The organism is Bilophila sp. (genome assembly GCF_057864385.1).
Window position 1 is genome coordinate 54,496 of record NZ_DBMAFI010000007.1, and the last position, 50,335, is coordinate 104,830.

Annotated in this window: 39 protein-coding genes and 2 tRNA genes (1 of these 41 cut by a window edge); 16 read left to right on the forward strand and 25 right to left on the reverse strand. The window is 57.1% G+C overall.

Annotated elements, in window-relative coordinates; genetic code table 11:
- The 7 genes from fbp to ACZM8Y_RS03705 form a co-directional block, all read right to left on the reverse strand.
- A protein-coding gene (gene fbp, locus ACZM8Y_RS03675) for a class 1 fructose-bisphosphatase (RefSeq protein WP_302554603.1) crosses the window boundary here: on the reverse strand, positions 1 to 89 show its start. 916 nt of this gene lie to the left of the window's left edge; only the first 89 of its 1,005 coding nucleotides appear in the window; the start codon lies at positions 87 to 89; its stop codon lies beyond the left edge, outside the window.
- Between the two features lie 91 nt (positions 90 to 180).
- Positions 181 to 1,131 carry a hypothetical protein gene (locus ACZM8Y_RS03680; protein ID WP_482334019.1) on the reverse strand — a complete coding sequence of 317 codons (951 nt, stop codon included), beginning with the start codon at positions 1,129 to 1,131 and terminating at the stop codon, positions 181 to 183.
- Positions 1,132 to 1,157: 26 nt separating this feature from the next.
- The gene (locus tag ACZM8Y_RS03685; protein WP_489501580.1) at positions 1,158 to 2,186 is read right to left on the reverse strand and encodes a tetratricopeptide repeat protein; all 1,029 of its coding nucleotides are present in this window, start codon (positions 2,184 to 2,186) and stop codon (positions 1,158 to 1,160) included.
- Complete coding sequence (locus ACZM8Y_RS03690) at positions 2,170 to 2,532, reverse strand: FtsB family cell division protein (RefSeq protein WP_482334024.1); 363 nt, start codon at positions 2,530 to 2,532, stop codon at positions 2,170 to 2,172. The genes ACZM8Y_RS03685 and ACZM8Y_RS03690 overlap by 17 nt, the downstream gene beginning before the upstream one ends.
- The gene (pgsA, locus tag ACZM8Y_RS03695; RefSeq protein ID WP_302554536.1) at positions 2,529 to 3,083 is read right to left on the reverse strand and encodes a CDP-diacylglycerol--glycerol-3-phosphate 3-phosphatidyltransferase; all 555 of its coding nucleotides are present in this window, start codon (positions 3,081 to 3,083) and stop codon (positions 2,529 to 2,531) included. The genes ACZM8Y_RS03690 and pgsA overlap by 4 nt, the downstream gene beginning before the upstream one ends.
- A gap of 191 nt (positions 3,084 to 3,274) precedes the next feature.
- Positions 3,275 to 4,129, reverse strand: coding sequence for an Mrp/NBP35 family ATP-binding protein (locus ACZM8Y_RS03700; RefSeq protein WP_302554535.1), 855 nt, complete (start codon positions 4,127 to 4,129; stop codon positions 3,275 to 3,277).
- A 73-nt stretch (positions 4,130 to 4,202) separates the two neighbouring features.
- Positions 4,203 to 4,865 carry a protein-L-isoaspartate(D-aspartate) O-methyltransferase gene (locus ACZM8Y_RS03705; RefSeq protein WP_302554534.1) on the reverse strand — a complete coding sequence of 221 codons (663 nt, stop codon included), beginning with the start codon at positions 4,863 to 4,865 and terminating at the stop codon, positions 4,203 to 4,205.
- A 253-nt stretch (positions 4,866 to 5,118) separates the two neighbouring features.
- On the opposite strand from ACZM8Y_RS03705, the gene ACZM8Y_RS03710 reads away from it, so the two are divergent.
- On the forward strand, positions 5,119 to 5,541 hold the full coding sequence (locus tag ACZM8Y_RS03710; RefSeq protein ID WP_482334027.1) for a CBS domain-containing protein: 423 nt from the start codon (positions 5,119 to 5,121) through the stop codon (positions 5,539 to 5,541).
- Positions 5,542 to 5,602: 61 nt separating this feature from the next.
- Positions 5,603 to 6,934: a M23 family metallopeptidase gene (locus ACZM8Y_RS03715; protein ID WP_479858287.1), complete on the forward strand. Its 1,332-nt coding sequence runs from the start codon at positions 5,603 to 5,605 to the stop codon at positions 6,932 to 6,934.
- Positions 6,935 to 7,471: 537 nt separating this feature from the next.
- Here the strand turns inward: ACZM8Y_RS03715 and ACZM8Y_RS03720 are convergent.
- The 4 genes from ACZM8Y_RS03720 to ACZM8Y_RS03735 all read right to left on the reverse strand — a co-directional run bounded on the left by ACZM8Y_RS03720 (position 7,472) and on the right by ACZM8Y_RS03735 (position 13,797).
- A complete protein-coding gene (locus ACZM8Y_RS03720; protein WP_302554531.1) occupies positions 7,472 to 7,615 on the reverse strand; it encodes a FeoB-associated Cys-rich membrane protein in 144 nt (47 codons plus the stop codon).
- Positions 7,616 to 7,832: 217 nt separating this feature from the next.
- Positions 7,833 to 9,257: an NADPH-dependent glutamate synthase gene (gene gltA, locus ACZM8Y_RS03725; RefSeq protein ID WP_479858289.1), complete on the reverse strand. Its 1,425-nt coding sequence runs from the start codon at positions 9,255 to 9,257 to the stop codon at positions 7,833 to 7,835.
- Positions 9,244 to 10,095, reverse strand: coding sequence for a sulfide/dihydroorotate dehydrogenase-like FAD/NAD-binding protein (locus ACZM8Y_RS03730; protein WP_302552169.1), 852 nt, complete (start codon positions 10,093 to 10,095; stop codon positions 9,244 to 9,246). The genes gltA and ACZM8Y_RS03730 overlap by 14 nt, the downstream gene beginning before the upstream one ends.
- 102 nt (positions 10,096 to 10,197) lie before the next feature.
- Positions 10,198 to 13,797, reverse strand: coding sequence for an FAD-binding and (Fe-S)-binding domain-containing protein (locus tag ACZM8Y_RS03735; RefSeq protein WP_479858290.1), 3,600 nt, complete (start codon positions 13,795 to 13,797; stop codon positions 10,198 to 10,200).
- 142 nt (positions 13,798 to 13,939) lie between these two features.
- Between ACZM8Y_RS03735 and ACZM8Y_RS03740 the strand changes: the two genes are divergently transcribed.
- Positions 13,940 to 14,896 (forward strand): SAM-dependent methyltransferase, encoded by a 957-nt coding sequence (locus ACZM8Y_RS03740; protein ID WP_479858291.1) that lies wholly within the window; start codon positions 13,940 to 13,942, stop codon positions 14,894 to 14,896.
- A 196-nt stretch (positions 14,897 to 15,092) separates the two neighbouring features.
- On the opposite strand, the gene ACZM8Y_RS03745 is transcribed toward ACZM8Y_RS03740, so the two are convergent.
- Entirely contained in the window at positions 15,093 to 16,343 is a 1,251-nt protein-coding gene (locus tag ACZM8Y_RS03745) for a peptidase U32 family protein (RefSeq protein WP_479858292.1), read from the reverse strand.
- Positions 16,340 to 17,323, reverse strand: coding sequence for a DMT family transporter (locus ACZM8Y_RS03750; RefSeq protein ID WP_479858293.1), 984 nt, complete (start codon positions 17,321 to 17,323; stop codon positions 16,340 to 16,342). The genes ACZM8Y_RS03745 and ACZM8Y_RS03750 overlap by 4 nt, the downstream gene beginning before the upstream one ends.
- A gap of 197 nt (positions 17,324 to 17,520) precedes the next feature.
- Here ACZM8Y_RS03750 and ACZM8Y_RS03755 point away from each other — a divergent pair, with 197 nt between their 5' ends.
- Both ACZM8Y_RS03755 and ACZM8Y_RS03760 read left to right on the forward strand, forming a co-directional pair.
- On the forward strand, positions 17,521 to 18,561 hold the full coding sequence (locus ACZM8Y_RS03755; protein WP_482333963.1) for a DUF2776 family protein: 1,041 nt from the start codon (positions 17,521 to 17,523) through the stop codon (positions 18,559 to 18,561).
- 140 nt (positions 18,562 to 18,701) lie between these two features.
- Positions 18,702 to 19,523: a tetratricopeptide repeat protein gene (locus ACZM8Y_RS03760; RefSeq protein ID WP_482333961.1), complete on the forward strand. Its 822-nt coding sequence runs from the start codon at positions 18,702 to 18,704 to the stop codon at positions 19,521 to 19,523.
- A 180-nt stretch (positions 19,524 to 19,703) separates the two neighbouring features.
- Here the strand turns inward: ACZM8Y_RS03760 and ACZM8Y_RS03765 are convergent, their stop codons facing one another.
- Genes ACZM8Y_RS03765 through ACZM8Y_RS03775 form a run of 3 tightly spaced genes read right to left on the reverse strand, consistent with a single transcriptional unit; the run spans position 19,704 to position 23,209 of the window.
- Positions 19,704 to 20,648, reverse strand: a complete 945-nt coding sequence (locus tag ACZM8Y_RS03765; protein WP_482332595.1) for a DUF4037 domain-containing protein — start codon at positions 20,646 to 20,648, stop codon at positions 19,704 to 19,706.
- A 25-nt stretch (positions 20,649 to 20,673) separates the two neighbouring features.
- Complete coding sequence (locus tag ACZM8Y_RS03770) at positions 20,674 to 21,348, reverse strand: TVP38/TMEM64 family protein (protein ID WP_489501582.1); 675 nt, start codon at positions 21,346 to 21,348, stop codon at positions 20,674 to 20,676.
- Positions 21,349 to 21,391: 43 nt separating this feature from the next.
- Positions 21,392 to 23,209: a lytic transglycosylase gene (locus ACZM8Y_RS03775; RefSeq protein ID WP_482332584.1), complete on the reverse strand. Its 1,818-nt coding sequence runs from the start codon at positions 23,207 to 23,209 to the stop codon at positions 21,392 to 21,394.
- 128 nt (positions 23,210 to 23,337) lie between these two features.
- On the opposite strand from ACZM8Y_RS03775, the gene ACZM8Y_RS03780 reads away from it, so the two are divergent.
- The 5 genes from ACZM8Y_RS03780 to ACZM8Y_RS03800 all read left to right on the forward strand — a co-directional run bounded on the left by ACZM8Y_RS03780 (position 23,338) and on the right by ACZM8Y_RS03800 (position 32,458).
- On the forward strand, positions 23,338 to 24,237 hold the full coding sequence (locus tag ACZM8Y_RS03780) for a TrmH family RNA methyltransferase (protein WP_479858298.1): 900 nt from the start codon (positions 23,338 to 23,340) through the stop codon (positions 24,235 to 24,237).
- Between the two features lie 2 nt (positions 24,238 to 24,239).
- On the forward strand, positions 24,240 to 25,562 hold the full coding sequence (locus ACZM8Y_RS03785) for an ATP-dependent 6-phosphofructokinase (protein WP_479858299.1): 1,323 nt from the start codon (positions 24,240 to 24,242) through the stop codon (positions 25,560 to 25,562).
- Between the two features lie 15 nt (positions 25,563 to 25,577).
- On the forward strand, positions 25,578 to 28,832 hold the full coding sequence (locus ACZM8Y_RS03790; protein ID WP_482332570.1) for a UvrD-helicase domain-containing protein: 3,255 nt from the start codon (positions 25,578 to 25,580) through the stop codon (positions 28,830 to 28,832).
- Positions 28,829 to 32,011, forward strand: a complete 3,183-nt coding sequence (locus ACZM8Y_RS03795) for an AsmA family protein (RefSeq protein ID WP_482332567.1) — start codon at positions 28,829 to 28,831, stop codon at positions 32,009 to 32,011. The genes ACZM8Y_RS03790 and ACZM8Y_RS03795 overlap by 4 nt, the downstream gene beginning before the upstream one ends.
- Positions 32,012 to 32,383: 372 nt before the next feature.
- A tRNA-Gln gene (locus tag ACZM8Y_RS03800) sits at positions 32,384 to 32,458 on the forward strand.
- A 612-nt stretch (positions 32,459 to 33,070) separates the two neighbouring features.
- On the opposite strand, the gene ACZM8Y_RS03805 is transcribed toward ACZM8Y_RS03800, so the two are convergent.
- The 4 genes from ACZM8Y_RS03805 to ACZM8Y_RS03820 form a co-directional block, all read right to left on the reverse strand.
- The gene (locus ACZM8Y_RS03805) at positions 33,071 to 33,544 is read right to left on the reverse strand and encodes a HyaD/HybD family hydrogenase maturation endopeptidase (protein ID WP_479859766.1); all 474 of its coding nucleotides are present in this window, start codon (positions 33,542 to 33,544) and stop codon (positions 33,071 to 33,073) included.
- 21 nt (positions 33,545 to 33,565) lie between these two features.
- Positions 33,566 to 35,239 (reverse strand): nickel-dependent hydrogenase large subunit, encoded by a 1,674-nt coding sequence (locus ACZM8Y_RS03810; protein ID WP_482332561.1) that lies wholly within the window; start codon positions 35,237 to 35,239, stop codon positions 33,566 to 33,568.
- Positions 35,240 to 35,250: 11 nt separating this feature from the next.
- Positions 35,251 to 36,201: a hydrogenase small subunit gene (locus ACZM8Y_RS03815; protein ID WP_302552154.1), complete on the reverse strand. Its 951-nt coding sequence runs from the start codon at positions 36,199 to 36,201 to the stop codon at positions 35,251 to 35,253.
- A 788-nt stretch (positions 36,202 to 36,989) separates the two neighbouring features.
- Positions 36,990 to 37,238 carry a hypothetical protein gene (locus ACZM8Y_RS03820; RefSeq protein WP_302552153.1) on the reverse strand — a complete coding sequence of 83 codons (249 nt, stop codon included), beginning with the start codon at positions 37,236 to 37,238 and terminating at the stop codon, positions 36,990 to 36,992.
- A 215-nt stretch (positions 37,239 to 37,453) separates the two neighbouring features.
- Between ACZM8Y_RS03820 and ACZM8Y_RS03825 the strand changes: the two genes are divergently transcribed.
- Entirely contained in the window at positions 37,454 to 37,852 is a 399-nt protein-coding gene (locus ACZM8Y_RS03825) for a hypothetical protein (protein WP_302552152.1), read from the forward strand.
- Positions 37,853 to 38,114: 262 nt separating this feature from the next.
- Here ACZM8Y_RS03825 and ACZM8Y_RS03830 read toward each other — a convergent pair whose 3' ends face one another.
- Together ACZM8Y_RS03830 and ACZM8Y_RS03835 are read right to left on the reverse strand one after the other, a co-directional pair.
- On the reverse strand, positions 38,115 to 38,588 hold the full coding sequence (locus ACZM8Y_RS03830) for a hypothetical protein (RefSeq protein WP_482332546.1): 474 nt from the start codon (positions 38,586 to 38,588) through the stop codon (positions 38,115 to 38,117).
- A 54-nt stretch (positions 38,589 to 38,642) separates the two neighbouring features.
- Complete coding sequence (locus ACZM8Y_RS03835; protein WP_302552150.1) at positions 38,643 to 39,839, reverse strand: dicarboxylate/amino acid:cation symporter; 1,197 nt, start codon at positions 39,837 to 39,839, stop codon at positions 38,643 to 38,645.
- A 460-nt stretch (positions 39,840 to 40,299) separates the two neighbouring features.
- On the opposite strand from ACZM8Y_RS03835, the gene ACZM8Y_RS03840 reads away from it, so the two are divergent.
- The 5 genes from ACZM8Y_RS03840 to ACZM8Y_RS03860 all read left to right on the forward strand — a co-directional run bounded on the left by ACZM8Y_RS03840 (position 40,300) and on the right by ACZM8Y_RS03860 (position 43,954).
- On the forward strand, positions 40,300 to 40,737 hold the full coding sequence (locus tag ACZM8Y_RS03840) for a universal stress protein (RefSeq protein WP_302552149.1): 438 nt from the start codon (positions 40,300 to 40,302) through the stop codon (positions 40,735 to 40,737).
- A 423-nt stretch (positions 40,738 to 41,160) separates the two neighbouring features.
- A complete protein-coding gene (gene yedE, locus ACZM8Y_RS03845; RefSeq protein ID WP_482332534.1) occupies positions 41,161 to 42,246 on the forward strand; it encodes a YedE family putative selenium transporter in 1,086 nt (361 codons plus the stop codon).
- 12 nt (positions 42,247 to 42,258) lie between these two features.
- Positions 42,259 to 42,471, forward strand: coding sequence for a sulfurtransferase TusA family protein (locus ACZM8Y_RS03850; RefSeq protein WP_009380713.1), 213 nt, complete (start codon positions 42,259 to 42,261; stop codon positions 42,469 to 42,471).
- Positions 42,468 to 43,043, forward strand: a complete 576-nt coding sequence (locus tag ACZM8Y_RS03855) for a putative Se/S carrier protein (RefSeq protein ID WP_009380714.1) — start codon at positions 42,468 to 42,470, stop codon at positions 43,041 to 43,043. The genes ACZM8Y_RS03850 and ACZM8Y_RS03855 overlap by 4 nt, the downstream gene beginning before the upstream one ends.
- Positions 43,031 to 43,954: an NAD(P)H-hydrate dehydratase gene (locus ACZM8Y_RS03860; protein WP_302552147.1), complete on the forward strand. Its 924-nt coding sequence runs from the start codon at positions 43,031 to 43,033 to the stop codon at positions 43,952 to 43,954. The genes ACZM8Y_RS03855 and ACZM8Y_RS03860 overlap by 13 nt, the downstream gene beginning before the upstream one ends.
- A gap of 694 nt (positions 43,955 to 44,648) precedes the next feature.
- Here the strand turns inward: ACZM8Y_RS03860 and ACZM8Y_RS03865 are convergent.
- The 3 genes from ACZM8Y_RS03865 to ACZM8Y_RS03875 form a co-directional block, all read right to left on the reverse strand.
- Positions 44,649 to 45,632 carry a GGDEF domain-containing protein gene (locus tag ACZM8Y_RS03865; protein ID WP_489501586.1) on the reverse strand — a complete coding sequence of 328 codons (984 nt, stop codon included), beginning with the start codon at positions 45,630 to 45,632 and terminating at the stop codon, positions 44,649 to 44,651.
- A gap of 164 nt (positions 45,633 to 45,796) precedes the next feature.
- Positions 45,797 to 46,990 (reverse strand): MFS transporter, encoded by a 1,194-nt coding sequence (locus tag ACZM8Y_RS03870; RefSeq protein ID WP_337430672.1) that lies wholly within the window; start codon positions 46,988 to 46,990, stop codon positions 45,797 to 45,799.
- 2,651 nt (positions 46,991 to 49,641) lie between these two features.
- Positions 49,642 to 49,735, reverse strand: a tRNA-Sec gene (locus tag ACZM8Y_RS03875).
- Between the last annotated feature and the right edge of the window lie 600 nt (positions 49,736 to 50,335).

Sequence of the window (50,335 nt, forward strand, 5' to 3'; positions counted from 1 at the left end):
TGAAACAACGCAGTAAAGTGGCCCGTCGCCTGCGGAGCCCTCTGCTGCTGCAGAAGCAAATGTTCGGTGACGGTGATTTCAGAAGACATGAGCCCTCCTTATGGGTCCTGTGAACGATCTGAAAGTGAATCAAGAAATCGCCTTTGAATAGCCATCGAAAACGGGCATGCAGCACCTTGATCAATCTGTAATGGCCGATTCCTCCATTCCCAACCCCTTAATGGGGGGGAGCGGCGCTGTCAGGATGCTGCTCTCTCCGCCTTCGATGACAGAGGACTCCGTGACCGGAGCCAGCATGCCCTGAGAGCTGAAGGCCGCCGGGTGGGACAGCGCATCCAACTGTCCGGGCTGTTCGGGGAAATGCCCTTCCGAAGGCGTCGCAAACACAATCGGCTGCGTCCCAAGGAAACGTACCATCCAGATGAACGATCCGGTCTTGTTGGATACCATACCATGTGTGGAATCTTTTGTGAGTTCGTTCCAGTCCTGCCCCGTCAACGGCGTGGCGTCAACCGCAAAACGGCCCGGCCACAAAACCCCCTGTGGCGCCAGCACAACAAGATCCTCTGCGCCGCTGGTATAAGTGAGGAGCGAACGCATGTCAAAATGAGCCACGAGCAATCCCAACATTTCCGAACCGGAGTAAATGGGAATACTGATCAACACTTCTGGCCCAAGCGGCGTATCCTCAACCAAACCGCGAAGGCCCCGCAGCTCGTTGCCTCTGGCTTTTTGCTCCAGCATCTTCGCAAAATCAAGCTCTTTCATGGCCGCCGGAGGCTCCTGTGCGAGAACGGTGCCGCCGGCGTCTACCGCCGCAAGGCCGGAAAGCCACGGGAAGCGGTGGAAGAGAATCTCCACGGATTCACCCGTCGGCGGCCTGTCCGAGTTCTGAAGATACCGCTCGAGCTGCTCAAGCTGGATGTCTATACCCACCATGCGAGAGGCGAGCATCGTTTCGGCATCATTCAATACCCCCTTGTCCTCATAGTCAATCTGGGCGGGGGGATTGATGTATTCACCGTAAAAAGCTTTGGTGCTTTTCCATGTGCTGTCGAGCGTGGAACAGCCTCCGATAAACACCAAAGAGCCAATCAGGGCCGTCGTGATAAAAGAACTCTGCAAAGACACACCATTCTCCAATGTAAACAGGCGTACTATACGCGCGCCCGTGCTTCGAGGCGATCCGCTAACGACTCCAGAAGGGACATCAACTTGTTCTGCCCTCCCACGTCGCCATACGAAGGTTCTCCCATTTCCGTCTGCTCTCCGGGTTCACCACTGTTTCCAGCCATCCGGGAGGCCAATGCGACGACACTATCATGTAATTCTCTGGCTTCTTCCGGTGTAGGCGCGGCAGCTTCAAGCTCCTGATAGATTTCAAGAGCGCCGACAATGTCCCCCTGTTCCGCAAGGACATCTGCCATGGAGCGGGTCCGCAGTGTCGGCTCTTCAGGATTCTCATCAGCCATATGGCCTGAATCCTCATCATGAACCATATGATCCGGTTTCGCTTTGTTTGGCAAAAAAGGCGTCGCGCGTGGAGGCTGCTCCCTGACGGGGGCACTTTCCTCAAGCATGCTCTCAAGGAGTTCCGCATCAGCGAGGGATGACTCCTCTACAGGTGCCGTGCGGAAAGAAGAAGAAGAAGAAGAAGAAGAAGAAGAAGAACGCTCCTGAGCGGAGGGCGCAACCGTACAGAGGTTTTCTCCGGGAAAGACGCCGCATGTGGGATCGGAATCCGAAGCCTCACGAGGCTGGGAAGAGGAGAAGCTGCGGCGGACGTCCTGCAATATGCCTAAGCCGCTCTCCAGAATCAGGCTCAGCGAGCGTTCCGGGTGGCGTATCGTCGAGGCCATCAACCGAATAGCCAGTGCCAAATCCCTGTTCTTCTCCGAAACGGACTCAGCCCACACTTCCCAGAAAGCAGGATAGTTTTCCAGCAACCCCGTTACGGCGGAAAGTTCCTCAGAACACTCGCCGGAACGGGATTGTTCAAAAAGAATCTGGATCAGCAAAAGGCGCGCTTCGAGAAAAACGGACGAATGCCGCAATCCTGCCCGCAATACCTCTATGGCTTTGTCCGGCTGTTGCGAGTCTCTCAGGAGTTTCGCCAGCGGAAAAAAAACTTTGGAATCAGGGTCCAGTTTAAGGACTTCCTGATACCACTCAATTTTTTCCATCATGAGGCAGGGCTCCACGCGCATTCGCATCTTCCGTAAAAAGATAAAGAATTTCGTTACTGCGAACGAAATTCAGCCGCTGCCGGATCATCTTTTCCACATACTTCTCGTCAGACTGCAGGAGGCGGATTTCCCTGCTTAGCCCCGCATTAACGGCATCGAAGGCATCGCGCTCCTTGAGCAGTTCCGCATATTGCGAAGCCAGTTCCCTATACGAAACAAGGCTCTGGTGCCCCCACAGCAGGCGAGAGGCAAGAACCACATTGACGATAATAGCCAGAATGAGAATAAAAACTTTCCAAAGCGTGGCCTTGGAAGATGTATTTACGGTGCTTCGTGCGTTCATCATGCAGCCCGATCGTTTTCCCGCCAGATGCCATAAAACTTATAGAAGTAATTCAGGCCGGAAAATATCGTGAGCACAAGGGCAATGTAAAGCAGAAAATTTCCAATCAAATGCACGTTTACGCCCAAAAGCGGATAATGGAGCAAGAGAGGAATGATGGCGATGATCTGCATGACGGTCTTGACCTTGCCGTATTTGTCCGCGGCAATAACGACGCCCTCATCAATGGCCATTGCACGCAAACCGGTCACGGCAAGCTCCCGGCCGATGATGATGATGGTCACCCATGCCGGAACCCATCCCAGTTCCACAAACATGATCAGGATGGAGCAGATGAGCAACTTGTCGGCAAGGGGATCCAGAAACTTCCCGAAGCTCGTAACCATATTCCCCTTACGGGCAATATGCCCGTCTAGGAAATCGGTAAGCGACGCAATCCCGAAAAGCACCGCTGCGAGAAAGCAGGTGATCTTCCCCGGAAAATACAACAGGAGAATGATAGGAACGACGAAAAAAATCCGGGCCAGTGTAAGCTGATTTGCCAAATTGAACATAGTATTACCCGCTTTTGGCGACAGTTGTTGGGTCTCTATAGCACAACCATTGTGAAAGGCAAAGAGCAGAATTCCCCACCACAGCGGCTTTGCTTCAGATAACTATCCCATGTTCAAGGCAATATAAAAACAGGCGGATCAGCCTGCGGAGCGGCCAGATCCGCCTTACAGCATATTTCGACGGAAAATCCCTATTCACCCTCGGTCGCGGCGATAACGGCGTCCGCGAGGGCCATGAATCCCTGACGCGCCGGGGAGTTTTCCGTCAAGGAAACGACCGGCACGCCCCGATCCGCAGCGATGACCGTGGCGGTATCCAGCGGAATGGCACCAAGGAACGGCAGCTCATATTGTTTCGCAAGCTGCTCTCCGCCGCCCTTTTTGAACAAATCGATTTCCTTCCCGCAATGCGGACAGCTCAATCCGCTCATGTTCTCGACGATGCCGAGGATAGGGGCCTGTACCTGCTTGAGGAAATCAAGGGCCTTGCGGACGTCGGCAAGGGAAATCTCCTGCGGCGTGGTCACAACGATACACCCCGCATCGGGGATGGCATCCAGCACGGTCAAGTGCTCGTCGCCCGTGCCGGGAGGGGAGTCGATGAGCAGATAGTCCAAAGCCCCCCACCGCACATCAGTCAAAAACTGTCTGATGGCCCCCGTCTTCTTGGGGCCGCGCCAGAGGATCGCCGTATCCTTATCTTTCAGGAAAGAATCCATGGAAATAAGCGACATGCGCTCACCACAGGGAACAGGCAGCATTTTACCGTCTTCGTCAGCCATGACGGACGCAGAAGCGCCCAGCAAACGGGGCACGCTCGGCCCGTGAATATCCACATCAAGGATACCGACCGTAAAGCCGCGCGAGGCCAGGGCCGTGGCAAGGTTGACCGTTACGGAACTCTTGCCCACGCCCCCCTTGCCGCTCATGACGAACAGCTTGTGGCGCACATCCTTCAGATTTTGGGAGAGTACTTTATTCTGCATAGCCGCGGTCATGGGGATCGTGGCCTGCCCCTGCGGGGCCTGATTGGAACATGACGACATGAAAAGACTCCTGAAAAGCGTTAGTCCCAAAAGGACCGTCCCGGTTTGCCACAAAAGACAGGGAAAAGAAACCTTACCAACCATGATCTCCGACAAGATCAACAAAGGCGACATTGCCGAAAGCCCTTGCCGTCACCCTGCCGTCGCGCTTGGATACGCGGAGCAGCTTCTGCTCCCTGCGCGCCCTTCCCACCGGGATAGCCATAATTCCGGGATCAGCTAACTGCTCAAGAAGCGGCAGGGGCAGATTCGGGCCTCCCGCCGTCACAATGATACGATCGAAAGGGGCCTGAACACGCCAGCCTAAAGTTCCATCACTGAGCTTCATACGAATGCCCGAACTTCCTTCCGGGAAAATCTCCCTTACGGCTTCGTACAACTCCCGCACACGCTCTATCGTAAACACTTCGAGCCCCATTTCCCTCAGTACGGCCGCCTGATATCCGGATCCCGTACCGATTTCAAGCACTTTCATTCCCGGCTTCGCCTCAAGCAACTGCGACATGAGCGCGACGATATAGGGCTGCGAAATCGTCTGCCCAAACCCGATGGGCAGGGCGTGCTCCTCATAAGCCCGCCCCTGAAGGGCTTCGGGGACGAAAAGGTGACGCCGAACCGTCCGCATGGCTGTAAGAACAGCCTCATCCGTGATGCCCCGCTCTTCAAGCAGTTTGACCATCCGTGCGCGCTGGCGTTTGAAATCGGGAAAAATCCTTTGCTGTCCGAGTTCTGTCATGAATGTTCCAGTAAAAAACACTACAAATATCCGCCGGGCGGCTTCCCAAAGCATACCGGAAGGCGTCGACCGCCACTTGCCTAGACGCTTTCCCTGTGCGAAAATGCTTTCTTACAGTATGACCGTCTTGCGCAAGAATGCAAGCTCCCGCCATCGCCTCAAACAGGTATTTTTGCATGGCCCCTTGATTCGTGCCTTAACGAATCCTCATCACTCCACCGAGCCATGCTGCACCTTTTTATGGAGAACAAATATGATTTATGTCAGCGACCTGATGACGAACAGAGTGTTTACGCTTCGGCGCACGGATACCCTTCAAGACGTGCGCTCCCTCATGCAGCTTGCCAAGATCCGCCACATTCCCGTGACCGAAGACGGGGATCATTTCGTCGGGCTGCTTACACACCGGGATCTCCTCGGTTATGCGGTATCGCATCTTGCGGAAATCAATCAGGAAGAGCAAGCAGAAATCGAGTCCGCCATTTTGGTCGGCGACATCATGCAAACGGATGTCAGAACAGTTTCGCCCGATACCCTTCTCCGGGAAGCGGCGGAAATCCTGTACCGCAACAAGTACGGCTGTCTGCCGGTCCTTGATGATGACAGGAAACTCGTCGGCATCATTACCGAAGCCGATTTCCTGCGTCTGGCCATCGCGCTGCTGCACGACGCTTGATCTCCCACTCGTCAACCCGTTGGAGCCCCTTTCATCACCGAGCGCGCTTTAAGGAAAAAAAATGGGTCGCATCATTCGTAATACCATCAGTTATGGCTTTGTGACACTCATTCTAGCTGCCTTAGGTTTTTGCATTTATCTCTTTCTGGACGACCTTGACGGGCCTGAAATCACCATGACGCCCGATACCGGGCGGATCTCGCCAACGCAGGAGATTACCCTCAAACTTATGGACGTCAAATCAGGCGTCCGCTCCGTTGTCGTCACCATCCACCGCAACAACCAGTCTCTGGTCATTCTCGATAAAGTATTCAGCGAGCCAGCCCCCGTTCAAACGACTTCGTTCAACCTCAAGAACGCGGGCCTTCGGGACGGCGCCTTTGAACTGGAAATCACGGCACGGGACAATTCCCTCATGAGTTTTGGCAAGGGAAACGGAACCACGCGCAAGTGGAACATGCAATTGGACACGCAGCCGCCTAAGGTCCGCATTAAAACGACGGTCCCCGCCCTGCGCCGTGGCAGCGTGACAGCCATAGCCTACAGCGTTTCGGAAGATGCCAGCATGACTGGTGTCCAACTCGGAGAGCAATTCTTCCCCGCTTTCCTTCAGCCAAGCGGCCTGTACTACTGCTTCTTCCCCTTCCCGTTGGATACGCCCAAAGGAAAGTTCACGCCGGAACTGATCACGCGGGATCTTGCCGGAAACGAATCCCGAAACAGAGTCCTCGTCAACGCCGGAGAGCGAAATTTCCGTAAAGACACCCTTAATATCAGCGACAATTTCCTAAACGGTAAGGAAGATGTTTTTAAGGAGCTGGTTCCTGACGACATTTCAAACCTCGAACGGTATGTGAAGATCAACAACGAAGTACGTATTTCCAATGAAAAAACGCTGTTGGAAATCGGCAAAAACACCTCGCCCACCATGCTGTGGAGCGGTGCATTCAAGCGCCTGCCGGGATCGGCCTCCAAAGCGTCCTATGGCGATCAGCGTACATATATGCACAACGGGGCGAAAATCGACGAGCAGACGCATATGGGGCAAGACCTCGCTTCCGTCGCCCACGCGCCGATTCCCGCAGCCAATGACGGCAAGGTCGTCTTTGCGGAACCACTCGGCATTTTCGGCAACCTTATCATTATCGACCACGGCCTCGGCTTGCAGTCCCTCTACTCCCACATGAGCGAAATTCAAACGAGCGTCGGCGCTACGGTAAAAAAGGGAGACATCATCGGGCTCACCGGCACAACCGGCCTTGCAGGGGGTGATCATTTGCACTTCGGCATCCTCATGCACGGCATCCAAGTACAGCCGCTTGATTGGCTGGATCCCAAGTGGATCAAAAACACCATTACCGATCGGCTTAATGCCGCTGGAGCCGAACGCTAAGGCGGATTAGCTTTAAAACTATGGATGGGGAAAGGAGAACTTTCTGGAGGACAGTTCTCCTTTCCCCAAAACTGTTTCCTCCCCACCCTCTTTTTTTCTGAATGTATGCTTACCAAAACTGCTCACAGTTTTTGGGATACGGATCCCCCTTAAGATTGATACGACTCCAATCGGCAGAAAAAGGGGCTGTCAGGGATGTGGTAATTTTATCTCCATAGTACAGTGAAAATACGGCCTTTTTCTTTGGTTTTCCGTTGGTGGGGTTCAAGGATTGATGCCTTTTATCGGTGAACCCAAACTTCAAAAAAGAAAGCATTAGCCACTTCCTTATGGCACAGCCAAGAAAAAATACGGGGGAGAGCCACACAAGACAATAAAAACGCCCTGCAAGACTCATTTTGCAGGGCGTTTGCATTTTCGCCAAAAGCTATCTTGCACAAGATAACACGCCGAATAGGATAGCCTTTTACAAAAAATAAGCGTTCAGAACACGCCTGTCAGAGCATATCCCCCGAATGGCATATTCTGTTGGGCAACTTAAAGCGTCTTCGGCTTACAGCTCTTGCCGCAGCCGCCACATCCGCAAGAACACTGCCCTTTCCGAGCTTTCTTTGCGCGCCAAACTATATACACTACCGCAGCCAAAACAATAAGGCTCACAATAACAAGCTGTATATCCATTGAGTTACCTCCAACCCTTCTCAAAAAACGTGCAATTGCACATTCGTTGATAAAAAATAATGATATTGAAATTCTTTGTCAAGTATAGACAAATATCATTGTTCCTCTTTTCAAGTGTGCGCACCTCGTTATCCTGTTTCCTAAAACGATTGAACAGAATAAACGGAAAAAGGGAAGGCCGAAGCCTTCCCTTTCACAACAGGGATCTTGAAAAATATCAGCCGAGCAGACGCTTGGCGATCTCCTGAGCGGCCTTACGTCCGGCCCCCATAGCCAAAATAACCGTAGCCGCGCCGGTCACGATGTCGCCGCCGGCAAAAACATTCGGAATGGACGTTTCGCCCGTCTCCTCATTAACAACGATGTAACCACGCTTATTGAGTTCAAGCCCCGGCGTCGCCTCAAGCAGGATCGGGTTGGAACGCGTCCCCACAGCCACAACCGCGAGATCCGTCTCGTGCTCGAAAACCTCCCCCTCAATCGGTACGGGGCGGCGGCGCCCGGAGGCATCGGGCTCACCAAGCGCCATGCGCTGCAAGGTCACGGACTTCAACACGCCGCTCTCGCCGGCGTTGAAGTGCAACGGCCCCACCAACTCGAAAAGCTTCACGCCTTCCTCTTCCGCATGTTCTATTTCTTCACGGCGCGCGGGCATTTCAGCACGCGAACGGCGATAAATGATCGTGGAGCTTTCCGCCCCAAGGCGCAGAGCCGTACGCGCGGCGTCCATCGCCACGTTCCCGGCACCGAATACCGTCACATGCTTGCCGGGATACGTCGGCGTGTCGAAATTGGGAAAATCATAGGCGCGCCCAAGGTTCACGCGGGTCAGGTACTCGTTGGCGGAAAACACACCGATGAGGTTTTCTCCGGGAACACCAAGGAACTGAGGCAACCCTGCCCCCACGCCGATGAACACGGCCTTGTATCCCTCATCGAACAACTGCTGGACGGAAACCGTCCGACCGCCGATCCAGTTGGTACGAAACTCTACATTGTTCTGACGCAAGCCATCAAGTTCCGCAGCCACAACATTCTTGGGCAGACGGAAGGCCGGGATCCCGTAGATGAGCACCCCGCCCGCCTCATGCAGCGCTTCAAACACCGTAACCTTGATTCCGCGCGCGGCGAGATATCCCGCTACGGTAATGGAAGACGGGCCGGATCCGATACAGGCAACCTTCAAATCCGGGTTGGTGACGGCGCAAGCGTCGTTGTCGGTTACCCCGACACAGGGATCATGCATGGCATTATCGGCAACGAAGCGTTCCAGACGGCCAATCGCCACCGGCTCGCCCTTGACGCCCAGAATACACTTGCCTTCGCACTGGTTTTCCTGCGGACACACACGGCCACACACGGCGGGGAGACTATTGGTGCTTTTCAGGATACGGTAGGCCTCCGCCAAGTCCCCCTTGACGACCTGAGCAATGAATTCAGGAATACGGACTTCAACCGGGCATCCCTGACGGCAGCGCGGGTTCTTGCACTGGAGGCAGCGGCTGGCTTCAAGCTGCGCCTGCTCCAACGAATAGCCGAGCGCGACTTCCTTGAAGTTGTGCGCCCGCACAGCAGCGGGTTGGCAGGGCATATCGACGCGGGGCGTCTTGGCGGGTTTCTTCGCATTCTCAGTGTTTGTCATGGCAGCTGCACCTGTGCTCGTGATGTTCGATGGATTGCTTTTCCTGAGACCGGAAGGCGGACAGACGCTGACGCAGTTCGGCAAAGTCCACTTTGTGCCCATCAAATTCCGGGCCGTCGACACAAGTAAACTTGGTTTCCCCGTCAACAGTCACACGGCATGCCCCGCACATTCCAATGCCGTCCACCATGAGTGAGTTCAGGCTGACGGTCGTGGCGACTCCGAAGGGCAACGTCGTCCCAGCTACGGCCTGCATCATGGGCACGGGACCAACGGCGACGACTTCCTGAACCTTTTTGTCTTTCTCAAGACGATCCTTCAGCAACTCGGTCACAAACCCCTTATGCCCATAGCTGCCGTCATCCGTCGAAATAAGCACTTCATCACAGAACGACTTCAATTCGTTCTCAAACAGAAGCAAATCCTTGCTGCGCGCGCCGATAATGGCGATTACGTAGTTGCCGGCCCTGTGGTGTCCCTTGGCGATGTGGTGCATCGCCGCGATGCCCGTGCCGCCACCAACACAAATCACGCTGTCGCCCTTGACGATATGCGTAGCTTTTCCGAGCGGGCCGGCGACGTCAAGAATGCTGTCACCTTCGGAAAGCGCTTCGAGCATCATCGTCGATTTGCCCATCACCAGATAGACGATGGTGATCGTTCCCTTTTCCGGATCCGTATCAGCGATGGTCAGAGGGAAGCGCTCCCCCTGCTCGTTGACGCGCAGCATGACAAAGTGCCCCGGTTTTGCCGTGGCAGCAATCTGCGGCGCGTCCAGCACCAATTTACTCGTTCGACCAGGAATCAGCGATTCCTTATGCAGTATCGTGGTTGGCATGTGTAAGGCACTCCTTGTTTCAAATCACCAAATCCGAGCCCCGTCGCACCTGTCCCGAACGAGCCCCCTTGTCCTGCCGCGTCCGGAACCTCCGAAGGGAGGTCATCCATCCAATTCGACGATCCGCACACCCTGCGCATCCGCACTGGGCGCAATCCGACGCCGAAAAACCCGAATCCATTTCTCGCCCCACCGCTCGCGGAACAGCAGCGTCGCCAGCCATTCCACCGTATGCAGCACGGGCTTGCGCACATGCATGGCCATCAGGCTCCGCGTAATGCCTACCTTGCAGGAAGGGCATCCCACCAGAATGGGACTCTGCGCCGGATAGTCAGCCAAGGCCGCCCCCAGCACATCCATCTTCCGCCTGCGCAACGTATTGTACACCAGCGGAGACGCTATAGCCCCCATACCCGATTCGCCGCAGCATCCCGGAGAGACTTCCATCGACGCGCCGGTCAGCCGGGCAATGGCACCTGCCTGCCTCTGCACCCCCTTTACCTTATGGACGCCGACCCATTCGGGATGGCAGGAGGCATGATACAGAACTTTGCCCTTGAACAGCTCGGAGTTGGCATCCATCCGGCCCTGCACGAACTGCATCACGTCAAGGTGCACAAGTTCCCCGCCTCCTTCGCCAAGCAACGTCGAAGGCTCAAGACGCTCAATACCTTCACGGCACGAACCGCATGCCGTGACAATATGCGTCACCCGGAAACCGCGCTTGGTCGCGCAAGCGATGGTCGCCTGCAACGCCTCTTTATTCCGTGCCATGTTGGAGGCGAACTGCGCATCGGCCCCTGAAGACAGCAACGGATAACCGCAGCACAAATGTGTTTCAGGCAGGATAACAGCGACGCCCGTCCGCAGCAACAGCCCCAAGGCGGATAAGCCTATGGTTCGGGAAAGCAGGCTTCCCCCGCAACCGGGGAAATACAATACCGCCTCTTTCAGAGCCGTATTTTCCTGCACCGGGGCACCATCCCCGGAACGGGGCACAAAGATGTTCCCGCGTTCCAGATGCAGCGCCTCGTACAGGTTCCTATACCCCGGTTCCGGGCCTTTACCCGAAAACAGCGGATTATACAAACGCTTCTTGATGGTCTGCGGCACAACGCCGATAATCCTGTTCTGCATCCTCTGGCCCAGCGCAGCCGCCTTGACAGCCTGGGGGATGCGGTGCGCAGGATTCCGCACCAACCAGTCCAGCACCTTGCTTTTCAGGGGATGCCCGCCCGCGCCTTCTTCCTCAAGGAAAGCGCGGAGCTGCAACGCCACATCGGCGGAAGGAATCTTTACGGGGCACACGGACGTGCAGCGGCCGCATCCCGTGCAGTGCTCCATCATGGCCCGCAGTTCCGCAAGGATGGACGGATCGGGCCGCCCCTTGTTGATCTGCGAATAATAGATCGCTTCAATGATCGCCCCAAGCACCATATTCTTGTTCCGGGGATGGAAATGATAGGAGCATTCCGGGTACATCATCGGGCACACCTGCTTGCATTTGCCGCAGCGGGTGCACATCTGCACGGAGGCAAGCAGGCTGATGAGACGTTCCTTATCCGGCAAACCGCTCTGACGGATGTCTTCAATCAGGCGGTTGAAGGAAAAGGTGAACGGACGCACGGGAAGTTCACGCTGCGTGAGCTTGGCGGGGTTGAATACGTCGCGCGGATCCACCCGCTTCTTGAACTCTCGGATGGCGTCCATCTTGTCCTTCCCGAGGAAGGCGATTTTGGTGATGCCGATGCCGTGCTCGCCGGAAACGGCCCCACCCATTTCCTGAGCCTCGGCCATGACCCGCATAGCGGCTTCTTCCGCAATTTCAAGCATATGCAGGTCATTGGAGTTGACGGGGATATTGACGTGACAATTCCCGTCGCCAGCGTGCATATGGCTCGCCACCACAACGCGGCCTACCAGCATATTATCGCTGATTTTTTTGATCTTGGGGGCAAGGCGGTCATAGCGTTCGGCCATGAGCCGGAGGAATTCCACTGCGCGCTCTTCCATTTCCTCATCGGAAAGCTCGGAAGAAGGGACGCCGCCCTGCGCCACGCGGGTCACATTGACGAACTCTCGGTTGAGATCCTTATCCTCCAGCGCCATACCGGGCAAGCGCCCCAGCTCCTGCAACGCCTGACGATATGCCGTTGCCGCGCACTCCAGATTGAGCTGTTCAAGGAACAGCGCAAAGTCCGGGATGCGCTGCATGGGAATGACCACGTCCTCGTTGATCTTGAAACCGGACGTCCGGCGGGCAATGGCGGAAAGGCGGTGACGATCTTCCCAAAAAACTTCGGCTTCCTTCTCATCCTTCGCTACGAGAAGCGCCACGTTGTCGTGCGGGGCCACGATGTCCACGATTTCCTGAACGCACTTTTCCAGCAAGTACGCCTCATCGCCGTCCACTTGGATGATGATGACGGAAATGGGAGTCCCTTCGTGCTTGTCCGACTTTTTCTGATACTCAATGGCGCGCACATACTTGGCATTGAACTCTTCAAGCGCCGACAGATGGGCGTAGTCGCCTTCCTCACGGATACGGTTGCGCAGCTCGACAATCTGACCAATGACCACAGCGGCCTGATGCATGGAACGGCCGTAAAATTCCAGTACCATGACCCGCGACTGCGCGGGTTTCTTGTGCACGATGAAGGTCGCATCGGTGATGATGCCGTCCACACCTTCCTTCTGCATACCCGGAAGGCCGCCGAGCGCCTTGTTGGTGACATCCTTGCCGAGGCCCGGCAGACGGATTTCGGAACCGTGCAGCTCCACGACGCTCCGCACGCCGCCGCTGATGTCCTTGACTTCAAACACGGCCACTTCATCAGGCAGAATCTTGTGGCGGGGATGGTTCTTGCGCTCAATGCTGATGATCTCGCCGGTGGGCGTCACCATGCGCCACGAAAGCAGGTTGTCCAGCGTCGTCCCGTATTCAAAGGCGAACGGGCCGCCGGAATTTTCCGCAACATTCCCACCGATGGTCGAAGCGGTCTTTGAAGCCGGATCCACGGTGAAAAGGAATCCTTCCTTCGCCACGGCGTCGATAGCCGCCTGAGTGATCACCCCGGCGTCCAGCGTTACGCTCATGTTTTCATGATCCACCGGTGACATCTTCGTGAACCGGGTCGTGCGGACGATGACGGAACGCCGCCGCATGGGCACCGAACCGCCGGTCAGCCCGGACGCGCCTCCGCGCGGGATCAGCGCGAACTTCAATTCATTGGCCAGCTTGACCAGTTCGCTCACCTGTTCCGCGTTGGCAGGCTCCACGACCATGAGAGGCAACTCCATACGCAAGTCGGTAGCGTCCGTGGCGCAGGCCACCAGTGCGCTTGGGCGGGTGACGATAGCGTCCGGCGGCAGGAATGCACTCAGGCGTTCGACCAGTTCCTTGCGAAAAGTGACTTCAGCCTCATGCCCGCTCCAGAACAGGGTGATGCCTTCGCCGATGGTATTCGCATAGTGGTGAGCGAGGGCAAACACCTCCCGCTCAAAGCGTTCCTTCACGCTCGCTTTGACCGTGGCTGGATCCACGAAGGGGTTGTATGCGACAAGAAACAACTCTTCCGCGATTTCGGTAGCCAGATGCCGCACGGATTCCGGCCAGTCGGCAAAGTCTTCGAGATTGATGCGGAGAATGCGGTTGACGACAAAATCAGGAGCAATGGAAATGTGCGGGCCTTTATGAGGCATGTGAGCTTCCTTATGTCTGGCGGGAAATCCCCATTCGCGGATTGTGGATAAAACAAAGGTGGAGTATAGAGACTCGGCAACGCCTTTGCAAGGCATAAACATTTCAGCCGATTTTGCCCCTCAGGGGTCATTTCTTCTCTTTATGAAAAAAATATCCGCCGACGCCTCCGTTTCTGGAAACGCATCCCCCATTACGGTTCCCTTTACCGCATATCTTGCCGCGAAGGGTTTTCTTGAAGATCTTCTTGCCGAACTCGGAGACGAGGTTATTGAAGTCCGGGGGAGGCTCGTGCTCGCCAAGGGTGCGCCCCGCCCGGCGGCATGGGCTCAAAACACATGGGAAACGCCCGTTTTCCTACCCATCGAATCCATTGGGGACGGCGCACGCAAGCTCTCCGCCATACAACGGAACTGGCACCTGCATTCCGAGGAAAACCATCGCCGTGCCTCCCTCATTCAGGAAAAACTCCCCCACGTCTCCGAAAAGCCGCGCCATTTCGGCGAAGCCGCGCCTACGGCCCCGCTCGGCTCATGGACGCTGTGGGAACCCAACCTCATCCTCGCTTCGGCCCGGTGCTCGTCACCGTTCCCCGACGGCATGGTGCGGTTCCACGAAAACAAAATCGATCCGCCGAGCCGTGCCTACCTCAAACTCTGGGAAGCCTTCACCCTATTGCCCAAACGTCCCGGTCCCGGCGATCTGTGCCTTGACTTGGGGTCGGCCCCCGGCGGCTGGACATGGGTACTCGCCAGCCTCGGCGCACAGGTTTTCAGCATCGACAAGGCCCCACTCGCCCCACAGGTGGATCACATGCCCGGCGTAACCCACTGCATCGGCAGCGGCTTTGCCCTTGACCCCCGCCATGCCGGGGCCGTGGATTGGCTGTTCTCAGATATGATTTGTTATCCCGACAAGCTGTATGAGGTCATCTGCCGCTGGATCGAGCTGGGGAAATGCCGCAACTTCGTGTGTACCCTCAAATTCCAAGCCGAGACGGATCACGCCACCGCAGCGAAATTCGCGGCTATTCCGGGATCGCGGCTCATGCATCTGTCCTGCAACAAACACGAACTCACATGGGCGAAACTGGAACAGTAGAATGCTGGGCTTTGAAACAACCTAAAGGCGTTGGGGAAAGGAACTCTGGAAAAGCGCTTTCCCCTTCCCCAACCCTGCGGACACGGGGCCGATCTTTCCCCTTTTAACGGCTTTTGAGCTTCCCCAAGCTCGACCTACACCCATTCCGGCACGGGTTGCCTTGGGGAATCCATTCCCCAAGAATGGGAATACGCAGCTAGGCCCTCACGTACAGCCCCTTTCCGAGGCCGTCGATTTCACAATGCAGCACGCCCTCCATGCCCGGGTGCAGGAGCTCCACACGCTCTCCCCTGTGGTTTTCAAGCTGATATGCGCCGGGGAGGAGTGCCGGACGCCGCATCCCCGGCACAAGGAGGGACGCCTCACGATCCGCCGACCACGGGGAACGCACCTGTACCCGCCAGCCGTCGCCCTCCGGCTCAATGAGGCGCGCCACCACGGGCCGGGTACGCAAGCCAGCCGGAGGCGCCTCCACCCTTCTCCGGGGAAGGAAAAAGCCCGTGGACAGAGGGCGCGATGCCGTATGAAACAATTCTTCGAGCAATGCCGCCGTGGAAACCTCCTTTCCGGCGTGCATGCCTTCCGTTTTCCGGCGTATGTGCTGATCCAGCGCCGTACGGTACACATCCGCAACCTGAGCGACGTACCCGCCGCTTTTGGTGCGCCCTTCCAGCTTCAGCGCCCGTACCCCCAAATCCGCCAAGCATCCCACATACCGCAACAGGCACAAATCCTGCGGGGCCCAAACGCCGCTGAACGCTTCACCCTCGCGGATTTCCCAGAGGGCTTCGCCTGAGCGCTTTTGCTCCTCCACCAGCAGGGACAGGCCGCGGTACTCGAAACGGCACGGCTGCGTACACCTTCCTTGGTTGGCGGGGCGGTTATTCACCCATGCGGACAACAGGCAATGCCCGGACAAGGCCAAGCACATGGCACCGTGTACGAATACCTCAAAATCCATGCCGGGAAACGCTTCCGCCAGCTCCCGGATCTGTTTGAACCCCAATTCACGGGCCAGATTGATCCGCTCCACCCCGGCTTCACGCCAAAAAGCCACGGCAGCCCCGTTTACGGAGTGGGCTTGTGTGGACAAATGCAGCGGCACTGACGGGCAATGTTTCTTTGCCAGCCAGATCACGCCGGGATCAGCGGCGATGAGGCCATCCACGCCCATTCCGGGCAAACGCTCCAGCACAGTTTCCACGGCGGGCAATTGCGCATCATACGGCATGGCGTTGAGGCAATAATATACCCGTACCCCGGCGGCATGCGCGTCGGCTACGGCAAGCGCCAGCTCCTCACCCGAAAACCCATCGCAAGCTGTCCGCAGGCTCAGTTCCGGCCCTCCCATATATACCGCATCAGCCCCATAGAGGATGGCGGCCTCCAACTGTTCCCGGCCTCCGGCGGGAACTAACAGCTCCGGCAACTGCGCTTTTTCTTTCATTCCGCCCCCTCCGAAATGGAAGCCGCTGCCGACGGGCCTGTCTTTTCCTCCGGCTGCGCCGTCTTCCACTGGCTGAAGATCACGCCCCCCAACACCAGTGCGGAAGCGGCCCATTGCCCTGCGGTCAGCCGCTCGTCGAGGAAAACCAGCCCCATAAACAACGTCAGCACGGGTACAAGGTTGAGAAAGGCCCCGGTGCGCGAGGCGGGCACGGAACGGACGGCAAAATTATACAGCAGGAAGGAAAGCATGGTCACGCCGACCCCCAGATAAAGGATGGCCAAGGTAGGCAGCAAGGGAAAGCTGTCCGGAAGCTTGACCCCGGGAAGCGGCAGAAGACACATGAAAAAAAGAAGGCCGACCAACGACTGCATGGTCGTAATCAAGACCGGCGAACAGCGGGAAGAAAGCTGCTTGGCGCACACCACATAAAGGGCACCGCACAGCATAGCCAATACTTCAAGAAAATTGCCGAAAATCGGATTCGGCGCACTTTCCGTGGCTTCGGATCCGGCGCTCAGCCAGACGACCCCGGCAACGGCCAGCACAAACCCGATCCAGACGCGCCGATGGGGGCGTTCGCCAAGCAGCAGCCATGCCGCGACCACGACCGCCAGAGGCAAGGCCGCGACGACCATCCCGGCCTGAGACGCGGTCGTGTAGATCATGGCGTACCCCTCAAACACGAAATAGAAGCAGGGTTCGCACAACGCCAGCAACACGATGTACTTCCACTCCCGGCGCGTCACCCGCCTGTCCAGCAGCATGGGGGCCTCGGCACGCCTCCATACGGTCGCCCGCAAAAGCGTGAGCGCCACCAAAGAGCTCAGCATGCGGCCAAAGACCATGACCATCGGATCAAACGCCGATACCGCGATCTTCAGCGCGATAAAGGAACTACTCCAAAGGAGCACCGCGCCGAAAAGCGCCAGCCCTGCCTGTACGGACAACGAAACGTGATTTTGGATAAAGCGCATCATGGGACAAAGCTCTACCGTGGGAACGCCGAAATGACCAGCCCCCTTAAAGGCAAAAGCTGATATTCCGGCTGGAAATGCCGGGAACCAACACAGGGGTTATCCATTTTAGTACATATAACCTGTTTAATTTATAATAGTATTCAAAAATCCGGTGTGCTTGGCTCTGTTCATACATTCCATCCGCAAAGGAGCAAGCCATGAACTATTGGATCAGCGTTCTCTTCAGGATCATCCCACTGGCTATGGGCGCCATCTGCCTCGGCTATGGCTGGTACATCTGGGATATGGGCAGCGACGCCAACGCGTACGTCGCCGGGCATGTCGTACTCTTCCTAAGCATCATCTGCGTGGCGCTGTTTACAACGGCGGCGACCATCATCCGCCAGCTCATCCATACCTACAGTGCGGCCTTCAAGGTCGCCCTGCCCCTTATTGGGTATGTGGCCGCTGCCATCGGCATCATCGGAGGCTTGCTCTTCGTCCATTCCGGTACGGGGGCCGAACATTTCGTCGCCGGGCATGTCGTCTTCGGACTTGGGCTGATCACATGCTGCGTGTCCACCGTAGCCTTATCCTCCACCAAGTTCATCCTCATCCCAAGCAACTCCAAGGCCGGGCCGGGACACCACCCCGACCATGCGTTCAGCGGCGGCATGGTCGCCCTGCTGTTCGCCATCTCCATCACCTGCGCCCTGATCGGCATCGTCTGGGGAATCGACATCCTCAGCGCCGACGAAGCGCAGGACATTGTGGCCGGACACGTTTTGACGGGCATAGGGCTGGTCTGCACAAGCCTCGTCGCCCTTGTCGCCAGCGTCGTGCGCCAGATCCAAAATACCTACTCCGAAACGGATCGCCGCTTCTGGCCGTGGCTGGTCATCGTCATGGGCACCATCGACATCCTTTGGGGGCTTTACCTGCTGATTTTTCAATACAGCCCGGTCACCATCGCCCCAGGATTCGTCCTTATCGGCCTCGGCATCGTCTGCTACAGCATCCTGAGCAAGGTTCTCTTATTGGCGCTGGTATGGCGGCATCCCTATCCCCTCGCCAAGCGTATTCCCCTCATCCCGGTGCTGACGGCTCTGATCTGCCTGTTTATCGCGGCATTCCTGTTCGAAGCGGCGACAAGCAATCCCGCCTATATGGTTCCAGCCCGGGTCATGGTCGGCCTCGGCGGTATCTGCTTCACCCTGTTCTCCATCGTTTCCATTCTGGAAAGCGGCACTTCCAGTTAACCCCTCGGTAGCCTTTTGAAACGAAATAACTTATACTCCCCACTCTCCGCCCCTGCCTACACCCGCGGGCAGGGACGGCTGTTCCGGTCGGGCGGCTCCACATACCGCCTCTTCGGCATTCATTCCAGAGGGAGAGTCCCATGCAGCTTGACGAACATTTTCAGCGGCGCTTGAGTGAGGCCCGGATGTTTTTTGCGGAAGGCAAGGCCCTTGCCGCAGAAAAAATCTACCGGGATCTGCTGAAACCTGATCTACCCATAGGGGGCCGGGTTCTGGTTCTGGATGGCCTTGGGCGCTGCCTGCACATTCAAGGGCGGCTGGAAGAGGCTGAAGCGTTCTTTCGCGAATCACTGCGCCTTCTTGAAGAATTGTTCGGGCCGAATCACATCCATGTGGCGGGCGGGCTGCAAAACCTCGCTCGGCTCCGCTCTGAGCGGGGAGAATGTGAAGAAGCCGCAACGCTTGGCGAACGGGCGCTCGCCATCCTTAAGGAAAACCTGCCCGCCGATGATTTGCGCATCGCCGACGCGCTGTTGAACCTTTCCTCCCATCAGTACACCGCCAAAAAATATGATGCCGCCGAAGCGAACTTGAAAACCGCGCTGGCTCTGTGGGAGGCCAAGGAAGGCCGATGCTGCTTCGGCGTTTCCACCTGCCTGAACAATCTTGGCCGCATTTGCGAGGAACGGGGCGAAACCCATCAGGGAGTCCTGTACCATCAGGAAGCCGTGTCGATCCGTAAGGAAATCCTCGGCATCCACCCTGAAACAGCCTTCTCTCTCGGCAACTACGGCGCGGCGCTGGCCGGGGATGCGCAGTGGGACAAAGCGGCCCAGACGCTTGAGGAAGCGCTCTCCTGCTATGACAGGCTTGGGCTTTCCGATAGCCCGGACGCCGCCACCTGCCGCAATAATCTGAGCCTGTGCCGCAATGCGGCGAAACAAGCCGCCGCGCAGGGATGATAAAAGGGGCCTGACGGCCCCTTCCTTTAGGGCATATTCATACTATGCCGGTTTTTCCAATGGCTGAAGTGGGTTGGAAGGAATATTCAGCATCACTCAAAAAATAAATATAACTACTTGTAAAAATTATATTTATTCTTTGTTCGTGTGAACATACCCCAGCGCGATCCGCTGAAAAAGCTATTCCAGCATAACGGACATCCTCCGCAGCTCCGGCGTTTCAACCCGCGACTGGACGGACGGGCCATGATCCAGCAGCCAGTCGCCTTCGGCATCGGACAAGCCGTCCGAGCGCAGCCGACCAGCCACGTCATGGCACAATGATTCTACAAGATCCCCGGCTACCGCCTCGGCACGGGGGCCAAGACGCCAATCCACCCCGGCCAACGCCGTTACGCATGCAGCCGTTTCCTTGCCGAGGATCGGCAACTGCGCAACGCCGCGGTGCGCCCATTTGTAAAACGGCATGTACCGCTTATTCAAAAGAAACGTCATTGAAATGGCCTGCTCCGAAAAACGCGCGGCGGCGAGCATAGCCGTTGCCGTCTCCCCCCGCCTCAACGAACGGAGCAAGTTATACTGACCAGCCTGCGCCATGCCCATGCACCGGGCGGCGATCTTCTTGAGGCGGACATCTTCCGGATAGAACCCCAATAATGCCTCACGGAAAGCCGTAAAAGCCCCAAGCCGATCACTGAACACAGCGCCGTTCGTACTTACGGCAAGGAACTGTTCAGGCACGAGCCGCCACTGTTTCCACGTCTGAGGAGGCTGCGGCATCCCGATGAACCGGGCATAGAACCCTTCGATGGACAACGGCCCGACCCGGCCCATACGCTTGGCGGGCGCCATGCGGGCAGGGAACCCCTCATACGTATCGGGCAAGCGGACAAGCAAGGCTTCCACGGCGTCCTGCCATTCCGCCCATTCGCTTTCAGGCAGCCATAGGCAAAATCCCGGCCCCCAATCATGGTCTTGGGAGATTTCATCATCAAAACCAAAGCATTCAGAGCCTTCTCCAACAAGACCGACAGCGGCGCGATCCAAAAACGCGGGCAATTCCCGCCGGAACAGCGGCAGCGCGCACTTTTCCCAATACATCCTTGAAAGTTCCAATCCTTTCATACCATTTCCTTTTCATTGCAAATGCTCAATGTTCGTTTGGTGCCCCTACCGGGTATGCGGCGGCATAGCGCTTGTAAAGCCACCAACCTAAAGCACAGGAGGCGGCAAATAAAAACGCGCTGAGCCCGATCCTCCATCCCTCATCTACGCGCATCCCGCCTCCAATCATGGCAAACAGCAGATTTTGAGGGATGTACCCAAGGCACGACCCCAGAAAAAAAGGCCATGCCGGGATGCGGCTAACCCCGGCAAGCAGACTGAACACCAAGTTGTTCCCGGATGGAAACAGGCGGATCAAGATCGCAAGGATGAAGGGGCGTTGAACCACATAACGATTGAATACAGCAGCCTTGCCCCCATATCTCCGCTCAACGAAGGAACGCCCACAGTACCGGGCCATGCCGAACGCCAATACACAGCCAAGCGTCACGCCGAGGGTTGCGAGCGCAGCCCCACACAGCGGGCCGAACGCGTATCCCCCGGCAAAACTCAACAACTGGCGGGGGACGGCGAGGCAAATCAGCCCCGCCGCCGAGCAAACATAGAGAAAGCTCCCCACATAGCCGCCCGGCATGTAGAGATCGATCCAACGTGTGACGGTTTCAGTCTGAGGCGCCAGCCAGCGAAAGGCCAGCCCCGCCCCAACCAATAAAACAGCCAACGCGATGACGCCGCGCCATACCCGAAAAAACCGCAGCACGCTTTGGCCGAAGCAGGCAAGGGATCTTACGGTACGCACCTGTTTAATTGACCGCCACACGAACCGTATCACCGGGGCGCAGGGCCGTATTCCGGCTCATGTTGTTCAGTGAAAGCAATTCGACAGGAGAGACGTTGAACTTGCGGGCAATGGCCCAGAGGGTATCCCCGCTTTGAACCGTATACCGGACGATCTTATTCGTGGCCTTGGCCTCAGCCACGGGGCGGGAGACGGAAACGTTGGACGAAGAAGCCGTCACAGGGCGAACCGAAGAGTCCACGGGAACCGCTTTAGCGGACTGGGACGCCACCGTCTTTCCCTTGCCGGGAATCCGCAACTGCTGGCCAAGGCTGATATTATGGTTTTTCATGCCGTTGGCGGCGAGGATCGCTTCCTGCGTTACACCGTACCGCTTCGCAATGGAGTACATGGTATCGCCCCGCTTCACTTCGTGCGACGCGACGGAGGCAGCCGATACGGCTTTTTCACGCACCGGTGCAGAGGCGGAAACCGTACGCGAAGGAGGCGCTTGACGCCCGGCGGACGCAACGGGCGTACCCTTTGCAGACGGCGTTTCCCGCACGGATGCCAATATACGAGGGTTGACGCCTGTCCGATTGGTTCCGGGGATTTTCAGCACACGGCCAGCGCGCAAAGGCTCGCTGACCTGATTGATGCGCCGGAGCTCCGCCACCGGAACGCCGGTCTTCCGGGATATGCTCGCCATCGTGTCGCCACGCGAAACCTTGTAATCCCGCAGCCCGGCATAGCCCGTACCGCTTTTTACCGGAGGCAGCTTGAAGAGCAGGGCCTGCGCCTTGCCTGCCACCGCACGGGGCACATAAACCTTGGTGGAACGCGAGGGATGGCTTACATAGCGCTGATACGCCGGGTTATGCGCCGAAAACTCCTCCCAGCTCATACCTATGCTTTTGGAGAACAGCATAAGATCCGTCCCCGGTTTCGCCCTGACTTCCGCGATCTGCGACGAACTCGCGAACGGCGCGCAGGAAAACCCTAATTTATCAAGATTGCGCACTATTTTGCAGACGGCCAAAAACTTGGGGAGATACTGTTTGTTCTCATCGGACAGGCGATCCCGAACGCTATAAATCTGCTCATTCTTGCGGCGCAGCTCAAAGAACGTCTTGGCGCCGGTAGCGGCGAGCCCCCGCTGGATCTTTCCTTCCCCCGCGTTGTAAGCCGTAACCGCCAGATGCCAATCGTTGAACATTTTATAAAGCTTTTCGAGATAATCCGCCGCCGCCCGCGTGGACTGGTACGGATCGCGGCGTTCATCCATCCACCAGTCCTGCGCCATGCCGTAATGCTTGCCCGTGCTCGAAATGAATTGCCACATGCCCGCGGCCCCGCTGCTTGAAGTCGCCATCGGGTTGTACCCGCTCTCGATAAATGCGACATACGCCAATTCGCGCGGCAACCCTTTTGAACGCAGCGTCTCGTAAATAAACGGCATATACAGCTGCGCGCGCTCAAGGTTCTTCTCGACGGTATAACGATCCTTATGCACCAGATATTTAAAATGGAGCAGAACGTCCCCAAGCTCCTCCTGCGGCAAGTTCCTATCGATTTCCCCTTCGGACAGGAACGCTTCCTGTTCGGCTTTCGTCAGCGGCCTGCCGTCATCGGAAGGCAAGTAGACCGTTCCCGTCTTCTGCCCCGAAGAGGAAAGCGTCTGAGGATAGCCCTTGGAAGGTTCCTGCAATACGAAGGGGCCCTTGCTCGTGATATTTTTAGAGCTGCAACCAGTCAGCGCAACAAGGACGCACAACAGCAACACGCCCAAAACGCCGGAAGGACGGAAAACCGCACAGGACGACAAAACGCCGTCCGCGCGCATTCCGATTGCCCTACGGAGAAGCATAGACGCGGGAAGGACAACACGATACACTCTGTTCACCTCGTGATGTTACCCCGGGCCATTCCGGGGGCATAAATCCACATCTAGTCTACTCGACGAGGCCGTGCTTGGCAATCCTCCGAGACGTGGCAACCTTTAAGGATCTCATGATTACAGATAAAAATACTCCCCCCCGCAAGGCGTTCCATTCCGCTCCGAAAACTGCTGAGCAGGGCGCTTCCCTTGAAAAGGCTTCCTGTTCCGATTCTAAAGAAGAGCAGGCCGTCCTCTCCGGGGTCAAGCCGGTTTTGGAACTTCTCGAACGGGAACCGGAACGCATTGATGCCGTCCTTGTCCGCAAGGGCAAACGCTCGCAAGATACGGATCGCATCCTCGATCTGTGCCGCACGGCTAAAGTCCGTTTTACGCTTACGGATGCCCAAAGCCTTGATCGACTTTGCCCCGCCGGGCATCAGGGCGTCGTCGCCCGGCTTTTTGAGGCCGGCTTCACCGAGTTCGCCGATATGCTCACGGCCGCTGCGGACGCCCCCCTGCCGCTCATCCTCGTGCTTGATCAGGTGCAGGACCCCGGCAATGCCGGAACCCTCGCCCGAACCCTGTACGCAATGGGGGGTGCCGGGCTGGTCATCCCCCGTCACAACGGCACCTTTCTGGGGGCCGGGGCGCGCCGCGCCGCAGCCGGGGCGTTGGAACGCCTTCCGGTCTCCAAGGTCATGAACGTAGCCCGGGCGCTGGATGAGGCGCGGGACGCGGGATTCCTCATCTACGGGGCCGCGTTCGGCGAAGGCAGCCTCGACGCCTTCACCACCCGCCTGCATACCCCCGCCCTGCTCGTCCTCGGCAATGAAGAACACGGCATACGCCCGCAGGTTGCCAAACGCTGCCACCATCTCCTGCACATCCCCATGCTGCGGGCATTCGATTCACTCAATGTGGCGCAGGCGGGCGGTATCCTGACAAGCTGCTTCGCCCGCCAGCATCTCGAAAAAAATCCGTCCGGAGAATGACCATGACATCGGAATACAGCATCCCTGTCCGCGAAATCCCCATCGCCACGCTCGGCCAAGCCAAGATCCCTTCTCCTCTTCCTTACGGGAACATGATCAATACCGGAAAGGTCATGTTGAGCCTGAGCCACGAATACGACGAAGACATCGGTACCCATCAGACCCTGCTTTTTGAAGAAGCGGGGCCGCGTCAGGAACTGTATTTCGATCCCGGCAAAACCAAATGCGCCATCGTCACCTGCGGCGGGCTTTGCCCCGGCCTCAACGACGTGATCCGGGCCATTGTCCTCGAAGCCTACCACGCCTACAACACGCCTTCCGTTCTCGGCATCCGTTACGGGCTTGAAGGCTTCATCCCCTCCTACAGCCATAACGTAATGGAGCTGACCCCGGCCAGCGTCGAGCACATCTACCAGTTCGGCGGGACGCTCCTCGGCTCCTCCAGAGGGCCGCAGGATCCTTCCGAAATTGTTGACGCGCTCGAACGGCTCAATGTGAGCGTCCTCTTCGTCATCGGCGGCGACGGATCCATGAAGGCAGCCTCCGCCATCGCCAAGGAAGTGCGCCAGCGCAACATCCGCATTTCCATCATCGGCATCCCCAAGACCATCGACAACGACATCAATTTCGTGCCGCAGTCCTTTGGCTTCGACACCGCCGTGGACAAGGCCACCGAAGCCATCGGCTGTGCGCATGTGGAAGCCGTAGGCACGCCCAACGGCATCGGCATCGTCAAGCTCATGGGCCGCGAGTCCGGGTTCATCGCGGCGCAGTCCGCCCTCGCCCTGCGTGAGGCCAACTTCGTGCTCATCCCCGAAGCGCCGTTCCAACTGCACGGCGAAGGGGGCTTGCTCCCCGCGCTGGAACGGCGCCTCAAGCTGCGTGGGCACGCCGTCATCATCGCGGCTGAAGGCGCGGGCCAGCACCTCCTCCAGAGAAATGAAGCCCGCGACGCCTCCGGGAATCCCGTGCTGTCCGACGTGGGGAGCCTGCTGAGGACGTCCATCGTCGATTATTTCCACGGGAAAATGCCCATCAGCATCAAATACATCGACCCGAGCTACATCATCCGTTCCGTCCCGGCCAATGCCAACGACCGGGTCTATTGCGGTTTCCTCGGCCAACATGCCGTCCACGCAGCCATGGCGGGCAGGACTGAAATGGTTGTTGCCAAGATCATGGATCGTTACGTCCACATCCCGCTGGATCTCGTCACCAAAAAGCGCCGTAAGCTCGACATCCGTTCAGGGCTGTGGCGTGCCGTACTCGAATCGACCGGACAAGGCGAGTTGACCGGTATGTTGCCTGAAGGCGAAAAAGCGTAACATTCCGTGTCATCCATGTCCTCATCAGCTCCACAGCTCAGGCAGATCCGCGCTTCGGCAGGTTCGGGCAAGACCTACGAACTGACCACCAGCTTCCTGAAGCACCTTTCGGGTGCCGCGGAAGCTGGCGGCGGCCCGTTTTCCGGTTGCAGCGCCGTCCATTCCGGGCCGCACGGCTGGCCCGAAATCCTTGCCGTCACCTTTACGAACCGCGCCGCCGCCGAAATGCAGGAACGGATCATCGGACGCCTTAAGGATACCGCCCTCGGCACGGACAAGCCCGCTCCCGGATGGACGCGCGAGCAGGCCCGGAGATGGGTGGGGATCATCCTCCGGCGCTATGGGGCCCTCAACGTCCGCACTATCGACAGCCTCCTGCACCTCATCGTCAGGCTGACGGCGCTGGAGCTGGATCTGCCTCCCGACTTCGAGCCCGTATTCGCCACGGATGAGGCCATCGCGCCGCTTCTGGACAGCCTGCTCGAGCAGTCACGGAGCGACGAACGACTCCACGCCCTGCTGGAGGAGGCATGCCGAAATGTTTTTTTCCATTCCCCGCAGCGCGGGTTCCTCGCCGGAGAAACCCTGCGCGGACGGGTCATGGAGCTGCTTCTTCCGATCATGAAGACGCAATCCGTCGCACTCGCGCATCCCTCCGAAATCACCGAACGGCTGGGAGCCATGACCCGCGATCTGCGCGATGCCGTAGAAGCGTTGCACAGGCGGCTTGCCGAAGAAAAACTTTCCTGCTCCGCACATCTGACCAGAGCTCTTGAAGCCTGCCGGAAGGCCGCCCCCGCAAACCTGCCGCCCAACTCCACCATGCTGCGCAAAGCCTGTTTGGACGACTGCCTGAACAAGGCATCCAAAGGCAAGGCGTCCCCCGACGCGGAACGGGCTTTCGACGCCATGCGGGACATCATCCGAAAATGGGACGAGGCTGGCGTCCTGCTCCGCCGGGCCCAGACGGTCATGCCGTTTGTGGAACTGGCGCGGGAACTCTCAGATCAGGTTCCCGACTTCCTCAAGCGCGAAGGGGCCGTTCCCGCCGCCTTCGTCCCCCGTCTGGCCCGTCAGGTGTTGTCGGGTGACTATGGCGTTCCCGAAGCGTTTTGCCGTTTGGGGACGAGCCTGACCCATATCCTCGTGGACGAATTCCAAGATACCAGCCGCGAACAGTGGGAAGCCATCCACCCCCTTGTTTTGGAAGCCCTTTCCCGCGGCGGTTCGCTTACATGGGTGGGCGACGTCAAACAGGCCATCTACGGCTGGCGCGGCGGCGACGCCACGCTGTTCGACGAAGTACGATCCGATGAGGACCTGTGCGCCGTCGCACCTGAACCGCGCGTCGACATCCTCCCCACCAACTGGAGGAGCTGCCGGGCCATCGTCGAAACCAACAACACCCTGTTCCGCCAGCTTTCCGAAACGGCTACGGCCAAGGCCGTGCTGTCCGCCATGCTCCCCAAAGATACGCCGCCCGCCCTGCTGGCAGCCGTTCTTGAGGAAGGGGCCCAACTGCTCAAAGAAGGCTTTGCCGGTTCCGAACAGGACGTTGCGCCCGACAAGGCCGAAGGCTTCCTGCGTCTCCAGCGCGTCTACGGCGACAAGAGCGAAGATCTGGACGAAGAAGTCCGCGAACGTCTGCTGGGATGCGTTCATGAGGTTGTCTCACGCCGTCCGTGGGGAGACGTCACCGTGCTGGTGCGCTCCAACGGAAAGGCCGCACAAGTCGCCGGATGGCTTATGGAGGAAGGGATCCCCGTCGTCACCGACAACAGTTTCCTGCTCGCCGAGCATCCTCTGGTGGAACAGATTACCGCGCTCCTGACCTTCCTTGATTCCCCGCGCAACGATCTGGCGTTCTGGACATTCCTTTCCGGCCGCCAGATGCTGTTGCCGCTTATCCCCCTGAGCGAACAGGCGCTGGAAGACTGGGCCGCCGCCCGCAGGACGTCGGAACGCCGCAACATGCCGCTGTTCATGGCTTTCCGTGAGGACTTCCCCGATATCTGGCGGAAGTGGATCGCGCCTTTCCATGCGGACGCGGGGTTACTCACGCCTTACGATCTCACCCGCGAAGCGTTGGGACGCCTCGAGATATGGGGCCGCTATCCCGCTGAGGCCGCCTTTGTCCGCCGCTTCCTGGAAATCATTCACGTCGCGGAAGGGCAAGGATACGGTTCGTTATCCTCGTTCCTCGACTATTGGAACAAGCACGGGCAGCAGGAAAAAGCCCCCATGCCGGAAACCCTCGACGCCGTGCGGGTCATGACCATGCATAAGTCGAAGGGGCTGCAATTCCCCGTCGTCATCGTGCCGTGGCATAACTTTTCCCAACGGGTGGACAGCCCTGCCGTGGAGACGCATGTGGACGGCCTGACGGTACTTGCCCCACGCGGCCCGGCCTCCGGTTACGCACACTACAAGGCCATCGCGGACAATGCCCGTGAAGCGCTGCACCTGCTTTATGTGGCGTGGACGCGGGCAGAAGAGGAGCTGTACGCCTTCCTGACGGAAACGGCCTCCAGCCGCAGTGCATCGGGGCTCGGAAGCAGCCTGAACGTGCTTCTCGGCGCGCTTCCCATGACTGAAGAAACCTTTGAAACCGGTATGCCTCCCTTCGTCCGCTCCGCCGAGCAAGCCGGGGGGCCAAAGCCGATACGGGATGACGAGGCTGCCGCCGAAGAGCTGTCATTGATCGAGCCGGAAGGCATCCCAGCAGGGCAAGACAACGAACGCTGGCGTCCCATGCACTGGCTGCCGCGTTTGCGTATCTTCAGAAATCCGCTGGAAGAGTTTTCGTTTACCCAAAAACGCCGCGGCACGTTCGCGCACCACTGTCTGGCTTGCCTGCAAACGGCGGGGCAACTGACGGGGCACCCGGAAGAGGACGCCCGACAAGCCTTCAAGCAGGGCTTGCGCACATTCCCGCTTCCGATCCGTGAACCCGAAGCGGTCGAGCGCGAGATTGTGGAGATGCTGGCATGGTATGCGGCCCTGCCCGAAACGGAGGAATGGCTGCGGTACGGGACCCCCGAACAAGAGATCATTGATGAATCCGGCGAATTGTACCGTTCCGACCTTGTGGTTGACGACGGGAAGCGGATCACCGTGGTCGAATACAAAACGGGAGCGCCAACCCCAGCGCATGAAATCCAGCTCCAGCGCTATATGCGCCTTATTGCCAAGGCTGCGCCCCGGCCCGTCCAAGGCGTACTGGTATACCTCGATCTCAAACGCCTTGATTACAAACAGCTACAGGTATGAAGCGTTCCACCTCCATCCTCCTTTATGTTTTGCTCCCCATTTTCTGGGCGCTTGTCCTTGTGCTTGGCTTTTTCATATATACATTCAACCAAGACCCCGCAGGGTTCGCCCGTTCGCTTTCCGCCCGCTTTTCCGCTCCTGAAGCCGGGTTTGTCCTGTCGGTTGATCAAGCCTCGCTCTCCCTCTTTCCACGCCCGGCGGCCAGCGTTTCCGGCCTGACCATCCGTACCCCGGCAATGACGCTGTTTGTGGACGAAGGGGCCGTCTATCCCGATCTATGGGCTCTGCTCCACGGCGAAACGCGCATCGCCGGAGTCCGCCTTCTCAAGCCCGCACTGCTGCTTGAACCGCCAACCGGAACGATGCCGGAAACGTTGCAACAGCCGCAATTTTCCATACCGCCACAACTTGCTGAAATGGAAATAGATGTCGAAGACGGAACCGTCGCCTATCTCCTCCCCGACACAAACAAGTCCGGCCTTCACCCCCAGTGGCGGATATCCGGCATTTCCGGCAGTGCCGCCGTTCCGGGAAACGGGGACCCCGGTGAGCTCTCGCTCTCGGTGGGCAAGATGGAATGGTACGGAAACACGCCGCCGGAAAAAGACGGGCAAGCCACCCCGCTCCAAACCCTCAGCGCCATCAATCTGGAAATATCCGATCTGGAATATGCGTTCCCGGCTGATGCCCCGGCCACGCTCCGGTTCAAAGCCACTTACGCCATGCCGCTTTCTTGTGATGAAAGCAGCCCCCGGTTTGTCCTCGGCATGACGGCCCGTACCACTGAAGGCACACTCGCCATTGACGGCGCAGCCTCCCTTGACGGTACTTTTTCACTAAAAAGCCAATCCGTTCCCGTCCATGCCCTGCTTCCATTCACGACGGAAGCCCCTTTGAAATCCCTCTTTCAGGGCCCCCCTCTCCCACAGGTTGCCGTCAAAGGGGCGACCCTCAACGTCGATGGGGATCAGGCTACGCTGGACGGGCGGCTGAACTTCGGCGCGGATTCTATGCCGATGCTGCGGGGGACACTTGCCATCAAACGATTCAGCCTTCCCCGCTGGTTCGGCTTTGCGCGGGATCTCCCTCCGGGCGTGCAAGCAGCGTTGGATAACCTATCGGGAACGCTTCCCTTTGAGCTGACATCACAAAAATTCGTCGTCTCCTCCGCCACCGCGACGGCACTGAATACCGTCTTCACGGGAGGCGGGGGCGTCACCGATTTTTCCAATCCCGTCATTGCGCTGCACCTTGCAACCAAAGACATCCCCTTGAACCGGGTATTCCCCGAAGTGGAAAACAAGGCGGTTTCCGCGCCGTCCTATAAAACGCCGCCGCTTCTCGGAGAAGACGATTCCAATACAACGGTCGGCTATGACATCCATTTGGAAGCTGCCCGTGCCACATTTTGGAAGTGGGCGGGCAACGGCGTCTCCGTCCGCATTACGCCCGATCCGACAAACAAAGCGGAACAGACAAAAATCGCCATCCGCTGCGCTTCACTGTACGGCGGATCGGTACAAGGCGATCTCATCCCCGGTGACGTCATGGCCCTGAACCTCACGGCCAGCGGCGTCAACATCGACAACCTGCTCAGCCCCGTGGCGGGATACCCTGTTCTGAAAGGCACGCTGACAGGTTCGGCCAATTTTACGGCGCGTCCTACTTCGCCCGCCGACTTCCTCTCCTCACTGAAAGGCAAGGGGGAAGCTCTTATCGAAAAAGGCAACCTCTCCCTCTCACGGACAAAAAAAGATAAACCCCTTGCTTTCTCTCAATTACGTATCGGCTTTCAGGGGGCAGGAAGCCGGACGCAGGGAGCGCAGCCGCACTATGCCTACACCGGGAAATGGCAGGGCAGCCTGAAGACGGAGGCCGGACAAGGGGCACTCGACCTGACGGGAACGCTCCAGTTCCCGGCAAGCGGCCCTTTCAACCTTTTCGCCGATGCCGTTTCCGCTTCAGGCAAGCTTTCAGCCAACGGCATCAGCGGGCAGGCTTCAGGCAAACTATCCCTTAATACGCAGGTCAACACGCTGGAAGCCAAAGGGCTCTCCGGGCAGCTTCTCACAAAAGGCGCTTCCGCTTCGTTTACCGGTTCCGTAAGCGGAAACGGCCTGAATACCAACCCGGCATGGGATGCTTCGCTGTCCGTTTCGACGGGAAACCTCCGTGCCTTCCTTGCCCAGTGGGATATGTTGCCCTCCAGCCTTCTCCAACAGGCGCTCAGGCAGGCACAGGCCAAGGCGAAAATCCGTATGGACGAGTCCGTACTGCGTTTTTCCGGGCTTGAAGGGCGCATCGATGAAACGCGCCTTACCGGTCAAATCGAATGCATGAAGGGGACGCCGCCGCACTGGATCGCCAAACTCCGGCTTGGGACATTGCGCCTAGGGAGCTATCTGCCCACGTCTTCCAAATATGCACAACCGAGTACACCGTGGCAGACCGAATGGCTCAGGCAAATACGGCTGGATGGGGAGATTAGTGTGGATCGATTGGTCATCGCCCGTATTCCACATGAAAACCTGACAGTTCCCGTAACCATCAAAAACGGTGTGCTCACGGCCGACCCCATCAAGGCCCGTGTCGCGGGAGGGGTGGCTGGGGCCGGCTTGCGCGCGGAGGCCACCGCGGGCGGGCTGCTCTCACGGCTGCGGTATACGCTGAACGCCGTTAATATCCTGACGCTGTGCAAGGAACGGGGGCAGGCCCAACTGCTGTCCGGTACGGGGAGCCTCGACGCGGATGTTTCCGGCCTGCTCCGTTCCGGCGCGGATATCCCCGCCGCCCTGAGCGGCAACCTCAATTTCGTTATCCGAAACGGCGAATTGGATGCGAAGAAGCCCGGCCCCATGAGCCGTTTCAGTTCTTTGAGCGCGTCCGGGACGCTTTCCAAAGGAATCCTGACCACACGCGATCTCAACCTCTCCGGCGGCCTGTCCGTCCGGGGCCAAGGCAACATCAACCTCATCAACAACACGCTCAACTATGCCCTGAATGTAACCGGGCCCGGTATCCCGGATATTCCGGTACGCTACTACGGCAGCCTCGACGCGCCACAGCGCAGTTTCAACGCTACCGGCATTTTGGCCAACGTCTTCAACAGCATCGGCAGCGGCGTCCTCAATATATTGGACATCGTGGTTTCCGCCCCGCTCCGCCTGCTTGCGCCGTAGAGGGTTGCCTGTCTCCGTTTGAGTTTCTTATTGTAAGGCGAAGATGGGGAAACCGCTTCTCCCCATAGGGCCGCACCCAAACGGAGTGCCTTTTCCCAGCCCAAGGATATCGTAACTTCCTTCCGGTTCAGCAGGCTTTTCCACTAGGCTCTGTCATAGAATGTGGCTGTGTTATCTCCACAGTATGGTGAAAATAGAGACTTTTTCTCCAAGCTTTTCGTTGGCGGATTCTATAGCTGAGACATTTTATTGATTATTCCTTTGGAACTTCAGGAAAGAAAACATCAGCCATTTCCTATGACACGATCAAAGAAAAAAACATTTTTTGCTTGACTTCGCGGGCATTCTTTGACAGAAACCTTCTCACGTTGTTGGGCTATCGTTCAATTGGCAGGACGACGGATTCTGGTCCCGTTAATCGTGGTTCAAGTCCACGTAGCCCAGCCAAAAATTTAAAAGGAAGGTTATTCTGCCTTCCTTTTTTTGTGCGCCGCACAGAATGGAATTGGCGAGGGGAGGAATCTTTCTGAAGAAAGGCTTCCTCTCCCCTCACCAAACCCGCAGTATGGCTCAGCCCTCAGCTTCTAGGGTGTGTCATTATCTTTATATAATCACTTAAAATTATTGAAATAATATTTCGTATCTTAAAAATAATTAAATAATTTCAATATATTATATCTAATTAACAACATAATATAAGGCTTTCATAAAATGGGGAGGCACCCCGAAAGGGCTCTTTTCCGGCGTGAGCTGAAAAAAGCGTTCTGAGCGCGCCACAGACGACGCTTTCCCCCCCTCTTCATTGTTCCCACTAAAAAATATGTGGCCTACAGACATTCTTCTTGGGAAGCGTAGCGTTCCAAGGTCATCTGCGCTGGAAAAACTGCGAACAGGGATTCGGTGAAGTCAAAAGTATTTGGAATTTGGAATTGGAAAAGGAGGGATGAACGCAAGCCGCACTAGTAACTTTTGGGAAGAGAAAAAAGCTTGAGGGTGCCCTCCCCTTTTCTCCAGAAAGGTTTCCCCTCCCTTCCCCTATCTTTTTTCTTTAGCCTGGCACTACGCGATAACCCCACGTGCGCGCAGCTCCTCGACGACCTTCCCGGCCAGATCGGGTAGGCGCTCCTGGCAGACCGAGGTCAGCCCGATCTCCATCGTGTGGTAATCGGCGGGCTCCATACCGAGCACGACCGCATCCGGCCTATGCCCCGCCAAATCGCAGTAAATCAGCGTATCGACCAGATCCGTCTGATGCATAGAGTCACGGAAACTCATACTCTCGCGCAGCCCCTCGCCTTCCAATCGGTACAGGGTTCCCGGCTCGCCGCCGCCAAGGACGGCATCCACCACAATCAGCAGATCACACCCCATGATGGCGTCCATCAGCCGGATGCCGAGCGTGCCGCCGTCCATGAGCAATACGTTTTCAGGCAGGGATGCGCACTGCTGCAGATGCTCAACCGCACGCACCCCGATAGCCTCGTCGGAGAACAGAATATTGCCTACACCCAAAACCAGCACCTGTTCAGCCATCTTCCGTTCTCCCGTTTTCACTTACAATATCTGGAACTTGCTGACTTCATTCGTCCTGCCGTCGATCACATGCACCGCGCAGGCAAGGCAGGGATCGAACGAATGAACTGTACGCAGGATTTCGACCGGACGCTTGGGATCGGCGATGGGCGTATTGACAAGCGCCTCTTCCACCGCGCTCGGAATGCCCTTTGAACAGCGCGGGCCGAGGTTCCATGTGGAAGGCACCACAAGCTGGAAATTGGCCACCTTCTTGCCCTCGATGACCAGCCAGTGAGAGAGCCCGCCGCGGGGCGCGTTCACAAAGCCCACACCTTCGCCCTTGTCCGGCACTTCGCAGTTCTCGACGATCTTCTTGTCGCCGGAAGCCACGTTTTCCTTGTATTCCTGCAATATCTCACCGGTCTTCTTGGCGATGACGGCGGTTTCGATGCCGCGCGCGGCGGTTCTGCCGAGCGTGGAGAACAGATCGCCGGGCGTCAGGCTGAGAGTCTGGAGCACGCTGTCGACTACCGGGACGACCTCGGCATTGCCCTTGAGATAGGCCACCAGAACCTGCGCGAGCGGGCCGGTTTCCATAGCGCGCCCGTCGTAACGGGGCGCCTTCATCCACGAATAGCGATCCTTGTCGCCCATGAAGGTAAATTTGGGCTCGGTAACACCCTGGAACGGCTTATGAACAGCATCGCCAGCATACCAACTGTGCCGCACATGCTCCTCGATCTTCGAGGGATCGAAAGGCAGGACTTCCAGCTTGCGGTCGAACACCACGCCGGGCTTGAACCACCGGGATTCGAGATTGCGCTCGTCTCCGGGGAACTCGCCGAAGGTCATAAAGTTGGTCGTGCCGCCGATCTTGGCCCAGTCCTTGTACGCGCCGCCGACAAGCAGCAGATCCGGGATGTAGACCTGATTCACGAAGTCGTTGACTTCCTTATACAAGCCTTCAAATTCGGCAATGCGCTCCGGCGTCAGACTTTCGTAACAGGTCACGCCGCCCGCCACGAGGAACTGGGTATGCGGGTTCTTCGCGCCGAACACCGCCATAGCCCGCGCCGCCTTGACCTGCAGCCGCAGGGCTTCAAGGTAGTGCGCCGTGGCGATGAGGTTCGCTTCAGGATCGAGATAGTAGGCGGGATGGCCGCCGAGGAAGTAGGCGTTGGTGAACGGGCCGAGCTGGCCGCTTTCCACAAAGGCTTTCAGCTTGGCCTGCACCGCCTTGAAGTCCTCCGCCGACACGGGGCGCGGGGAAACGGACGAGCAGATTTTGGCGGCCTTGACCGGATCGGCCTGAAGCGCGCTGGTCACGTCCACAAAATCAAGGGCGTGCAGATGATAGAAATGCACAATGTGGTCGTGCAGATACAGCATCCCAAGCACGAGGTTTCGGATGTAGGTGGCGTTCTTGGGGATTTCCACCTTGATCGCGTCCTCGAGGGCGCGGGTGGAGGCCAGCGCGTGGGTATAGGTGCACACGCCGCAGGTACGCTGTGTGAAGTGCTGCACGTCGCGGGGGTCGCGCCCGACCAAAATCGTCTCAAGGCCGCGGTACAGGGTGCCGACGCTGCGGGCTTCGCTGACGCGCCCGTCCTTCACCTCCACTTCAATGCGCAGATGGCCTTCGATACGGGTCAGGGGATCGATGACGACAGGTCCGGTGAAATGGCTCTGGGGTGTTTTTCTGGCTTCGCTCATGGGTGCTCCCTCTAGTTTTCATAGAACGGGGACAGGTTGTCCCAGAAACCGGGCTCGCTGCAGCCGATGCACGGATGCCCTGCGCCCACGGGCCAGTTGGTTTCGTTGAATTTGACCTTCGGGCAGTTATTCATGGTCTCCGGCCCCTTGCAGCCCAGCTCATACAAGCACCAGCCGTTGCGGGCCTCTTCGGAGTCGAAGGAGGGAGCGAATTCGCCGTTGTCGAAATGTTCCCGGCGCTCACACAGGTCATGCACGCTGCTGCCGAAGAACATCATGGGACGGTTGTTGGCGTCGAGCTCGATCTTGTCGCCACGCAGGAAGGCGACCAGCGTTCCCACGAGATTCAGCGGGTTCGGAGGGCAGCCGCCGATATTGATGGCCTTGACGCCCTTCGCGCCGAAGCACTCGTTGACGCCCATGGCGCCGGTGGGGTTGGGCTTGGCCGCCTGCACGCCGCCGAACGCGGCACAGGTGCCGTAGGCGACCACGGCCTTGGCCTTGGGGAGGATGCGGCCGCAGATGTCGAGCATGGTATGCCCGGCGATGTAGCCGTATTTGCCTTCATTCGCCGTGGGGATGGCCCCTTCCACGACGCAGATGAAGCCTTCAGGGGCGGAAATGGCCTGCTCCAGAGCCGCTTCGGCGGCTTCGCCCGCGGCAGCCATGATGGTTTCATGGTAATCGAGCGAAATCGTATCCAAAATCAGTTCATCAATGAACGGCTGCCCCGTCCGCAGCAGGGCTTCTGAGCAGCCCGTGCACTCGGCGTTGTGCAGGTACACCACGGAAGGGCGGCGGGGCATGGTCAGCGCCCGCGCGACCTGCTCGGCAAATCCGGTCCCCATGCCCATCGTCACGGCGACCATGCTACAGAATTTCAGGAAATCCCGGCGGGATACCCCCTGCCGTTCCAGCCGCGCCTCGACATTCTCTTTTCCCAGACCAACGGCAATACGCATACGCTTCTCCTTTTCAGCGACCGACAACATATCGGCCGCATGCGTGGATCAAAATGGTCGGAACCCCTTTTGCATCCATCCGGCATTTCATCCGCAAAGACGGCGAGACCGGGCATATCCCCACAATAACGGAAGAAATGCCGCGCATTGCAGGACGCGGCCTCAGGACAATGCCCTTTCAGGCAAGCATGTTCCCCCTCCGGGAAGAACAATGCCGCCCTCCTCCACTTCGGAACAGCCCAGTATAAGGGTATTCGGAGGCTACGGCAACGATGGGGCCGTGTCAATCGGGTCATCAAAAAATCGTAACGTGAAAAAGGGCGCATAGCGGGACGTGATGAGAATGCTTGCACACGGCGTTAGAATGCTTCCGGGCCGTTGTTATGGAAAGAGAAAAGGGGGCGGTGGGAGAATCAAAAAGAAAGGCTGTGTTATAGAAAATGGTTGATACTTTTTTCCTTGAAGATCCAAAGGGATAACCGGCAAAATGCCTTATCCGCGGATCCCCCAAAACCTGAGGAAAAGACTGTATTTTCAATATACTGTAGAGATGAAACAACCACATACTTAGAGCCCAAAAAAGAGATACGGCGCAGCGTGCGGCAGCAGAAAGAACCCATCCTGACAGGATGCAAGAGAAACGGGGGCCCTTGTGCCGGATTGGGCGGAGGGTACAAAAAAAGCGCCTGCTGAGGCGCTCCGATAGGCATTCCAGTACCATCGGCGTACAGTCCGCCGGGGCTGTGGGCGATTCCGGCCCGCAGTATCCCGGTAGGCTGAAAGGGCCGTTACGACAGCTTCAAGAATTTTCTGGCCCGCTCCACCTGTGCCTGAATAAGGGCGTCACCGACCTTTTTGGATTTCAGGAAATGTTCAATAGCTTTGGCCACATCATCCATCGGGATGCGCTGTTCCGAGCACACCTTGCGCAGTTCCTTGGCGCGTTTTTCCTCGGCGGGATGACCGGCGAAGATATGATCCGAACCACCAAAGCAGCCGGGAACATGCGATTCCCATGTCTTGACTTTCTGTGACATCTCAAATCTCCTTTCCATTAAGAATGCGATCGTTTCACATGATGTCAAGAGGTATTGCATTGATTCCAAAAAAAGAAAATGCCGCTTGCAGTGCATGGGAGGATATGCCGCCATTGCAGTGAGGCATGATTTCTTTCCTCTCATGCGGTTGCCTTTTCCCTTGCCTGAGGTACACTCAAGGCAATCAATCACAGTCTAACCTTTGGGGGATTATCATGAAACGCAATAACGCCCTGCTGCACGGCTGCCTCCTCGCCGCCGGGCTGACGCTCCTTCCGTTCGCCGCCCACGCCACTGGCCTGAGCAGCCATTTCCTCGCGGAAAACTCATTCACCCAGTCCGTCAAGGACGGCTATCGGGACATCAAGAAAGAGGTGAAGGAAACCGTCGACGAACTCACCGGCGACGACAAGACCGATGCCCAGAAGTTTCAGGAACGCCGGGACAAGGATCTGAAAAAATACTACAAGGAAGTCCGTGATGCCCAAAAGGACTATGTGAAGGAACGGGAAAAGGCCCAGCGCGAATACCTGAAGCACCACAAGCAGCTCCCCTTTAAGGAAGACCTGCAAAAGGATCTCGAAAGCGCCCCCGCGCCCACGACCGCAAAGTAACCCAGATGCCCCGGCCTTCCGGGGCTTTTTTGCGTGGCTCTGTCATAGTATAAGGTCGCTTCATCTCCACAGTGAGGTGAAAATACAGCCTTTTTCTCCAGCTTTCCTCTCGGCGGAATACAGGGCTAGGGCATTTTCTCGGTTAATCCTTTGGAACTTCAAGGAAAAAGCATCAACCACTTTCTAGGGCACAGCCTTTTGTGTCCGCCGTCCAAGGCCCACCCAGACAAAACGGGCCGGAGCGTCTGCCCCGGCCCGTATTCTATTCGGCGAACTCCAGCTTGATGATGCTGGCCTTCCAGACAACCCTGTCCCCTTCGGGATCGCGGGTCAGGCCGGGGGTCTTCCAGCAGGTCGACACCGTGCCCCGTGGGTTGATGATGTGATCGTCGTCGAACCAATTCCCCTTGGCGATATTGGTGCTCCGGCCTTCACGGTAGGCGCCCACATTGAACCGCACGCCCAACACCGTCTTCCCGCTCCCGTTCGTGATGGAGACAAGCAGTTCACCCTCCCCGCACGCAATGCCGGGCGGCACCCGCGACGCCGCTTCCGCGGCCGGTTCCACGGTAATGGCGACAAGTTCCCGCTGGCGTTCAGCATAAACGCCGTATCCCCAGAAGGCGATGCCGACAAGCGCCCCGGCCGTCCCGACGACGGCCAAGCCTATCAGCGTGTTCCGGGGCCAAAACCAGACTAGGACACACAGCGCGGCGGCGAGGATCACCCACGGCATACTAGCGCCTCCTCTTCGCCGGGCCAAGCGCGGCGGGGGAATATGTTGACGGCACTATTCACCCGTGCCGAAGCGGTCGTCGAGCTGACGGTTGCGGTTGAAAATCCCTTCCATCATCATGGCTAGCGCCCCGTCCCCGGTCACGTTGCAGGCCGTTCCGAAACTGTCCTGCAACGCGAAGATGGCCAGCAGCAGGGCCACGCCCGCCGGATCAAAATGGAGCACGCTCGTCACGAGGCCGAGCGAAGCCATAACCGTCCCGCCGGGCACGCCGGGGGCACCCACGGCGAAAATGCCGAACAACACGATGAAGAAAGCCATCGTACCCGCGGACGGCAGCGCGCCGTACAGCATCAGGCTGATGGTCATGACGAAAAAGGTTTCGGTCAGCACGGAACCGCACAGGTGCACGGTCGCCCCCAAGGGTATCATAAACTCCGTGACGGTCTTGCTCAGGGCCGGGGAACGCCGCGCGCAGGACAGGGCCACGGGCAGCGTGGCGGCGCTGGACATGGTTCCCACTGCGGTAAGGTACGCGGGCAGGTAATAACGCAGCACCTGCCACGGGTTGCGGCCCGACAGGATGCCGCCGATGACGTACAGCACGGCGAGCCAGATGTAATGGCCGAGGATCACGATGCCGATAACCTTGAGGAATATGGGAAACTGCACGGTCAGGCGGCCTTCATAGGAAAGCTCGCAGAACGTCGCGCCCACGAAAAGCGGCAGGATGGGGATGATGACGCGGGTCACGACGCTGGTCATAATGGCTTCAAGCTCGGCCAACGCCTTGTTGATGATCTCGGCCTTGGTCCAGCTCACGGCGAGCCCAAGCAGCAGCGCCGTGACCAGCGCGCTCATGACGGACATGAGCGGCGGGATGTCCAGCACAAAGGACGGCTTCGGAAGATCGACGAGCCCGCTCACTTCCGTGGGCACGGAGAGGTGCGGGATGATGGCGTAGCCGGAAGCCGCCGAGAACGCCGCCGCGCCGACGGACGAAAGGTAGGCGATGGCCACGGCAGTCAGCAGCATCTTGCTGGCGTTCTGCCCCAAACGGGCGATGGCGGGCGTGATGAAGCCCACGATGACGAGGGGCACCGCGTAGAAAATAATCTGCCCCAAGGCATATTTGATCGACGCCACGGCATCCATGACCTGTACGTTGGCCATGCGCCCCAGAACGGCACCGATGGCCAGTGCCACCAACAGTTTGATGATCAACCCGAAATCACTTTTCTTGGCGGACATCGCCCACTCCTTCTCTCTTCGTCAAACATACCGGGAAGGGGCCCGGCCTCTTCGGGGCGGCCCGCCTTCTCATCGGGGGCCGCAGAACGCCATGCCAAAAACAGGCCGGAGGCCCTGCCGTTCCCCACGGCCCGCCTCCGTCCACCCGTCTCCGCCCCATCATACGTAACACGGCCCCCAAGGACAAGGCCGTCCAGCAAACGGCGGCGGATCGGAAGAGAACGCCTCGGCGTGTGGCGATCAGGGCGTCCGGCGACGGCCTATCGCGGCGGCGCGGCAACGCCCCTGACGCATCACTGTCGACATTCACGAAAAGACCCGATGCAAGGAACAATTTTGAATCCAATGAGATACCATCGCTGTCCCCTCTCCCCATGAGGATTGTTCTTGACAGCCTCCCTCCTCCTTGGGCATCGTAACACCAATAAACACCGTTTTGGGCACCACAGGAGGCCATGTTATGGAACTGAAAAAGCTTCTTTACGCCGTTGACTTGGAAGATGCCCCCCATCCGGCCATCGAACACGTGAAGATGGTGGCGTCCCTGACGGGCGCTTCCATTTCAATCGTGTACGTGCTCCCTTCCGAAACGGTCTATGAATCCAACTACCTTTCCGGCGAGGGCCAGCCCAACAGGATCGCCCCCACCCAAGCCCTGTTGGAAAAGATGGAACATTTTCTGAACGCCAACTTCCCGGAAGGCGTCGATGACTGCGCGTTCCTCATGGGGAAGGTTTCGGAAGAAGTCGTCAAATACGCCCACAAGAGTGACATCGACTGCATTGTCGTCGGCGCGCATGGACGGATCGGATTCCGCCAACTGTTTGCCGGCTCCGTAGCCACGGAAGTCGTGAAAAAGGCCCACTGCTCCGTATCCGTCATCCGCCCCAGATATTGACGGCGCGCGCCCTTTCCCGGCAAGCGGGGAAAAGCATTACGCGTTTCGGAACCTCCCGCCCAACGGGAGGTTTTTTCATGCGGAAAAGCGTCCCCCGGATACGTCCCGCCGCGCTTGCGAAGGCGGGTTGACCCGGACTTCCCGGCGGTGTAACAGGAAACCGTTCATGGGAAATGTTCATGGGCAACACTTTTTAAGGGTGGTACCAATGCTGTATACGCGCAACTGATTGAAGGCAAACAGAACCCACGGTGTGAGGTTCTTCTTGTCCGTTCGGACGCGGAAAGAGCATGGAGCTTTTCGCCGCCCTTCTGAGTGTGCAGCCGAGGGGAGGCCGTAAAGACGTTCCTTCTCTTTCCCCGTTCAGGATGGAGCCATCGTATGCATGGTGTATCCGCCAAAACGTTTGGGAAGGAGTAGGAGATGAGGAAAAATCTTTTTGCGACGACGCCGGGTATCATCGTTGTGGGCGCCGTCATCGGCCTGATCGCCGTATGGCTGCAAAAGCTCGGCAACCCGGCAAACATGGGGATCTGCGTAGCGTGCTTCGAGCGCGATGTGGCCGGAGGGCTTGGCCTGCACCGCGCGGCCATCGTCCAGTACCTGCGCCCTGAAATCATGGGGCTGGTGCTCGGCTCGCTGGCCGCCGCCATCGCCACGCGGGAATTCAAACCGCGCGGGGGTTCCGCACCCATCGTCCGTTTTGTCCTCGGCATGATAGCCGCCATGGGCGCATTGGTGTTCCTCGGATGCCCGTGGCGCGCGATACTCCGTCTCGCCGGCGGCGACGGAAACGCCATCCTCGGCCTTGCCGGTCTGGCCACGGGGATCTGGTTCGGGACGCTCTTTTTCAAAAAAGGCTATTCCCTTGGCCGCAGCAGCAGCCAGAGCGTCGTCTCCGGGGCGCTCTTCCCCGTCATCGTCGTCTGCCTGCTCCTTCTTTACCTCATTTTCCCGCAAATCCCGGATCAGCCGCAAAGTGGCCCCCTGTTCTATTCCGTGAAGGGCCCCGGCTCACAGCACGCCCCCTTCATCGCCTCGCTGGGGCTGGCCTTCATAATCGGCATCTTCGCGCAGCGCAGCCGTTTCTGCACGATGGGCGCGTTCCGCGACCTCTTCCTCTTCCGCTACACCCACCTGTTCCTCGGGCTGGCGGCCATGTTTGCCGCCGCATTCATTGCGAACGCCCTGACGGGCGGCCTCAAGTTCGGCTTTGAAGGCCAGCCAGTGGCCCACAGCGACTTTCTGTGGAACTATCTTGGGATGGTTACCGCCGGCCTTGCCTTCGCACTCGCCGGAGGATGCCCCGGCCGACAGCTGTTCATGGCGGGGGAAGGCGACAGCGACGCCGGCATTTTTGCCCTCGGCATGTTGGTCGGCGCGGCTATGGCCCACAATCTGGGCACGGCCAGTTCCGGTACGGGCATCGGCGTATACGGTATGCAGGCGACAATCATCGGTTTCGTCGTCTGCCTGATCATCGGCTTCGTCCATTCCAAGAAGGCGTAAAGGAGAATTGCCATGCGTACCATTGATACCCGGGGACTTTCCTGCCCCCAGCCGTTGGTCCTCTTCCATCAGGCCATGACGGAAAACGCCGATACCCCTCTGGATGTGCTGGTGGACAATGAGGCCAGCCTCGAAAACGTCACCCGCGCCGCTGAAAAAAAGGGCTGGAACGTCACCCCGAAAGATCAGGGTGAGGGCGTCTTCCGGCTGGAACTGCGCAAGTGAGGGACTTCTTTTCCCGTTTAGCCGAAGTGTTTCAAGGGAAGCCCCGGAAAGGGGCTTCCCCGCCTTCCCGCACATCCACGGAATACGGCTTTCTCGTTTTCCAGCATACGGGCGAGGTCATCCGGGCCGAACGGATACTGCGGGAAGCGGGGTTTGCCGTGGAGGTCAAAGGGCCTCCCCCCGAACTGCGTACGGGATGCGACATGATCATCGTCTTTGACCTGATGCAGGAGCCGCTTATCCGCAACGCGCTGGGAGCCGCCCGCCTTGAGCCGATCCAGTCCGTCCCCATGCGCGATACCCTGCTCGAACCCGTATCGCTGTTCCATGTGCAGGATTACGGCGACTGGTTCATGGTGCGGGCCGCGAACATGAAAATCACCGTGGAACGCGCCACGGGGAAAATCGTCAACGTGTCCGGAGGCGGATGCCCCGATGTGCCGTATCTGGCGGCGCTGCTGACGGGGCAATGCATCGGCGAGGCCGAGGAGCCGCGGGTCAAGGGGCAGACGCTGTGTTCCTATTCGCTGCAACGCGCATTTGAGGAGGCGAGGCGGCTATGGCGTGGATGATCTGCGGTACGGTGCCGGATGCGTCTTTTCCCCTGACGGGGGGGCGCTGGCGTCTGGATGGCGGCTTTCTCCATGCGGAGGGCGGGGGCATCGCCCCGCTTTCCGTACAGCGCGGGACACCCGCCCTGCTCGGAACCGCATTGCTGACGTGCGAAACGCTTGGGGTGGAGCCTCCCACGGCACTGCTCGCCGGGGACATCGGGAATGGCGACGGGAGCCGGAAGCTCTACAGCCGCCTTGCGGCCTCCCCCAGCCTGTCCGGGGTGCGGGGCATCACGTTTCATTACCTGTTCCCCGACCTTGACGGGCACAACCGCGTCCTGATGGCTCTGGAAGAAACGGACCCGAAGCCCGTGCTCGTTGCCGATGCCGGTTTCATGTATGTCGCCAAGATGAGCGGCTACGCCGACGCCTACGATCTGTTCACCCCCGATGCCGGGGAACTGGCCTTCCTTGCCGATGAAAAGGCGCCGCACCCTTTTTACACCAGAGGTTTTCTGCTGGCCGCGGATGAGGATATCCCAAGCCTCGTCGAACGTGCCTATCAGCACGGAAACGCCGCGCGCTTTTTGCTCATCAAAGGGAAGGTTGATCATCTGGTGGAAGGCGGACGGTTCCTCGGTGACGTATCCGAACCGCAGGTTGCCGCTCTGGAGCCCATCGGAGGCACGGGCGATCTTGTCACCGGCCTTGTGACGGGCCTGCTCGCCAGCGGCATGGAGATGTCCCAAGCCTGCCTGACCGCAGCGCGGGCCAGCCGGATTACCGGGTTGCTTGCGAACCCAACCCCCGCGACGCAGATCGCGGAACTGCTGCCCTTCCTCCCCGAAGCGTTGCGCCGTGCCTTGGAAGGGGCCTCCCCCTGTGCGCCTCTAGGGTATAAAACGGTTTTAGACAAAGGCCGCCCCTAGGAATTCTGCCTGCGTAGGTGGGGGTAGGAAGGCTGTGTTATGGAAAGGCTCTGTTATAGTATGTGGTTGTTTCATCTCCACAGTGCGATGAAAAATAGAAATTTTTTTCTAGTTTTCCCCTTGGCGGGATCCACGGCTAAGGCATTTTTCCGGTTATCCCTTTGAGGTTTCAAGGAAAAAAGCATCAGCCATTTTCTATAACACAGCCTATGGAAAAGGGTTGATGCTTTATTTTTTCGGCTGTGTCATAGGAAACGGTTAGTACTTTATTTCTTGAAATTCCAAAGGAATACCAAATAAAATGCCCCAATCATGGAGCCCATCAGCGGGAAAATCGGAGAAAAGGCTATATTTTCAACATAATGTGAAATAAAACAGCCATATACTATGACAGAGCCATTTTTAAAATTCCAAAGGGATAACCAATAAAACGCCTCAGCTATGAAACCCGTAAACGAAAAATAAGAGAAAAAGACTGTCTTCAAGATACGGTGGAGATAATAACCTCTCTATGGCAATGCGTTACGGCCCCCCCCGGTGGATTCCCTTCTGCCGCGGCTTCTGACGGCACGCCTCAACCCTGAACACTTTTCCTCGCCCCTTCCTTATAGATGGAAGCCTTCTTGGTGCTGACGTAAAACGTCATCACGTGCCCAAAGAGAGACACTACTCCGTAAAGTACGGGAAAAGGCCCTCAGCCTGCATTCCCGGCGGCCTGTTTCATGGCTCGTTTCATAGCGTAGAGCATGACATCCGCCCGCTTGACAATCTCCGAAAGGCCGTGATCCGTTTCCGGATTGAAAAAGGCATGCCCCCAAGCGGCACTCATATGTATCTCATTTCCCTCATTGTAACGCTCAATGCACTGTTCCAAATTTTGCTGGCACTTTTTCACGTCGGAGAGCGAAACGTCGTGCAAGGCGGCGATAAACTCGTCCCCGCCGTACCGATACAATTTGGCGGTGGGCGGCATGGTTTCCCGCAGGATCGAGGCGAAATCCTTGAGGAGCCGATCACCGGCAAGATGCCCCCATGTGTCGTTGACCCGCTTCATGCCGTTAAGGTCAAACAGGATGAGGCACAGGGAACGCACCGAGTCGAAATCGTGGGCCATCCTCACGCAGCTTGTCTCGTAGGCGTTGCGGTTGCCGAGTTCGGTCAGGCTGTCCGTAAAGGCCATCTGGTGCGTCCGCTGGATATAGTCAAAGGCATCCTTCCCGTACCGGAACGGAAACACTTCGTCCGAATCCACAAACTCATAGGGATGGGACAGGTGCATATGCACGACCTTGAGGCGGCCGCCAACCAACCGATAAAAGAAGGACACCCGCTGCAGGGTACGTATGAACAGGCCGGTTTCCTCGTCGGAAGTAACCGTGTAGCAGCCGAAGATGAGGCAGGATTGCTCGTCCTCATAGGCGACCTGATAAGTTTCCTGCTCCATCGTGAAGGTGACGAGCCGCTCGATCTGCAGAAGTTCCTTGAGCTTGTCCACACCGGTGGTGTACTGGGCGCGGGAAGGCCCGATCCATGTGACCCCCTCGGCCATCTGCGCATAGACGAAATCCTCATCGCGCCGATAATGCCGATACATGATCTCGTGAGTCAACTCAATGCCGCGCCGACCCAGCGGGCCAATCCGTTCTTCATTCTCGATGCGAAACACGCTGCTCATCATTTACCCCACTCTCCCGCAGTACAGAACCCCACTCCCACAAAGAGCGTCTCCTAGCATTAGGTGGAAACACAAGGCCCCGGACATGTCAACAGCCCCGCCGAATTCTCCAAAACATGCGGAAATGGGCAGGCATCCTGAAGCTGGAACTAACGGGGCGGGCCGTCCTACCGCAAATCAGGCGCCGTCCGGTGCAGCCTGAACAGGATGAAAAACGCGGCGACCTGAACGAGCTGGATACAGAGGTAACAGGCAAACCAGCCGAAGCCCGAATAGAGCGCCCCGGGAATGTAGGAGCCGAGAAGCCCACCGAAATAATAACAGGCAAGAAAAAGCCCGTTGACCATGCCGCGGTCGCCATGGCCGGAGAGCGTAGCCTGATGGTTGATGAGGCCAGGGCAAATGGAATGGACGACGAACTCCCCAAAGGCTATAAGCCATAGCCCACCGAAAAGGGCCCAAAGGGACGGCACCGCAAGCGTGAGGCAGGAGGCGACATACACGACGGAGGCGAAAAGGATGAGCCTTGTTGGTGTCTTAAACAGGCGCATGAGCGGCGCAAGGGACAACGAAGCGACAAGGCCGACGGAATACCCGAAATACATAAGCCCGATGAGCCCTTCGGAGTGGCCCTGCCCAAGCTCCGCCATACGGAAGGGGATAAGGTTGCCGATGGCGGCGAAGACGAAGATGCCGCAGGCTTCAGCGAAAAAGAGGCTGGGGACTCCTCTGCCCTTGAAAACGGCGAGGTATTCACGGGGGCTGTGAAGGCGTGCTTTGGTGTTGCGCATTTCCGGGATGCTGCGGATGAAGAGGAGGATAAGGAAAAAGAAAAAGCAGATGAAGGCGAGAGTGGCACGCCACCCAAACATCTGCGCAGCCCAGCCCCCGATGATCCGGCCGCACAGCGAACCGACAAGATTGGAAGTCACATATCCCGCAAGCGCACGGTTGAGATCCAGATGGCGGAACATGACCGCAATGCTGGACATAACGGCTGTGAGCACCACCGGAACCAGCAATGCCTGGAAAGTGCGGATGCCGAGAAGGACAAGGAAGGACGGGGCAAACCATACCCCCATGCCGCTTATGCCGAGCAGGAGGGAAGCGCCCAGAATGGCGCGCCGTACACCGATACGGCTGAGCAGCATGCCCACGCACAAGGGCGAGATGGCGAGCGACAGCATGAATACGCTGACGAGCAGCCCTGTGGAGCCTTTATCCACACCAAAGTCCCGGCTCACCGAGTTGAACATGGGCTGCGGAGCGTACATCAGCGTATAGACGCAAATCGAAATCAACAGAAGCCCGGCATAGGTTCTCAAGATCGCATTCTGATGAGTGCGAGGATGATCCGACATAATCCCCTCCCAGTCTTTTTCAGCTGAAATTCTCGGAACATGCCCTCTTCGCAGGCATCAAACAGGAAAAAAGGCCCGCATCAGGTAAAAAGACGAACAGCCCGGAGCCTCCCGCCCGCATGCGGGCTAGCCCCCATGAAAACCGGCTTCATGGAAAACGCTTTTCACGCTCTAATACAAATCCGTTTCTGTCAATGGAATCTCCGCCGCAATTTCACAGGGCAGGCCATGAGGGAATATTTCTGCCCTCCACTTCCGCCTGAAAAGGGCATGACTACGCCTTGAGGGATGTACGCAATTCCGGTGCCCGCACGAGCCCCATCGCAATACCGACGGGCCAGTACTGATTAGGCTGTGTCCTTATTTTACATATAACTATTTTAAACTATTAAAAATAATACTTTACCCCCTTGAAATAGCCAAATAATTTCAAAAGATTATATCTAATTGACGACACGACCTAGGACAACGGACCAAATAATCCAGAATAAGGCATCACTCCGTACCTCTACAACATAGGGGAATACCAAGAGGCGAACGCTCTTCTTTCTGTGCTTCACTCCGTATTTCCACAAAATGGAGCTTGCCCCAAACCGTACCGAATACCGTCTATACTGGCATTTGAAAGGGCTGAGCTGAAAATGGAGAAATAGACAACATAATACGATGAAATTCCAAAGAATTCACGCCCTTCTGCGGTATGAAAATGCTCAAGCCCATCCTCAGCATGCTCTCCCTATATCTTCGTGTATTCCGAATTCCAAAGGAAGAGGTTTCCTATTTTTATAGTAGGGAATAATGCCTGCCTCGCACGTAAAAAATCCGTCTCATGACCGGCAAAGGAACGACGCAGGAAAGACCGCTGTATACGTCTAACTGCAAGCTGTCCCAGTCCCCCAGCGTATCGGGCTTCGGGGATAAAAACGGAAAAACCGTTTCTTTCCAATAAAAAAGGCTCTACCATAGAATGTGGCTGTTTCATCTCACAGTATAGGGAAAATACAGCCGTTTCCTCCTGTTTTTTCATTGGCTGGCTCCATAACTGAGGCATTCTGCTGGTTATTGGAGCTTCAAGCAGTAAAGTATCAACCATTTCCTATAAACAATCACAAAAAAATCCAGATTGATGAACGAAGCCGGGCTTTGTTTTGTTCGATGCAGGATTGCAGATCTTCAATAACGTAAAGCCCCACAAAGCTCTTTGGGCTTTATAGGGGCTTCCTGAGATTCTTTTGGGCGGAAACATATGGGAAGGCGACGAATGACGCCAAGCGAAAGATGCCTCACTCAGGTGGGCTGCTTTTCAGTATTTTTACCGCCTACACGGCGGATAACGATAAAACGCGGCTGGTATTTATCCCGAACATCTTCTAAGCCGCCTACACGGCGGATAACATCCTCTCTACGCTCTGGGCGCTTCTACGCAACTTCTAAGCCGCCTACACGGCGGATAACTTATCCGCGACCTTGGCAAGTGCGATGTTGACCTTCTAAGCCGCCTACACGGCGGATAACCTAGAATCTCTCGAAAAGTTTTCCCTGCTTTTCAACAGGTTACCCTTAACAAGGCTTCAGAAACTTCATTTTTACCCTCTCTTTCTAACTACCTTATTCTTAATCCCTTTTCTAGACAACTCTTTTATAAAGCCAAAGGAAGCCCCTCATTACTGTCGGGCTTTCTTTTTTCTGGAAGAGAATATGCAAAGACCAATCCCCCCATCATCCCCTATCTACACAAAGTAATCCAGGCACCCGCTGTATTCTGGCCATGTTCATGATCACCGTGGTACTAATCCCCCCTCAAGCCGGAACCTTTTGCCAAGATTGGCGAATTTGGCAAGCAGATTGAGAAAATCAACCGCTGGTTTGAACGGTGTAATGATAATGCCAAGCGCAGGCTGTCTGCCGGCGCCAAACGAGACCCTGCCGGAAGGTTTCGTATCCTCGCCGAACATGTCGGTTCAGCACTCGCCAAAATCGATGAAGACGCGAAATGGGAAAAATGGGCCGCCGGAATGTGGGCGGGCCTCACTTATCCTAGGTCGTGTCGGTAATTAAATATAATCTATTGAAACAGTTGATTATTTTCAAATTTTAATAAATATTTTAAATAATTTCAAATAATTATATAAATAACAACACAACCCTATGGAATACCCGGAACACCTGCCCTGCCTACTTCCGGGGCCTTTACTGGCATAACCTACTCAAGCACTGACCACGCTGTACAATGCGCTCGAAAAGGTTGAGCAGCAAATAGAGGAAATCGGAACAAACATTTATCTGAAGGCAACATAATGGGCTCTCTCAACAAAAACACTATGTTTGAACAACTTTCCCAAGAGTTTCCCCCTATTTTTTGCACGGCAACAGTTCCCCAGCTTCTTCAGGGGATCTATAAATACCAAACGCTATACAACATGAAATCTGAGAGAGATGGGCCTCCTTCCACAAAAATTGGAAAGAAGATTTGTTATGAACGGGAGTCCGTTCTCCAATAGCTTAAAGAGAATTCAGGTGAAAATTGATTTACGCGCTACTGTTGCTTCCCATTCATTACTTTTAAATGTGGGGTAATGATGGAGCAAAAAAAGAAAAGAAGAAAGTTAATCCTATACTTTAGGCTAACCTTCTTCTTTTTTATTCAATAATGGCGGAAACGTATAGGAGTCGAACCTACCAACGGCCTTTCGACCGTCCACCAGTTTTGAAGACTGGGCGCCACACCGGTGACGAAACGTTTCCCTAACTTGTGCTTACTTTTGGGAAAGTATCACATCCTTCCTTTTCGTCAATAGCGTCTTTTTCATTGTAATATCAATAAGTTAATAACTCATGACACGAAAAGGCGTGAAGGGGCCGCCATATGCCGCCTGAAAAGTGACGAAACACGCCCAAAGGGAGCCTATTCTGGCGACAGAGCAACTGCACAGTATCTTTTTTCAAAAAGCTCAATAATTCATGTGGAAAGCAGTTGTTATTCCGGTTTGACTCCCCAGCATATGGCCCTCCTCCGCTTCGTTTCGACCGAGGCTGTGATGCCCCAAGCCTCAAGGCATCGCAGCTCTTTTCAGATAAGCCTACTGCGCGGGGTTAGCTCCATCACTGCTCTCCCTCCCCCAATTGGCATCTATGCCAAACACTTTTTCCTATTCATTACATTTTTTATAACGAAATACCGCATATATTTTTATACAAAATGACAATAAGCTAATCAATATATTTAAAAGACAATAATATTATTTGAGGGTGTTGATAAACTAATGACTTCGCGACATTTATGTGCGATAAGATTACATGAACGAAAAACCGCCATGCCCTAAATGTCAATCAATAGAAGTCGTC

Excerpts from the sequence above, each read along its gene's own strand:
- ACZM8Y_RS03685 (WP_489501580.1), bottom strand. The coding sequence starts at position 2,186 with ATGATGGAAAAAATTGAGTGGTATCAGGAAGTCCTTAAACTGGACCCT.
- ACZM8Y_RS03690 (WP_482334024.1), bottom strand. The coding sequence starts at position 2,532 with ATGATGAACGCACGAAGCACCGTAAATACATCTTCCAAGGCCACGCTT.
- pgsA (WP_302554536.1), bottom strand. The coding sequence starts at position 3,083 with ATGTTCAATTTGGCAAATCAGCTTACACTGGCCCGGATTTTTTTCGTC.
- ACZM8Y_RS03700 (WP_302554535.1), bottom strand. The coding sequence starts at position 4,129 with ATGTCGTCATGTTCCAATCAGGCCCCGCAGGGGCAGGCCACGATCCCC.
- ACZM8Y_RS03705 (WP_302554534.1), bottom strand. The coding sequence starts at position 4,865 with ATGACAGAACTCGGACAGCAAAGGATTTTTCCCGATTTCAAACGCCAG.
- ACZM8Y_RS03710 (WP_482334027.1), top strand. The coding sequence starts at position 5,119 with ATGATTTATGTCAGCGACCTGATGACGAACAGAGTGTTTACGCTTCGG.
- ACZM8Y_RS03715 (WP_479858287.1), top strand. The coding sequence starts at position 5,603 with ATGGGTCGCATCATTCGTAATACCATCAGTTATGGCTTTGTGACACTC.
- ACZM8Y_RS03720 (WP_302554531.1), bottom strand. The coding sequence starts at position 7,615 with ATGGATATACAGCTTGTTATTGTGAGCCTTATTGTTTTGGCTGCGGTA.
- gltA (WP_479858289.1), bottom strand. The coding sequence starts at position 9,257 with ATGACAAACACTGAGAATGCGAAGAAACCCGCCAAGACGCCCCGCGTC.
- ACZM8Y_RS03730 (WP_302552169.1), bottom strand. The coding sequence starts at position 10,095 with ATGCCAACCACGATACTGCATAAGGAATCGCTGATTCCTGGTCGAACG.
- ACZM8Y_RS03735 (WP_479858290.1), bottom strand. The coding sequence starts at position 13,797 with ATGCCTCATAAAGGCCCGCACATTTCCATTGCTCCTGATTTTGTCGTC.
- ACZM8Y_RS03740 (WP_479858291.1), top strand. The coding sequence starts at position 13,940 with ATGAAAAAAATATCCGCCGACGCCTCCGTTTCTGGAAACGCATCCCCC.
- ACZM8Y_RS03745 (WP_479858292.1), bottom strand. The coding sequence starts at position 16,343 with ATGAAAGAAAAAGCGCAGTTGCCGGAGCTGTTAGTTCCCGCCGGAGGC.
- ACZM8Y_RS03750 (WP_479858293.1), bottom strand. The coding sequence starts at position 17,323 with ATGATGCGCTTTATCCAAAATCACGTTTCGTTGTCCGTACAGGCAGGG.
- ACZM8Y_RS03755 (WP_482333963.1), top strand. The coding sequence starts at position 17,521 with ATGAACTATTGGATCAGCGTTCTCTTCAGGATCATCCCACTGGCTATG.
- ACZM8Y_RS03760 (WP_482333961.1), top strand. The coding sequence starts at position 18,702 with ATGCAGCTTGACGAACATTTTCAGCGGCGCTTGAGTGAGGCCCGGATG.
- ACZM8Y_RS03765 (WP_482332595.1), bottom strand. The coding sequence starts at position 20,648 with ATGAAAGGATTGGAACTTTCAAGGATGTATTGGGAAAAGTGCGCGCTG.
- ACZM8Y_RS03775 (WP_482332584.1), bottom strand. The coding sequence starts at position 23,209 with ATGCGCGCGGACGGCGTTTTGTCGTCCTGTGCGGTTTTCCGTCCTTCC.
- ACZM8Y_RS03785 (WP_479858299.1), top strand. The coding sequence starts at position 24,240 with ATGACATCGGAATACAGCATCCCTGTCCGCGAAATCCCCATCGCCACG.
- ACZM8Y_RS03790 (WP_482332570.1), top strand. The coding sequence starts at position 25,578 with ATGTCCTCATCAGCTCCACAGCTCAGGCAGATCCGCGCTTCGGCAGGT.
- ACZM8Y_RS03795 (WP_482332567.1), top strand. The coding sequence starts at position 28,829 with ATGAAGCGTTCCACCTCCATCCTCCTTTATGTTTTGCTCCCCATTTTC.
- ACZM8Y_RS03805 (WP_479859766.1), bottom strand. The coding sequence starts at position 33,544 with ATGGCTGAACAGGTGCTGGTTTTGGGTGTAGGCAATATTCTGTTCTCC.
- ACZM8Y_RS03810 (WP_482332561.1), bottom strand. The coding sequence starts at position 35,239 with ATGAGCGAAGCCAGAAAAACACCCCAGAGCCATTTCACCGGACCTGTC.
- ACZM8Y_RS03815 (WP_302552154.1), bottom strand. The coding sequence starts at position 36,201 with ATGCGTATTGCCGTTGGTCTGGGAAAAGAGAATGTCGAGGCGCGGCTG.
- ACZM8Y_RS03820 (WP_302552153.1), bottom strand. The coding sequence starts at position 37,238 with ATGTCACAGAAAGTCAAGACATGGGAATCGCATGTTCCCGGCTGCTTT.
- ACZM8Y_RS03825 (WP_302552152.1), top strand. The coding sequence starts at position 37,454 with ATGAAACGCAATAACGCCCTGCTGCACGGCTGCCTCCTCGCCGCCGGG.
- ACZM8Y_RS03830 (WP_482332546.1), bottom strand. The coding sequence starts at position 38,588 with ATGCCGTGGGTGATCCTCGCCGCCGCGCTGTGTGTCCTAGTCTGGTTT.
- ACZM8Y_RS03835 (WP_302552150.1), bottom strand. The coding sequence starts at position 39,839 with ATGTCCGCCAAGAAAAGTGATTTCGGGTTGATCATCAAACTGTTGGTG.
- ACZM8Y_RS03840 (WP_302552149.1), top strand. The coding sequence starts at position 40,300 with ATGGAACTGAAAAAGCTTCTTTACGCCGTTGACTTGGAAGATGCCCCC.
- yedE (WP_482332534.1), top strand. The coding sequence starts at position 41,161 with ATGAGGAAAAATCTTTTTGCGACGACGCCGGGTATCATCGTTGTGGGC.
- ACZM8Y_RS03850 (WP_009380713.1), top strand. The coding sequence starts at position 42,259 with ATGCGTACCATTGATACCCGGGGACTTTCCTGCCCCCAGCCGTTGGTC.
- ACZM8Y_RS03860 (WP_302552147.1), top strand. The coding sequence starts at position 43,031 with ATGGCGTGGATGATCTGCGGTACGGTGCCGGATGCGTCTTTTCCCCTG.
- ACZM8Y_RS03865 (WP_489501586.1), bottom strand. The coding sequence starts at position 45,632 with ATGATGAGCAGCGTGTTTCGCATCGAGAATGAAGAACGGATTGGCCCG.
- ACZM8Y_RS03870 (WP_337430672.1), bottom strand. The coding sequence starts at position 46,990 with ATGTCGGATCATCCTCGCACTCATCAGAATGCGATCTTGAGAACCTAT.